At 71.2% G+C, this 57,671-nt stretch carries 49 protein-coding genes and 6 pseudogenes (1 of these 55 running past the window's edge); 30 read left to right on the forward strand and 25 right to left on the reverse strand.

Annotated elements, in window-relative coordinates:
* On the reverse strand, nt 1–1,377 hold the 5' portion of the coding sequence (locus OG870_RS38065) for a glycoside hydrolase family 16 protein (protein WP_266591415.1). It extends 9 nt beyond the left edge of the window; the window shows 1,377 of its 1,386 coding nt (coding positions 1–1,377); its start codon is at nt 1,375–1,377; the stop codon falls past the left edge of the window.
* Between the two features lie 172 nt (nt 1,378–1,549).
* Nucleotides 1,550–1,732: pseudogene (locus OG870_RS38070) on the reverse strand (hypothetical protein); the annotation flags it as partial.
* Between the two features lie 208 nt (nt 1,733–1,940).
* Here OG870_RS38070 and OG870_RS38075 point away from each other — a divergent pair.
* Both OG870_RS38075 and OG870_RS38080 read left to right on the forward strand, forming a co-directional pair.
* Nucleotides 1,941–4,619, forward strand: a complete 2,679-nt coding sequence (locus OG870_RS38075; protein ID WP_327691950.1) for an FAD/NAD(P)-binding protein — start codon at nt 1,941–1,943, stop codon at nt 4,617–4,619.
* Nucleotides 4,620–5,009: 390 nt separating this feature from the next.
* On the forward strand, nt 5,010–5,414 hold the full coding sequence (locus OG870_RS38080) for a VOC family protein (protein WP_266591419.1): 405 nt from the start codon (nt 5,010–5,012) through the stop codon (nt 5,412–5,414).
* Between the two features lie 13 nt (nt 5,415–5,427).
* Here OG870_RS38080 and OG870_RS38085 read toward each other — a convergent pair.
* The 5 genes and pseudogenes from OG870_RS38085 to OG870_RS38105 all read right to left on the reverse strand — a co-directional run.
* Nucleotides 5,428–5,550: pseudogene (locus OG870_RS38085) on the reverse strand (LuxR C-terminal-related transcriptional regulator); the annotation flags it as partial.
* Nucleotides 5,535–6,287 (reverse strand): annotated as a pseudogene (locus tag OG870_RS38090) (histidine kinase); the annotation flags it as partial. The pseudogenes OG870_RS38085 and OG870_RS38090, both read right to left, overlap by 16 nt.
* A 167-nt stretch (nt 6,288–6,454) precedes the next feature.
* Entirely contained in the window at nt 6,455–7,213 is a 759-nt protein-coding gene (locus OG870_RS38095; RefSeq protein WP_266525426.1) for an IclR family transcriptional regulator, read from the reverse strand.
* Nucleotides 7,210–8,574, reverse strand: a complete 1,365-nt coding sequence (locus OG870_RS38100) for an alpha/beta hydrolase family protein (protein ID WP_266927854.1) — start codon at nt 8,572–8,574, stop codon at nt 7,210–7,212. Before OG870_RS38100 ends, OG870_RS38095 begins: the two co-directional genes overlap by 4 nt.
* Before the next feature lie 109 nt (nt 8,575–8,683).
* Entirely contained in the window at nt 8,684–9,109 is a 426-nt protein-coding gene (locus tag OG870_RS38105) for a MarR family winged helix-turn-helix transcriptional regulator (protein WP_266525432.1), read from the reverse strand.
* Nucleotides 9,110–9,381: 272 nt separating this feature from the next.
* Here OG870_RS38105 and OG870_RS38110 point away from each other — a divergent pair, with 272 nt between their 5' ends.
* The 4 genes from OG870_RS38110 to OG870_RS38125 are packed head-to-tail and all read left to right on the forward strand — an operon-like array spanning nt 9,382 to nt 13,188.
* Entirely contained in the window at nt 9,382–10,299 is a 918-nt protein-coding gene (locus OG870_RS38110; RefSeq protein ID WP_323178500.1) for an SDR family NAD(P)-dependent oxidoreductase, read from the forward strand.
* A gap of 11 nt (nt 10,300–10,310) precedes the next feature.
* A complete protein-coding gene (locus tag OG870_RS38115) occupies nt 10,311–11,186 on the forward strand; it encodes an amidohydrolase family protein (protein ID WP_266592593.1) in 876 nt (291 codons plus the stop codon).
* 10 nt (nt 11,187–11,196) lie between these two features.
* Nucleotides 11,197–12,702 (forward strand): o-succinylbenzoate--CoA ligase, encoded by a 1,506-nt coding sequence (gene menE, locus OG870_RS38120; protein ID WP_266525434.1) that lies wholly within the window; start codon nt 11,197–11,199, stop codon nt 12,700–12,702.
* Between the two features lie 30 nt (nt 12,703–12,732).
* Nucleotides 12,733–13,188 carry a MaoC family dehydratase gene (locus OG870_RS38125; protein ID WP_266591423.1) on the forward strand — a complete coding sequence of 152 codons (456 nt, stop codon included), beginning with the start codon at nt 12,733–12,735 and terminating at the stop codon, nt 13,186–13,188.
* On the opposite strand, the gene OG870_RS38130 is transcribed toward OG870_RS38125, so the two are convergent.
* The 9 genes from OG870_RS38130 to OG870_RS38170 all read right to left on the reverse strand — a co-directional run bounded on the left by OG870_RS38130 (nt 13,179) and on the right by OG870_RS38170 (nt 25,876).
* Nucleotides 13,179–14,009: a PaaX family transcriptional regulator gene (locus OG870_RS38130; protein WP_266927198.1), complete on the reverse strand. Its 831-nt coding sequence runs from the start codon at nt 14,007–14,009 to the stop codon at nt 13,179–13,181. The genes OG870_RS38125 and OG870_RS38130 overlap by 10 nt on opposite strands.
* A 100-nt stretch (nt 14,010–14,109) precedes the next feature.
* A complete protein-coding gene (locus OG870_RS38135) occupies nt 14,110–15,780 on the reverse strand; it encodes a PHP domain-containing protein (protein ID WP_266525439.1) in 1,671 nt (556 codons plus the stop codon).
* 24 nt (nt 15,781–15,804) lie between these two features.
* A complete protein-coding gene (locus OG870_RS38140) occupies nt 15,805–17,658 on the reverse strand; it encodes a LamG-like jellyroll fold domain-containing protein (RefSeq protein ID WP_327691951.1) in 1,854 nt (617 codons plus the stop codon).
* A gap of 62 nt (nt 17,659–17,720) precedes the next feature.
* The gene (locus OG870_RS38145; RefSeq protein WP_327691952.1) at nt 17,721–20,663 is read right to left on the reverse strand and encodes a glycoside hydrolase family 2 TIM barrel-domain containing protein; all 2,943 of its coding nucleotides are present in this window, start codon (nt 20,661–20,663) and stop codon (nt 17,721–17,723) included.
* Nucleotides 20,660–21,598, reverse strand: a complete 939-nt coding sequence (locus tag OG870_RS38150; RefSeq protein WP_327691953.1) for an alkaline phosphatase family protein — start codon at nt 21,596–21,598, stop codon at nt 20,660–20,662. Before OG870_RS38150 ends, OG870_RS38145 begins: the two co-directional genes overlap by 4 nt.
* A 25-nt stretch (nt 21,599–21,623) precedes the next feature.
* On the reverse strand, nt 21,624–22,493 hold the full coding sequence (locus tag OG870_RS38155) for a carbohydrate ABC transporter permease (RefSeq protein WP_327691954.1): 870 nt from the start codon (nt 22,491–22,493) through the stop codon (nt 21,624–21,626).
* On the reverse strand, nt 22,490–23,374 hold the full coding sequence (locus tag OG870_RS38160) for a carbohydrate ABC transporter permease (protein WP_266525882.1): 885 nt from the start codon (nt 23,372–23,374) through the stop codon (nt 22,490–22,492). Before OG870_RS38160 ends, OG870_RS38155 begins: the two co-directional genes overlap by 4 nt.
* Before the next feature lie 124 nt (nt 23,375–23,498).
* Nucleotides 23,499–24,776: an ABC transporter substrate-binding protein gene (locus OG870_RS38165; protein ID WP_266525449.1), complete on the reverse strand. Its 1,278-nt coding sequence runs from the start codon at nt 24,774–24,776 to the stop codon at nt 23,499–23,501.
* A 47-nt stretch (nt 24,777–24,823) separates the two neighbouring features.
* Nucleotides 24,824–25,876, reverse strand: a complete 1,053-nt coding sequence (locus OG870_RS38170) for a carbohydrate kinase family protein (RefSeq protein WP_266525451.1) — start codon at nt 25,874–25,876, stop codon at nt 24,824–24,826.
* A gap of 128 nt (nt 25,877–26,004) precedes the next feature.
* Between OG870_RS38170 and OG870_RS38175 the strand changes: the two genes are divergently transcribed.
* The 4 genes from OG870_RS38175 (at nt 26,005) to OG870_RS38190 (ending at nt 32,507) form a co-directional block, all read left to right on the forward strand.
* Nucleotides 26,005–26,769, forward strand: coding sequence for a DeoR/GlpR family DNA-binding transcription regulator (locus OG870_RS38175; RefSeq protein ID WP_266525453.1), 765 nt, complete (start codon nt 26,005–26,007; stop codon nt 26,767–26,769).
* A complete protein-coding gene (locus OG870_RS38180; RefSeq protein ID WP_266525455.1) occupies nt 26,766–28,103 on the forward strand; it encodes a 6-phospho-beta-glucosidase in 1,338 nt (445 codons plus the stop codon). Before OG870_RS38175 ends, OG870_RS38180 begins: the two co-directional genes overlap by 4 nt.
* A gap of 108 nt (nt 28,104–28,211) precedes the next feature.
* Complete coding sequence (locus OG870_RS38185; protein WP_327691955.1) at nt 28,212–31,253, forward strand: alpha-mannosidase; 3,042 nt, start codon at nt 28,212–28,214, stop codon at nt 31,251–31,253.
* A 3-nt stretch (nt 31,254–31,256) separates the two neighbouring features.
* A complete protein-coding gene (locus tag OG870_RS38190) occupies nt 31,257–32,507 on the forward strand; it encodes an alpha-L-fucosidase (protein WP_266591443.1) in 1,251 nt (416 codons plus the stop codon).
* Between the two features lie 161 nt (nt 32,508–32,668).
* Here OG870_RS38190 and OG870_RS38195 read toward each other — a convergent pair whose 3' ends face one another.
* Both OG870_RS38195 and OG870_RS38200 read right to left on the reverse strand, forming a co-directional pair.
* Complete coding sequence (locus OG870_RS38195; RefSeq protein WP_266591445.1) at nt 32,669–34,354, reverse strand: carbohydrate binding domain-containing protein; 1,686 nt, start codon at nt 34,352–34,354, stop codon at nt 32,669–32,671.
* A gap of 209 nt (nt 34,355–34,563) precedes the next feature.
* On the reverse strand, nt 34,564–35,691 hold the full coding sequence (locus OG870_RS38200; RefSeq protein WP_266591447.1) for an ATP-grasp domain-containing protein: 1,128 nt from the start codon (nt 35,689–35,691) through the stop codon (nt 34,564–34,566).
* A 287-nt stretch (nt 35,692–35,978) separates the two neighbouring features.
* Here OG870_RS38200 and OG870_RS38205 point away from each other — a divergent pair, with 287 nt between their 5' ends.
* Both OG870_RS38205 and OG870_RS38210 read left to right on the forward strand, forming a co-directional pair.
* Nucleotides 35,979–36,839: a metallophosphoesterase family protein gene (locus tag OG870_RS38205; protein WP_266591449.1), complete on the forward strand. Its 861-nt coding sequence runs from the start codon at nt 35,979–35,981 to the stop codon at nt 36,837–36,839.
* A complete protein-coding gene (locus OG870_RS38210) occupies nt 36,836–37,519 on the forward strand; it encodes a 4'-phosphopantetheinyl transferase family protein (protein ID WP_266525467.1) in 684 nt (227 codons plus the stop codon). The genes OG870_RS38205 and OG870_RS38210 overlap by 4 nt, the downstream gene beginning before the upstream one ends.
* A gap of 17 nt (nt 37,520–37,536) precedes the next feature.
* Here OG870_RS38210 and OG870_RS38215 read toward each other — a convergent pair whose 3' ends face one another.
* Nucleotides 37,537–37,764, reverse strand: coding sequence for a hypothetical protein (locus OG870_RS38215; protein WP_266525469.1), 228 nt, complete (start codon nt 37,762–37,764; stop codon nt 37,537–37,539).
* Between the two features lie 241 nt (nt 37,765–38,005).
* Here OG870_RS38215 and OG870_RS38220 point away from each other — a divergent pair, with 241 nt between their 5' ends.
* The gene (locus OG870_RS38220; RefSeq protein ID WP_266591451.1) at nt 38,006–39,049 is read left to right on the forward strand and encodes an alpha/beta fold hydrolase; all 1,044 of its coding nucleotides are present in this window, start codon (nt 38,006–38,008) and stop codon (nt 39,047–39,049) included.
* A gap of 78 nt (nt 39,050–39,127) precedes the next feature.
* Here OG870_RS38220 and OG870_RS38225 read toward each other — a convergent pair whose 3' ends face one another.
* The gene (locus tag OG870_RS38225; RefSeq protein ID WP_266592595.1) at nt 39,128–39,658 is read right to left on the reverse strand and encodes a toxin-antitoxin system, toxin component; all 531 of its coding nucleotides are present in this window, start codon (nt 39,656–39,658) and stop codon (nt 39,128–39,130) included.
* 32 nt (nt 39,659–39,690) lie between these two features.
* Nucleotides 39,691–40,344 (reverse strand): helix-turn-helix domain-containing protein, encoded by a 654-nt coding sequence (locus OG870_RS38230; protein WP_266525477.1) that lies wholly within the window; start codon nt 40,342–40,344, stop codon nt 39,691–39,693.
* 223 nt (nt 40,345–40,567) lie between these two features.
* Here OG870_RS38230 and OG870_RS38235 point away from each other — a divergent pair, with 223 nt between their 5' ends.
* The 8 genes and pseudogenes from OG870_RS38235 (at nt 40,568) to OG870_RS38275 (ending at nt 47,272) form a co-directional block, all read left to right on the forward strand.
* Nucleotides 40,568–41,230, forward strand: a complete 663-nt coding sequence (locus tag OG870_RS38235) for an MmyB family transcriptional regulator (protein WP_266525479.1) — start codon at nt 40,568–40,570, stop codon at nt 41,228–41,230.
* Between the two features lie 290 nt (nt 41,231–41,520).
* Nucleotides 41,521–41,661, forward strand: a pseudogene (locus OG870_RS38245) (ABC transporter permease); the annotation flags it as partial.
* A 106-nt stretch (nt 41,662–41,767) separates the two neighbouring features.
* Nucleotides 41,768–42,919, forward strand: a complete 1,152-nt coding sequence (locus OG870_RS38250) for an NAD(P)/FAD-dependent oxidoreductase (RefSeq protein ID WP_327691956.1) — start codon at nt 41,768–41,770, stop codon at nt 42,917–42,919.
* The gene (locus OG870_RS38255) at nt 42,916–43,218 is read left to right on the forward strand and encodes a (2Fe-2S)-binding protein (protein WP_266843233.1); all 303 of its coding nucleotides are present in this window, start codon (nt 42,916–42,918) and stop codon (nt 43,216–43,218) included. The genes OG870_RS38250 and OG870_RS38255 overlap by 4 nt, the downstream gene beginning before the upstream one ends.
* A pseudogene (locus OG870_RS38260) lies at nt 43,211–44,657 on the forward strand (FAD/NAD(P)-dependent oxidoreductase). The gene OG870_RS38255 and the pseudogene OG870_RS38260 overlap by 8 nt, the downstream one beginning before the upstream one ends.
* The gene (locus tag OG870_RS38265) at nt 44,654–45,544 is read left to right on the forward strand and encodes a dihydrodipicolinate synthase family protein (protein WP_266843231.1); all 891 of its coding nucleotides are present in this window, start codon (nt 44,654–44,656) and stop codon (nt 45,542–45,544) included. The pseudogene OG870_RS38260 and the gene OG870_RS38265 overlap by 4 nt, the downstream one beginning before the upstream one ends.
* Before the next feature lie 13 nt (nt 45,545–45,557).
* Entirely contained in the window at nt 45,558–46,559 is a 1,002-nt protein-coding gene (locus tag OG870_RS38270) for a proline racemase family protein (protein ID WP_266525488.1), read from the forward strand.
* 41 nt (nt 46,560–46,600) lie between these two features.
* Nucleotides 46,601–47,272, forward strand: coding sequence for a GntR family transcriptional regulator (locus tag OG870_RS38275; protein WP_266525490.1), 672 nt, complete (start codon nt 46,601–46,603; stop codon nt 47,270–47,272).
* Between the two features lie 134 nt (nt 47,273–47,406).
* Here OG870_RS38275 and OG870_RS38280 read toward each other — a convergent pair whose 3' ends face one another.
* Genes OG870_RS38280 through OG870_RS38290 form a run of 3 tightly spaced genes read right to left on the reverse strand, consistent with a single transcriptional unit; the run spans nt 47,407 to nt 49,597 of the window.
* Entirely contained in the window at nt 47,407–48,342 is a 936-nt protein-coding gene (locus tag OG870_RS38280) for a PDR/VanB family oxidoreductase (protein ID WP_266591459.1), read from the reverse strand.
* Nucleotides 48,339–48,527: a hypothetical protein gene (locus tag OG870_RS38285; RefSeq protein ID WP_266525494.1), complete on the reverse strand. Its 189-nt coding sequence runs from the start codon at nt 48,525–48,527 to the stop codon at nt 48,339–48,341. Before OG870_RS38285 ends, OG870_RS38280 begins: the two co-directional genes overlap by 4 nt.
* Entirely contained in the window at nt 48,524–49,597 is a 1,074-nt protein-coding gene (locus tag OG870_RS38290) for an aromatic ring-hydroxylating dioxygenase subunit alpha (RefSeq protein WP_266591461.1), read from the reverse strand. Before OG870_RS38290 ends, OG870_RS38285 begins: the two co-directional genes overlap by 4 nt.
* A gap of 319 nt (nt 49,598–49,916) precedes the next feature.
* Between OG870_RS38290 and OG870_RS38295 the strand changes: the two genes are divergently transcribed.
* The 6 genes from OG870_RS38295 to OG870_RS38320 all read left to right on the forward strand — a co-directional run bounded on the left by OG870_RS38295 (nt 49,917) and on the right by OG870_RS38320 (nt 52,694).
* Nucleotides 49,917–50,111: an ATP synthase subunit C gene (locus OG870_RS38295; protein WP_327692358.1), complete on the forward strand. Its 195-nt coding sequence runs from the start codon at nt 49,917–49,919 to the stop codon at nt 50,109–50,111.
* 2 nt (nt 50,112–50,113) lie between these two features.
* Nucleotides 50,114–50,341: a hypothetical protein gene (locus OG870_RS38300; RefSeq protein ID WP_327667560.1), complete on the forward strand. Its 228-nt coding sequence runs from the start codon at nt 50,114–50,116 to the stop codon at nt 50,339–50,341.
* Nucleotides 50,338–50,838: a hypothetical protein gene (locus OG870_RS38305; protein ID WP_266591465.1), complete on the forward strand. Its 501-nt coding sequence runs from the start codon at nt 50,338–50,340 to the stop codon at nt 50,836–50,838. Before OG870_RS38300 ends, OG870_RS38305 begins: the two co-directional genes overlap by 4 nt.
* Nucleotides 50,835–51,245, forward strand: a complete 411-nt coding sequence (locus OG870_RS38310; RefSeq protein ID WP_266591467.1) for a hypothetical protein — start codon at nt 50,835–50,837, stop codon at nt 51,243–51,245. Before OG870_RS38305 ends, OG870_RS38310 begins: the two co-directional genes overlap by 4 nt.
* Nucleotides 51,246–51,420: 175 nt before the next feature.
* Entirely contained in the window at nt 51,421–52,296 is an 876-nt protein-coding gene (locus OG870_RS38315; protein ID WP_266591469.1) for a universal stress protein, read from the forward strand.
* Nucleotides 52,297–52,367: 71 nt separating this feature from the next.
* Nucleotides 52,368–52,694: a hypothetical protein gene (locus OG870_RS38320; RefSeq protein ID WP_327691957.1), complete on the forward strand. Its 327-nt coding sequence runs from the start codon at nt 52,368–52,370 to the stop codon at nt 52,692–52,694.
* Between the two features lie 62 nt (nt 52,695–52,756).
* Here OG870_RS38320 and OG870_RS48310 read toward each other — a convergent pair.
* A pseudogene (locus OG870_RS48310) lies at nt 52,757–53,062 on the reverse strand (nitroreductase/quinone reductase family protein); the annotation flags it as partial.
* A 529-nt stretch (nt 53,063–53,591) separates the two neighbouring features.
* Between OG870_RS48310 and OG870_RS38325 the strand changes: the two are divergent.
* The 3 genes from OG870_RS38325 to OG870_RS38335 are packed head-to-tail and all read left to right on the forward strand — an operon-like array spanning nt 53,592 to nt 57,660.
* Nucleotides 53,592–56,351 carry a cation-translocating P-type ATPase gene (locus tag OG870_RS38325; protein WP_327691958.1) on the forward strand — a complete coding sequence of 920 codons (2,760 nt, stop codon included), beginning with the start codon at nt 53,592–53,594 and terminating at the stop codon, nt 56,349–56,351.
* Complete coding sequence (locus OG870_RS38330) at nt 56,348–57,007, forward strand: potassium channel family protein (RefSeq protein WP_266525626.1); 660 nt, start codon at nt 56,348–56,350, stop codon at nt 57,005–57,007. Before OG870_RS38325 ends, OG870_RS38330 begins: the two co-directional genes overlap by 4 nt.
* On the forward strand, nt 57,004–57,660 hold the full coding sequence (locus tag OG870_RS38335) for a potassium channel family protein (RefSeq protein ID WP_266525627.1): 657 nt from the start codon (nt 57,004–57,006) through the stop codon (nt 57,658–57,660). Before OG870_RS38330 ends, OG870_RS38335 begins: the two co-directional genes overlap by 4 nt.
* The last annotated feature ends 11 nt before the right edge of the window (nt 57,661–57,671 follow it).

Here is a 57,671-nt window from a genome sequence, read left to right on the forward strand (position 1 = left end):
GAAGTCGAACCAGTTCACGTTCACGAAGTCCGCCGGCTGGCCGCTGGTGAAGGTCAGATAGACGTCGTGTGTGCCGGTCACCGAACTGATGTTGGCCGGGACCGTCCTCCAGGTCTGCCAGCCTCCGGTGTTGGCGAGGGAGAAGCTGCCGATGGGCGTGCTGGTCCGGCTGTCCAGGCGGACCTCGACCAGGCCGCTCACGCCGGAGCCGGCGCCGCTCGCCACGCGCGCGTGGAACTGGGTGGCCGCCGTGGAGCCGAAGTCGACGCCCTTGTAGAGGGCCCAGTCGCCGTTGGCCAGGGAGCCGATGTCCTGGCCGCCGCCGGTGTCGGCGGTGGTCTCCGCGCTGGTGCCGGACTGGCTGTCGTACGACTCGGCCTGGATGGTGCTGTAGGCGTCACGGTTGCCGGTCGGCGGGGGCGTGGTGCCGCTTCCGGTGGCCGACAACACCTGGACGTAGTCGACGACCATCGGGTGGCCCGACTGGGTGTCGCCGTCCAGGCCACCGCCGAGCGCGTCGGGGAAGGCGCCGCCCATCGCCACGTTCAGGATGAGGAAGTAGCCGTGGTTGGTCGCGTTGGCCCAGGTCGTCGCGTCGACCTGATTCGCCGTGACCGTGTGGTAGTTGACGCCGTCGACGTAGAAGCGGATCGCCTCCGGGCTCACCGAGCGGTCCCACTCCATGCTGTAGGTGTGGAAGCCCGACTGGCACGTGGTGCCCGGGCAGGCGACGGAGTTGCCGATGCCCGTCGTCTCGTTGCACGGGCCGCCGGGGTTCGTGCCGCAGTGCATCGTCGCCCAGACCTTGTTCAGGCCCTGGACGTTCTCCATCACGTCCAACTCGCCCACGCCCGGCCAGTTCTGGTAGTTGCCGCGGTAGGGGGCACCCAGCGCCCAGAACGCCGGCCAGTAGCCCTCGGCGGCGGTGCCCGTGACGTTGGGCATCTGGATCCGGGCCTCGACGCGCAGCTTGCCGCCGGCCGGGGGCTGGAAGTCGGTACGGGTGGTCTCGATACGGCCCGAGGTCCAGCGGCCGGCCGAGTCGCGCAGCGGGGTGATGCGGAGGTTGCCGTTGCCGTCGAGGGAGACGTTGCCGGTGCTGTTCGTCATCGTCTCGACCTCGCCGGTGCCCCAGTTGGCGGGGCCGCCCGGATACGAGGTCCCGGTGTCGTACTGCCAGTTGGAGGTGTTCACGCCGTTGCCCGCGGCGCCGTTGAAGTCGTCGAGGAAGGTCTGGGTCCAGCCCGACGGGGGCGTGGGCGCGGAGGCGTCGGCGGACTGGGTGGCGGTCGTGGCGAGCACCGCCGCCAGGCCGAGCGTGCTGAGTACGGCGATGAGTGCGCGTCGCCGTCTGGGTATGCCGGAAGTTGCACTCATAGGGGGGTGCCTCTCGGGTACGGAGTGATGGGCTGCGGGGGTGCCTGCGCATTTGAGAGCGCTCTCAACGTGGGCCCAATGTGCTCCCGGCCACTCCGGCCGTCAAGAGTTAAAGCAAGGAAAGTCCTTCCCGCGCAGGTGGGTTCACCCCATGAACGACGTTTGTGCCGCCTTATGAGCTGCCCCATGAGCCGACCGCACTCCCCGCCCGCCACTCCGCCCACGACAGGTTCCAGCCGTTGAGGCCGTTGGCCGGATCGACGGTCTTCTCGCCCGAGTTCCTGACCTTGACCACATCACCGAGCATCGAGCTGTCGTAGAACGTGTAGCCGTCCACCGAGGTGTCGTTCGCGCCAGGGCCGGTTCCTGAGATTCCTGTGAGGACTCGCGCTGAGAAGGCCCGAAACCACGGTTGTCCCGGCCCCAGGGTTTGTGAACAGAGTATGAGCGGCCCGACCGGGGCCCTGAGTATCCGCTGAGATCCCCGCCACGGCATGGCTTCCCCACCTCCCGGTCGGAACAGTTCGAAAACTGCGAACGACCGACCATCGCCGGAGGTATACGTGACCGAAGTCCGCGAGCCGCACACCGTGGCCGTCGTCGGAGCGGGCGCGGCGGGCACTCTGACCGCCGTCCAGCTCTGCGAGACGGCGACGCGCCGCCGGACACCGCTCGACCTGGTCCTGCTCGACCCGTCACCGGAAGCGGGCCGCGGCACCGCGTACACGACACGCGACCCACGCCACCGCCTCAACGTGCCTGCGGGCGGCATGAGTTGCTACCCCGACGACCCCGGCCACTTCACCCGCTGGCTGTGCCAGCACGGCGAACCGACCGTCACCGCGGCCGACTTCGCCACCCGCTACCGCTACGGCGCCTACCTCGCCGACACCCTCGCGCAGGCCATCGTCCGGGCCCAGGGGACGGTCTCCGTACGACGGCTGCGCACCCGCGCCGAGAGCTGTACCGACACCCCCGACGGCCGGGTGGACCTCCACCTCGCCGACGGGGGACACCTGACCGCCCACAGCGCCGTCCTGGCCACCGGCCCCGCGGCTCCCTCCGCCGGCTGGGCCCCGCCCGCCCTGCGCACCTCGACCCGCTTCGTCGCCGCGCCCTGGAGCACGGGTGCCCTCGACGGCCCGCGTTCCGACACCGCCGACGTACTCCTCGTCGGCACCGGTCTGACCGCCGTCGACCTCGCCCTCACCCTGGACCGCCCCGGCCGCACCGTCCACGCCCTCTCCCGCAGCGGCCTGCTGCCCCAGCCGCACGCCCTCACCCCGGCCGGCCCGATGAGCCCGCCCGAGGACCTCGACGACACCTCGCTGGACCGACTGCGCAGGGCCGTCTACCGCCACATCAGCCGCTCCGTACGCACCCACGGCGACTGGCGCCCCGCCCTCGACAGCCTGCGCCCGCACACCACCCGCCTGTGGCACAGCCTCACCCCCGAGGACCGCGCCGAGTTCGTCGCCCGCGAGGGCGCCCTGTGGAACACCCACCGCCATCGCATGGCCCCCGCCACCGCCGAGTCCGTCTCCCGGGCCCGTACGGCACGCCGGCTCAGCGTCCACAGGGGCACGGTGACGGACGCGGTGGAACACGACGGCTCGCTCGCGGTCACGCTCTCCAACGGCCGGACCCTGCACGTCGGCTGGGTGATCGACTGTACGGGGCCGGGGCGTCGCTTCGACGATCCCCTGTGGCGCTCACTGCTCACCTCCGGTGCCGCCGCGCCCGGCCCGCTCGGCATGGGAGTGGCCACCCGTGACGGGCGGCTGCTGGACGCCGAAGGGCGCGCCGGTCGCCCGCTGTTCACGCTGGGCGCCCCGCGCCGAGGCGAACTGTGGGAGACGACCGCGATCCCCGAGATCCGCGTCCAAGCGGCCGCCCTGGCACGGCAGTTGCTCGCCCCGCTGAGGCCCGCACCCCGCCCCTCCCGTCGTCCCGTCGACGGACACGGCCTTCCTCTGAGCACCCACGCCGAGGCGGCCGCCGCCTACCGCAGCGGCCTCGACCGGGTCCTCAAGGTCCGGGCCGGCGCCGACGACGCCTTCGCCCGCGCGGTCGCCCTCGACCCCGGGTTCGCCCTCGGCCATGCCGCCCTCGCCCTGCTCGGCCACGAGTGCGGCGCCGACGTCGACGTACCGCGTGCTCTCGCCGAGGCCCAGCGGTCCGCCCTCGAACGGGCCGACGAGCGGGAGCGGTCCTTCGTGGACGTGGTCACGCGCCGGGTGCACGGCGACTGTGCCGACGGGGGTGGCGGGGCCCTCGTACGACACCTCGACGCGCACCCGGGCGATGCGCTCGCGCTCGCCGCCGCCGTACCGACCATCGCCTTCTCCGGAGTCTCCGACCTCGACGGCGACCAGGCCCTGCGGCTGGTCGAGCGGACGTCCGCGGCCCACGACGGCCACTGGTTCCACACCTCGCTGCTGGCCTTCCTCCGGCAGGAGCAGGGCCGGCTGCACGAGGCCGGCGAACTCGCCCACCGCGCCCTCGCGGTCGAGCCCGCCTCCGGGCATGCCGTGCACGCGCTCGCCCACGTCCACTACGAGTCCGGCGCGCACCAGGCGGGCCGGGACTGGCTGGATGGCTGGGTGGCCGGGCAGGGCCGGGGCGCGGTGCACCGAGCCCACTTCTCCTGGCACATCGCCCTGCACGAACTCGCCCTGGACGACCCGGCGGCGGTGCGCAGGCGGTGGTTCGCCCAGCTCGCGCCGGGGCGGGTGGTGACCGGCGTGCGGGCGCTGGTCGACTCGGGGTCGCTGCTGTGGCGGGCCCGGCTGAGCGACAGCTGGCGGGGCGAACTGCCCGCCGCGGACGTCCTGGACACCGTCGCGCGCGACGTACTGGAACGGCCGGCGACCGCCTTCACCGCCCTGCACGCCGCCGTCGCCCTGGCCGCCGCGGGGGATCTGCCGGCCCTGCACCGGCTGCGCGACCACGCCTCCGGTGCCGACGAGGTGCAGCGGGAGGTCATCGTGCCCTTGTGTGAGGCGTTCGTCGCGCTGGTCGAGGAGCGTTTCCACGAGGCGGCGCGTGGGCTCGACGCGCTGCTGCCGGTGCTGTGCCGGGTGGGCGGCAGTGCGGCCCAGCGGGAGGTGGTCGAGGAGACGCTGCTGTACGCCCTGGTGTCGGGGGGCCGATGCGACGCGGCTCGTCGGCTGCTGGACACTCGCCTGGACCGCAAGGAGGCGCCGCGGGATCGCCGGATGCGGGCCGGCCTGTCGGCCTGAGCGCTTGGTGGGTTGCGTTGTCGCTTGCCTGCGGGTCCGTTGTGGCTGGTCGCGCAGTTCCCCGCGCCCCTTGAGGGGGCACCGCCGGATGCGGGTCGGGCTGTGGGTCTTGCCGCGGGGGCGGGATGTGTGTCGTGTCGTTCGTCTGCGGGTCCGTTGTGGCTGGTCGGGAGAGACGGTGGTGTGAACGAGTGGTCGGTCGACCTCGTCCTTCAGGCTCGCGGCGCGGGGGGTGTGGGCGGATCGCCGGAGGGAGCGGTTTCCGGTCCTCAGCCGTACGGGGGAGAGAAGAGGGCGGCTCACTCCCGCGGGGGAGGCGGCGGCGACGGGAATCCTCCCGCCGGTGCGGAGGTTGGGATAGACAGGTATCCGCGATCTCCGGGGAGCGCCATGTCCGAGGAACCAGCCGTCCGTGAGCTACGCCTCGTCGTCACGGCGCCCGACTACGACGCGGCACTGCGCTTCTACCGCGATGTCCTCGGCCTGCCCGAGCGGGCCGCCTTCTCCTCACCCGACGGCCGGGTCACCATCCTGGAGGCGGGCAGGGCCACCCTGGAGCTCACCGACCCGAACCACGCCGACTTCATCGACGAGGTCGAGGTGGGGCACCGGGTCGCCGGCCACATCCGGGTCGCCTTCCAGGTCGACGACTCCACCGCCGCCACGGCACGGCTGGCCGCCGCCGGCGCCGAGGTGCTCGCCCAGCCGACCCGCACGCCGTGGAACTCCCTCAACTCCCGCCTGGAGGCGCCGGGCGCACTCCAGCTGACACTCTTCGAGGAACTCGGCGACTGAATCGCGACAGACCCTAGGCGGGTCCGGGCGTCACCAGTCCCGTCTCGTAGGCGCAGATCACCGCCTGGACGCGGTCCCGCAGACCCAGCTTGCTCAGCACGTTGCTGACGTGGGTCTTCACCGTGTGCTCGCTGACATCGCGTCCCGCCCGGCCCCGGCGATCGCGTCGAAGGAGGCCTCCGCGCGCTCCGGATCGCTGCGCAGCACGACGGGTCCGGCCTCCGCCTGGACGACCATGAGGCTCACCGCGTGGGCGAGGATGTCGTGCATGTCCCGGGCGATCCGGGCGCGTTCCTGGGCGATGGCGCGCGCGGTGTCCGCGGCGCGCTCCCGCTCCAGGCGCCGGGCCCGGTCCTCCAACTCCGCGGTGTAGGCGCGCTGGACGCGGGCGACCCGGCCGAGCGCGTAGGCGCAGGCGATGCACAGCAGATGGAAGGCGTACTCGAAGGGCCGGGCGTCCTCCTTGTGGTGCATGGTGACGGTGACCCCGACCGCCCAGCCCGCCAGCATCACGTGGCGCTGCCAGGGCAGGCCCCGGGCGGCCATGGTGTAGAGGACGACGAGGCCGCCGTACATCACGTCGGGCGGGGGCGCGTGGTAGACGGCCATCGCGGGCGTGGCCGCCGACACGGCCCAGGCGGTCGCGAACGGCGCCCGCCGCCGCCACACCAGCGGCACCGCCGTGGCGGCCCCGAGGAGCCAGCCCTGCCAGGTGAGCGGGTCGTCCCCCTCGTCGGGGAAGATCCACTGCAGCGAGACCGCGAACAGCACGAGCGCGGCGAGGGCGGTGTCGACGGCGTACGGATTCGCCGTACGCAGGCGGGCGGCGGCCTGCGCGTACCAGGACGGCGTGTACCAGGACTGCGGGGACATGGGCGGCTCCTCGGGGCAGGGGCCGTTCCAGTATCACGACGGGTGTGCGGGCGGGGCCTCGCCGGTGAGAGGGATATCCGGGGCCGGTCGGCGGGGCGCAGCCGAGCCGGTTCGGGCCGGCGGCAACGGGTGACGGGAGCGGGGGAGCCCGTGCCGCGGACCGGTTCCTACGGTTCCTTGGCCGGTCGCCAGCCCAGTGCCCGCGAGATGCCGAGTGCCGCGAGCCGGACCGCCGGTATCAACGCCGGTACCTGCGCGTCGGCCTGCGGTACGACCACCGACACCGCGGCGAGGACCGCGCCGCCCGGCCCGCGCACCGGTGCGGCCACCGACAGGGCGTCGTCGGTGACTTGGCGGCTGCTCACCGCGACTCCCGTGCGCCGTACCTCGGCCAGCACCCGGCGCAGCCGCACCGGTTCGGTGACGGTGTACGGGGTGAAGGAGGTGAGGGGGCCGCCCAGGCAGTACTCCTCCTGGAACTCCGGACCGCAGTGCGCCAGCAGCGCGAGCCCGACCCCGGTGGCGTGCAGCGGCCAGCGCGCGCCGACGCGGATGTGCACGCCGACGGCGCTGCGACCGGAGAGCCACTCGATGTAGACGACCTCGTCGCCGTCCCGCACCGCCAACTGCACGTTCTCGTGGGTCGCCTCGTACAGGTCCTCCAGATACGGCAGGGCGATCTGCCGCAGCGCGAGCCCGCGCGGGGCGAGCGCCGCCACCTCCCACAGCCTGAGCCCGACGTGGTAGACGCCGGACTCGTCCCGCTCCAGGGCGCCCCAGTCGGTCAGGGCGGCCACGAGCCGGTGCGCGGTGGTGAGGGTCAGCCCGGCCCGTCGGCTGATGTCCGTCAAGGACAGTGCCGGGTGCTCGTGGTCGAAAGCGGCGAGCACGGACAGCAGCCGTTCGGGCGCGGAGCGCAGGCTCATGGCCGGGTGTCTCCCGGGTGGGCGAGGTCGTACGGGCGGGGGTAGTCGGCCGGCTGGTAGGTCACGTAGCGCGGCTCGGTCGTCGCGTCCTCCCGCGCGGCACGGGAGTTGAGGGTCTCGGGTGAGGTGTCCCAGCGGCCCGTGTCCAGCCGGTGCTCCAGGGTGTGCAGGGCGCCGAGTATCTCGCCGGCGGTGAAGGCGCAGTGCCCGGGCCCGTCGACGTACGCCTGGCTGAGCAGCCGCCCCGCGCCGGCCGCGGTGGCGGCCCGGCGGTAGGCGCTCTCGGCCTGGACGGGGATCAGGGCGTCGCCGGTGGTGTGGATGTCGAGCTGGGGGTCGGTGAGCCGGCCGGTGAGGACGCTGGTGTGCCGCATCCACCGCACGGCCGCGGGGTCGGCCTTGATCCGAGGTGCACGGTTCAGTGCCGTGAGGTCGGTGCGCAAGGACAGTCCCGCCTCCTTGTAGAGCTCGCTCACCTCTTTGTACAGCGGGGACCGGCGCAGCATCGCGGTGTAGTCGACGCCGGTGTTCCAGGCCGTGTTGCCGCCCGCCCGGCTCTCCGCCTCCTGCCGCCAGCTGAACGCGGGCAGCTGCACCAGCCCGGTGACGGCCGTGTACTGGTTTGCCTCCTGGCCGTCCCAGTCGGTCGGGCCCGGCTTCGTCTGGGTGGCGTCGTTGTAGCCGGGGATGTTGTGCAGGGCGGCGGCGAGCGCGATACGGGCGCGGCCCTCGGGGGACTTCTGGGCGGCGGTGGTCTTCGAGCCGAGCGTGTTCGCGGCGGCGACGGCGGCCGACTGGTCGGCGAATCCGGTGAGCGGGATCTTCTCGCCGGGCGCGAGCAGGGTCTTCAGGGCGAACACCGGGTCGAGGGTGCTGTTCCAGTTGGCGACGCCGCCCTGCACCAGCCCGCACATCGACAGCGATCCGTCGAAGCGGTCGGGGTGCCGCTCGGCGAGGGTCGTCGTGACGAGCCCGCCGTACGACGTGCCCCAGGCGAGCGTCCGCCGGGCCGTGCCGAACTTCTCCGTGAACAGATCCAGGGTGGCGAGCTGGTCGGGGACCGCGTCCGTCACCGCCCAGCCGTTGGTGGCGTAGGACGAGCCGATGAGGGCGTAGCCCTCGGCCAGCAGCTTGTCGCGGGCGGTGGAGCTGGGGGAGTCCTGCGCCGGGTTGGGCCAGCCGACGGCACTGTAGCCGTGGCTGTAGAGCAGCACGGTGCCGTTCCAGCCTGCGGGTACGTCCATCAAGTATGCGGCGCCCGAGGGGAGTTGGCCCTCGATGTGGGTGTCGCCGGCCGCTTGCGCGGGCACGGCGGCGGCCGCGCTCAGGGTGAGGGTGAGCGCGGTGAGGCAGATGCGGATTTTCAACGGGGGTCCCTTCCGGTGGGGGGTGCGGGACGAAACCACGGTGAAGTTAGGCACTTATCCATCGGGCGTCAATGAATCGCACAACACTGGTCCTGTCGGGGTACTAGCCGGGTCCGTCTTCCGTGATCCGCAGCAACAGGGCGTGCAGCGTCTCCCGCTCGGCCGGGTCCAGCGGGGCCAGGAGGTCGTTCGTCACGCGCAGCCCCGCCTCGTCGCTGCCCTGAAGGAAGGCGCGGCCGTCCGCGGTCAGGGCGACGATGCGGCTGCGGCGGTCGTCGGGGGAGAGGCGGCGCTCGGCGAAGCCGAGCTTCTCCAGGTCGTCGACCAGGCCGACGATCGCGCTCGGGTCATAGCCGAGCCGGGCGCTGAGCTCGCGCTGCAGGGCGCCCTCGGAGGTGGCGAGGAAGCGCAGGACCGCGTAGTGGCGCAGGCGCAGTCCCGACTCCTGCAGGGAGGCGTTGAACAGTTGTCCGGAGCGGATGCCGAGGCGGTAGAGCAGATAGCCCGTGTCCGCGTGCAGGCCGCGCATCCATGGCTCGTCCGCGTCGATCGAGGCTGCGTTCTCGGCGTGCTGGCGGGTGATGGCGGGCTCCCTGGTCTCGGCCCCGCAGGGGGCGTTCTCTCGGTACGCATTCCAGCATGTCGCACCCTGAGGTCTCCAACAACTATTGACGTCAACAATTATTGCTCTTAGCTTCGATCTCGTAGCCGCACCCAGGTGCTCGTCACGACACCTCGTGTGACCGCACCTCGTGCCGGCGCACCCTGCGTGACCGCACCCCATGTGAAGGGACTCCACCCGTGTCCAGCATCGATCTCACCGGCAAGGTCGCCGTCGTCACCGGCAGTGGCCGGGGCCTCGGCCTCGCCTACGCGCACGCCCTGGCCGCCCGCGGCGCCTCCGTGGTCGTCAACGACGTCGACGAGGCCGTGGCCGAGGCGGCCGTGAAGTCCATCACCGAGGCCGGCGGCACCGCCGTCGCCGAGGTGGTACCGGTCGGGACGACCGAGGCCGCCGAGCGGCTGGTCGGCCGCGCGGTCGAGGAGTTCGGACGCCTGGACATCCTCGTCACCAACGCCGGCATCCTGCGCGACAAGGTGCTGTGGAAGATGACCGACGACGATTTCGACGCGGTGATCACCACCCACCTCAAGGGCACCTTCACCTGCGCCCGCGCCGCCGCCGTCCGGATGCGCGAGCAGGGCGAGGGCGGCACCCTGATCCTGGTCGGCTCGCCGGCCGGCCAGCGCGGCAACTTCGGTCAGACGAACTACGCCGCCGCCAAGGCCGGCATCGCCGCGTTCGCCCGCACCTGGTCGATGGAGCTGGGCCGCGCGAACATCACCGTCAACGCGATCGTGCCGGTCGCGGCGACCGCGATGACCGAGACCATCCCCGCCTTCGCCCCGTACGTGGAGGCGCTGAAGAACGGACAGCCCTTCCCGGACTTCCTGCGCAAGGGCGAGGGCTTCGGCACCCCCGAGGACTGCGCCGCCCTCGTTCCCTTCCTCGCCTCGGAGGCCGCCCGCGGCATCACCGGCCAGGCCATCGGCATCGGCGGCGACAAGGTGGCACTCTGGTCGCATCCGCAGGAGATCAAGGCTGCGTACGCGGACGGCGGCTGGACCCCCGACTCCCTGGCCGACGTCTTCCCGACGTCCGTGGGGGCAGAGCTCCAGTCGGTCGGCATCCCGGCGCCCAACTTCCCGGAGGCGTGATGGCTCCCTCCATGAACGTCGACGACCTCGTCGCGATCGACGTCCACACCCACGCGGAGGTCTCCTCCAAGGGGCACTCCTCCCTGGACGACGACCTGCACGACGCCTCCTCGGCCTACTTCAAGGTCGAGGGCAAGCGGAAGCCCACCCTGGAGGAGACGGCCGCGTACTACCGGGAGCGGAAGATGGCCGCCGTGATCTTCACGGTCGACGCCGAGTCCGCGACCGGCACCGCGCCCGTCCCGAACGAGGAGGTCGCCGAGGCCGCGGCCGCCAACTCCGACGTCCTCATCCCCTTCGCCTCCATCGACCCCTTCCGGGGGAAGGCGGGCGTGAAGCAGGCCCGCCGCCTGGTCGAGGAGTACGGCGTGAAGGGCTTCAAGTTCCACCCGAGCATCCAGGGCTTCTTCCCCAACGACCGCTCGGTGGCCTACGACCTCTACGAGGTGATCGAGGAGACCGGCACGATCGCTCTCTTCCACACCGGCCAGACCGGCATCGGCGCCGGAGTCCCGGGCGGGGGCGGCATCCGCCTGAAGTACTCCAACCCCCTCCACGTGGACGACGTGGCCGCCGACTTCCCGCACCTCAAGATCATCCTGGCGCACCCGTCCTTCCCCTGGCAGGACGAGGCCCTCGCCGTCGCCACGCACAAGCCGGGCGTGCACATCGACCTGTCCGGCTGGTCACCGAAGTACTTCCCGCCGCAGCTCGTGCAGTACGCCAACACTCTGCTGAAGGACAAGGTCCTCTTCGGCTCCGACTTCCCCGTTCTCACCCCGGACCGCTGGCTGGCCGACTTCGAGAAGTTGTCGATCAAGGACGAGGTCAAGCCGAAGATCCTCAAGGAGAACGCCGCCCGTCTGCTCGGGCTGACCAAGCCTTAAGGGGCCGTAGATGCGCAATGAGGGACTGGGGTCGTGGCCCGCACGCCGGGCCCGCAAGACTCCGCACCGCTCCGCCCTGATCCACGGCGGCACCTCGCTCACGTACGCGCAGCTGTACGACCGCACCACCCGCCTCGCCCACGCCCTGCGCGCCCGGGGCGTGCGGCGCGGCGACCGCATCGCCTACCTCGGCCCCAACCACCCCTCCTACCTGGAGACCCTGTTCGCGGCGGGCACGCTCGGTGCGGTCTTCGTCCCCCTCAACACCCGCCTCGCGGGCCCGGAGATCGCCTTCCAGCTCGCCGACTCCGGGGCGAAGGCGCTCGTCTACGGCTCCTCGCACGCCGGGCTCGTCGCCGGGCTGCCGGGCAGTACCGACGTGCGGGCGTACGTCGAGGTGGGCGCCGAGTACGAGGAGGCGCTGGCCTCGGCCTCCGCCGAGCCCGTCGACGAGCCGGTCGTCCCCGACGACACCTGCATCATCATGTACACCTCGGGAACGACCGGCCGCCCCAAGGGCGCGATGCTCACCCACGGCAACCTGACCTGGAACGCGATCAACGTCCTCGTCGACACCGACCTGATCGCCGACGAACGCGCCCTGGTCTCCGCGCCGTTGTTCCACACGGCCGGCCTGAACATGCTGACGCTGCCGGTCCTGCTCAAGGGCGGCACCTGCGTCCTGGTCGAGGCCTTCGACCCGAACGCCACCTTCGACCTGATCGAACAGCACCGGATCACCTTCATGTTCGGGGTGCCGACGATGTTCGAGCAGGTGGCCCGGCACCCCCGCTGGGCGGGCGCGGATCTGTCCTCCCTGCGGATCCTGACCTGCGGCGGCTCCCCGGTGTCGACGCCGCTGATCGCCGCCTACCAGGAGCGCGGGCTCACCTTCCTCCAGGGCTACGGCATGACGGAGGCGTCCCCCGGCACCCTGTTCCTGGACGCCGAACACGCGATCAGCAAGGCGGGTTCGGCGGGCGTGCAGCACTTCTTCAGCGATGTACGCGTCGTACGGCCGGACTTCACCGCCGTCGACCTCGACGAGACCGGCGAGGTCGTCGTCCGAGGGCCGCACGTCATGCCCGGCTACTGGGGGCTGCCCGAGGAGACGGCCGCCGCCTTCGCCGACGGCTGGTTCCGCAGCGGGGACGCGGCGCGCGTCGACGAGGACGGGTACGTCCACATCGTCGACCGCATCAAGGACATGATCATCTCCGGGGGAGAGAACATCTACCCCGCCGAGATCGAGGACCTGCTCCTCTCCCATCCGGACATCGTCGAGGTCGCGGTCATCGGCGTGCCGGACGACAAGTGGGGCGAGGTGCCGCGCGCGGTCGTCGTCCCGCGCGAGGGCGCCTCCGTGGATCCCGACGAGGTGCTGGCCTCGCTGTCGGGCCGCCTCGCCAAGTACAAGATCCCGAAGTCGCTGGTGCTCGCGGACGACCTCCCGCGCACCGCCTCCGGGAAGCTCCTCAAGTCCCGCGTGCGCAAGCGCTACGGCACCGACTCCTGACCATTTCCTGACTACTTGAAGGACAGTTTCATGAGCGTCACCGTCAACGGCATCGACGAACTGAAGAAGCTCGCGGGCAGCGATCTGGGCACCAGCGAATGGATCGAGGTCACCCAGGAGCGCATCAACACCTTCGCCGACGCCACCGGCGACCACCAGTGGATCCACGTGGACCCTGAGAAGGCCGCAGCGGGCCCCTTCGGCGCCCCGATCGCCCACGGCTACCTCACCCTCTCCCTCTTCATCCCGCTGTTCACCGAACTCCTGGACGTCCAGGGCGTCACCACGAAGGTCAACTACGGCCTGAACAAGGTCCGTTTCCCGTCGCCGGTGAAGGTCGGCTCCCGCATCCGCCTGGTCGGGAAGCTCGCGGAGGTCGAGGAGGTGCCGGGCGGAGTGCAGATCACCGTGGACGGCACGATCGAGATCGAGGGCGGCGCGAAGCCCGCGGCCGTGCTGCAGAGCCTGTCGCGCTTCTACGCCTGATCCGGGCGTACCGGCACCAGGTCGAGAAGGCGCTCCGAGGCTTCCCGCGCGAGTGGCGTGAGCCGCTCGTGCACCGCCCGGAACGTCTTCTCGGCCCGTTCCGCCGGCCAGTCGTCCGGCAGATGCTTGACCGGGAGGCGCGGGTCGCGGCGGATGATCCGCAGCCACTCGGCCTGCAGCCGCAGCCGCAGGGCCAGGGCGTCGTCGGCGTCCGGCAGCCGGCTCTCCCAGGTCTCCCAGCGGCGCACGAACTCCTCGTAACCCGCGGCCAGTTCGGACAGATCCCAGGTGTCCTCGATCATGGCGCCGATGTCCATGCCGGCGTCGGCGTGCGCCCGGAAGACCTTCACATGGGCGGCGAGGCCCAGCTCGGACACCAGCTCCGAGACGTCGATCTCGCCCGGCGCGATCCACAGACCGCTGAACAGCGGGCCGAAGCCGCTCCACGTCAGTTTGGAGCGCAGATCGTGGCGCTGACGCTGCCAGGACTCGGGGAGGGAGAAGCCGAGCAGGGTCCAGGTGCCGTCCCAGTGCCGGTTGACGGCGCCGGTCTGCCAGACGCGGTGCTCGCCGTCCCGCAGCACCGCGATCGAGTGCTCGGTCAGGCCGAAGTACATCCTGCGGCCCTCGCGCTGGCGGCGCAGCAGTCCCCGGTTGGCCATCCGGGTCAGGGTCGATCGGGTCGCCTGCTCGCCGACTCCGGCGCGCTCGAAGACGTCGATCACGCTGCCCGAGTACACGCAGACGTCCCGCCCGAGCACCTGGTCGCCCAGGAACGTCAGCAGCAGGGACTGGGGCCGCAATGACTCTTCACCGGTCATGCGGCCACGGTACGACGCAGTTCCCCGCGCCCCCAAAGGGGCGCGGGGAACTGCGCGACCAGCCACGACGCTGCCGCAGACGATCGACGGCCCAATGAGGCTAGGCGCCTGCCACGTCGACGAACACGGGGTTCGAATAGAACCAGGTGTCCGCCCACGGGTCACCGTTGCCGGGCTCGTGCGGAATCGGCCCGTTCGGGTCGATCGAGGCGCCGAGGTAACCCGCGCCGTGACGGTTGCCGTCGCTGCCGCGCAGCCGGAGGTAGAAGGACTCGTGCCCCACCGTCAGCGGGATGCGCAGGGTGTACGTCCCCTTCCGGCCGGACACGTCCTTCGTCTGTACGACCTTGGTGTCGGGCGCCTTCCAGGTGTCGCGGTCGGCCACCCGTCCGCGCACCGTGCCCTGGATCACGTCGACGTGCGCCAGCTCGGGGAGGATTCCCTGCGGGTTGGGGCGGGACGCGGTCGTCACCGTCACGTGCAGCGTGACCTTCTCGCCCTTGCGGACACGCAGCCGCCCGCCGAGGGTGACGCCCCGGCCCGCGTCGCAGTCCCGCTTCACCCGGACGTCGAGCCCGTCCAGCAGATGCCCGTGGTCGAGCCAGACGCGGCCCGCACGCAGGCCCGCCATCACCGCGCGGTAGCCGTAGCGGGTCACGCCGACGTGGGTGCGGCTGAACTCGCCCGGCCAGAAGTCGCTGCCCGGCTGCGGGGTGTCGGTGTTCACCGGGTCCGGCAGCTTGCCGGTGTTGTCGAAGTTCTGCCCGGCCGGCCAGTCGCCGTTCTTCCAGGTGTCGAAGACGGTGCGGTGGTTGTCGGAGTTGGTGGTGATCGAGAACAGCCGGCCCTCGGCCAGCATCGAGTCCCACAGCCCGCCGACGGTCGCGGTCGCCCAGTCGAAACCGCCGTAGGTGAGGTAGGCGTCCGCCGGGTAGCCCGCCCAGGACTGCGGCGACGGCTTGTTCTCGTACTCACCGCGGATGGAGGTGCTGCCGCGCCAGCCGGGAATGGCCGCGCCCTGGGCGCCGGGCGCACCCTCCATGCCGATCATGATCTCGGGGGCGGCGTCCCGCCAGTTGCGCATCTCGTGCGGGGAGTCGATGCCGAGGCGCAGTGGGTGGTTGGCGAGGACGAGGACGTCATCGACGTATCCCGAACGGCGTTGCTCCGCAAGCCACTTGATCGCCTTGACGGCGTGCGCCTCGTTGCGGGCGGTGTCGGTGTCGGCGGCACCGCCCTTGTCGTAGCCGAGCAGCTTGCCGTCGTAGGCCAGCTCGAACTGCGTGAGCAGGTCGACCTCGTTCGGGCCGGGTGCGGCGAACACCGTGCAGTGCTCGGCGGCCGGGATGTACCACTCCAGGCCCTGGAAGATCAGCTGACGCGGGTTGTCCGCGCGGGCCTTGAGGATCTCCTTGTGCTCCAGCGCGGCGCCGTAGTGGGCGTGCCCGAAGTTGGAGTGCTCGTTGAACACCATCCAGTCCAGGCCGTACCTGGCGGCCGCCTGGGCCTGCTGGGAGAAGGTGTACTTCGCGTCGTGGCTGTAGACGGAGTGCACGTGGTGGTCGCCGACGAGATAGGCCAGGCGCGGGTCGTGGCCGCCGAAGCCGTGGCTGGTGGCGGCGACGGCCGGGGTGGCGGCCCCGCCCAGGGCGAACGCGGCGCCGAACAGGCCCGCGCGGCGCATGAGCTGGCGTCTGGACACGCCCTGTGCGTCGAGGTCGGAGGGGGAGACAGAGGGATCGGCCCAGGCGGGCAGCTGCTGCTCGGTCATGGTCGCGCGTCCTGTTCTGGGGCGTCAGTGGGTCATGAAGGAGGTGACGGGCAGTGCCCGGGAGACGATCCGCACGTCGCCGAGGCGCCCGTGCAGGATCTGGTCGATCTTGTCGGCGTACGTGTAGCCGCCGAGCAGCCAGGGCAGGCCGACGGAGGTGATGCCCACCGAGGTGGCCTTCGGGTTGCGGACGACCGGGCAGCCCTCGACATACAGGGTGGTGTGCCGGCCGTCGTTGACGACAGCGAGGTGCCACCAGGTCTCCAGCGGTGTCTCCTGGCCCCAGTTGGTGGCGATGCCCTGCTGGTTGAGCGGGCGCATCGCCCACTGCGGCTCACGGTCGTTGGACAGCGAGAGGGTGGCGAGGGGCTCGTCCGGGTCGTCGGCGGTCTTGCCGGCGGCGCCGCCCGTGCCGGTGCGGCTGACGATGCCGGACCATGCGTTGTGGTCGGGATCCCAGTCGGCGGGCAGCCGGTAGAACGCCTCGATGGTGTAACCGTCCTTGAACGTCGCCGAGTTCAGCGGGGCGCCGTCGACGGTCTTCAGATACGCGCCCTTCAGCGGGGACTTGAATCCCGTGAACTCCAGGCTGCCGTGGCCCGGCTGGTCGGGGTGGTGGTCGGCGGACCAGCCGAGCGAGCCGCCGCCCACGGAGACCACCGTGAGGTCGTTGCCGTGACCGGACAGGTCTCGGACGGTGCCGGAGGCGGCCGACTCGAAGCGCCAGTACGCGGCCGTGCCCCGGACCAGCATCTTCGACGCGGGCCGCGCCGGACGAGCCGGCACCGGGGCGAAGCCGGCGAAGCGGTCCGCGAAGTCGATGTCGACGGAGAAGCGGTCGGCGTCGCCGCTCAGCTCGATCTCCTGCCGCTCCAGCTCGTTGAGGCCCTTCGCCGCCCGGCCGAGGATCCACGGGGAGACCGTCTCCACGTCGATGACGTTCCGGTCCAGGTCGAAGCGGTAGAGGCGGATCATCGCCGCGCCGCCGAAGTAGCGGTTCTGATAGTTGGTGAGGTGCAGGTGCACGTCGTTGCCCGCCGCGTTCTTGCGGGTCGCGCGGCCCGCGGGCCAGTAGTGGCCGTTCAGCGTCAGGAAGATCTGGTCGTGGTCCTTGATCAGCTGGTCCCACAGCTGCTGCCCGTAGTCCGACAGCGTGTCGTCCTCGACGACCAGTTCGTGCGTGGTCAGGATGACCGGCGTTTTCGGGTGCCGGGCGAGCACGTCCTTCGCCCAGGCGTACCCCTGCGCCGACAGCCGCCAGTCAAGCGCCAGGACCAGCCACTCGCGCCCGGCCGCCTTGAACACGTGGTAGGTGTTGTAGCCGTCCGAAGAGGCGCCCCCGAACGTCTTCTTGCCCTTGAAGCGCTCGGGTCCGAACGCGTCCAGGTACGGCGTCGAGCCGCGCTGGTCGTCCGTCGACGACTTCACGTCGTGGTTGCCGGCCAGGACGCTGTAGCCGACGCCCCGCCGGTCCAGCAGCTTGAACGCGTCGCTGATCCCCGCGAATTCGGCCTCGGCCCCGTTCTGGGTGAGGTCGCCGAGATGGGACAGGAAGACGATGTTGTCGGCGGTCCCGCCGTCCTTGTCGCCCTGCTCCAGCAGATAACGCAGCGACGCCTCGACCGGAGCCCTGTCGATGCTCGGTCCGTCGAAGAGGTACTGGGTGTCGGGCATGACGGCGATCGTGAAGCGGCGGCTGTGGGAGTCCGGACGCCAGCCACTCCTCTCGGCCGCCTCGGCGACGGCCGGCAGTGCGACCCCGGCCCCGATCCCGGCCGTGGCGGCGGCGCCGAGCAGCGCCGTGGCCCTGAGGAAACTGCGTCTTCCGGCACCGGCCTGCGCGGCTTCGCCCTGGTTGTGGTCATGGGAAGTACACACGTGTGCTCCGTGGAATGTGACATGTCGCATGAGGCATGGACATGAGAGAGGAAGGCGAGGGTTCAGAGAGCGCGCAGGGTCCAGCTCCAGCGATGGACACCCGGGGGAATGAGGTATGAGGGGGAGGCGTCGGGGCCGCACGAGGCCGTGCCGAGCCCGCGGTGCGCCGCGTCGAGATGCACCACGCACCCGGAGCGCGGCACCAGCTGGTCGTGGTGCGTGGCCGCGGTCAGATCCTCGGCGCGAAACCGCGTCACCGAGACCTGGCGCGGTTCGTCCAGCTCGATCGCGAGACCGGTCGCGTCCGGCGCGGACAGCGTGAAGCGCCGCACACCGTGCCGGCCGCCGCTCTCCTGCGGACGGAGATAAGGGGTGAACAACTCGTCGACGGGGACGGAGTGGTGGCCGACGGGCGCGCCGGCGCTCCGGTCGGGATACGACTCCCACGGCCCCTGCCCGAACCACTCCAGCAGATCGAGGCCCTCCGCCGTCTCGAAGACCGAGCCGACCCGCGCCACGTCGTGGAACTCGGCCGGCAGCGTCGCCTCCTCGTCGACCCGGACACCGCCCTCGACCGAGGTGAACACCTGCCGGTGGCGTACGACGCCGACGTTGCCCGCGTACTCGGCCTGCACGGTCACCCGCCCGCCGTCCTGCCGGACCGACACGACCTTGCGGACCAGGGAGTCGAGCCCCCAGGTCCGCCAGCGCGGCGCCATGCCGCCGAGCTCGTCGTTGTCGGTGGGCGCCCGCCACAGGGACAGAGCGGGAGCGGCCGTCAGCAGCGGATGCAGCAGCAGGCCCTCGCCGTCCACCGCGACGGGCCGGTCCACGGGAACGTCCTCGCGCCGGGCGGGCTCGCGCAGCCGCACCTGCGGCGTGCAGATCTCCGTGCCCCGCGGCGCCCAGGGCTGCCCCTCGGCCGTCGTCACCCGCAGCGTCAGCCAGGCCTCGCCGCCCTCGCGGGGCACGTCGAAGGGCAGCGGTACGGCCGCCGTCTCGCCCGGTCGCAGATCGGGGAGTTCGGCGGGCGCGGTCAGGGTGCGCCCGTCGGCCAGGGACAGCACCCACTGGCCGGACAGCCAGTCCAGGCCCCGGAAGTGCTGGTGGTTGCCGAGCACGATGCCCTCGTGCTTGTAGCACTCGATGCGCACCGGTGCCGCGATCTCCCGGTGCTCGTACAGGGCGGGCTTCGGGGTGCGGTCCGGGAAGACGACACCGTCGGCGATGAACGCGCCGTCGTGGATCGTCTCGCCGAAGTCGCCGCCGTACGCCCAGCGGTGGCCGGGCGCGGCGACACCGTTGTCATACAGCCCGGCGCCCGCGCGCCCGGCGGGTCTGCCGTCGCTCACGTGTTGCAGGATTCCGTGGTCCCAGAACTCCCAGATGAACCCGCCCTGAAGACCCGGGGTGGCCTCGATGGCAGCCCAGTGGTCGGCCAGCGTGCCGTTGCTGTTTCCCATGGCGTGGGAGTACTCGCACTGGATGAGGGGCCTGGTCTGCCGGCCCGACAGGGCGTGCGCGACGCAGTCCTCGATCGGCGCGTACATGGGGCAGGCGATGTCGGAGGCGTCGTCGGTCGCCGCCCAGTCCAGCTTGGCGGCCCCCTCGTACTGGATGGGCCGGGTCGGATCGTGCCGGCGCACCCAACCCGCCGCCGCGTCGTGGTTCGCGCCGTAGTCCGACTCGTTGCCCAGTGACCAGATGATGATCGACGGGTGGTTCTTGTCCCGCAGCACCATCCGCGAGACCCGGTCCACGAACGCGCCCAGGTAGCGCGGGTCGTCGGCGATCTCGTGGGCGTGGTCGTGGGACTCGATGTCGGCCTCGTCGACGACATAGAGACCCAGCTCGTCGGCGAGGTCGTACAGCGTCGGGTCGTTCGGGTAGTGGGAGGTGCGGACCGCGTTGAAGCCGAAGCGCTTCAGCAGGGCGAGGTCCGCACGCATGTCGTCGTACGACACCGTGCGGCCGGTCAGCGGATGGAAGTCGTGCCGGTTGACGCCGCGGATGAACACCCGCTCGCCGTTGACGAGGAGGTCGCGGCCGATGATCTCGACGTCGCGGAAGCCGACACGGTGGCGCGAGGTGTCGACGACGGTTGAGTCGCGGCGGTGCAGGCGGACGGTCAGGTCGTACAGCTCGGGGGTCTCGGCGTTCCAGGTGCGCACGTCCGGGACGGTGGCCTGGATCCGGGCCTCGCCGAGGAAGTCGGAGACACGGTCGTCCTCGACGTTGAAACGGTCGAACTCCCGGTCCTGGACGAGGAGTTGGCCCTCCATCTCGCCGCTGACGTACCAGCCTTCCGGCAATGAGCCGCCCGCGTCCCGTACCCGGCAGTCGATGCGCAGCTCGCCGTCGAAGGCGGCCCGCACGGTGACATCGGCCAGGTGCAGCGGGTCGGTCGCGTACAGCAGCACCGAGCGGGTGATGCCGCCGTGCCACCACTGGTCCTGGTCCTCGATGTGCGAGGCGTCGGACCACTTGACGACGGTGAGCCTTACGACGCACCGCTCGCCTGGGCGCACCACATCGCTCAGGTCGAAGTCGGCGGCCAGGTGGGAGTCCTTGGAAACGCCGACGGGCCGCCCGTCCACGTGCACCAGCAGCACGCTCTCGGCGGCACCGACCTGGAGCACGATCCGGCGTCCGGCCCAGTCGGCAGGGACGTCCACCTCACGCTCGTACACGCCCGTCGGGTTGGCGGCGGGCGGGTGGGGCGGGAACTCGGCGAAGGGCATCCGGACATTCGTGTACTGCGGCAGGTCGTCCGCGCCCTGAATGGTCTGCATGGTCCAGACGCCCGGGACGTACGAGGACGACCAGGCACCGCCGACCGGCGCGTCAGGAGCGGGCAGCAGCTGGAAGCGCCAGTCGCCGTCCAGGGAGAGGGCTCCGTCGCGCCGGTCGACGGCGTTCATCGGCAGCCGCCCCCAGGAGGTCACCTCAGGTGCCTCCCAGGGGCGGAGGGAGATCAAGGGATCGGCGGGGAGTGCGTCGGTCATGACCATTCCGAAGTCGGTGTGGTGGGCCGGAGCAAGGAGCGGCCCTGCAGGCCCCAGGCGGGGTTGACGGGGATGCCGAGACAGGCCAGGACGGTGGGGGCTATGTCGACGAGGCAGGGTGAGTCGAGCCGGGTGTCGCCGGCGCCGGAGGGCTCGGCGAGGATGACGAAGACCTCCTGTTCGGCAGGCGTGTCGCCACCGTGGCCCCCGGTGTCGAGGTGGCCGTGGTCGGTGGTGACCAGCACGGTCCACTGCTCGTCGGCACGTGCGGGGTCCGCGCGTCGGGCGTCGATCGCCTCCAGGAGACGCCCCAGGTGGGTGTCCTGGGAGAGGACGGCCCGGTCGTAGGCGGGGGAGAGGGGGCCCGTGTCGTGGCCGGCCTCGTCGGCGGCCCCGAAGTACACGAACACGACGTCGGGGTCTTCCTCGGTGAGCCAGCGTGTGGCGGTGCGCGCGACCAGACGGTCCGCGGTTTCGTAGCCGTCCGATTCGCCGTCGTAGTGCACACGCCGGCCGATGGCGGGGCCGAGTGTGCCACGGTGGACCAGTTCGGGCCAGGACACCGCGGACGCCGTGCGCAGACCGGGCCGGACCGCGACAGCGCGGCTCAGGAAGTCGGGGTAGCGGGCATAGTCGGAGCCGGTGAAGTCGTTGCCGGTCACCCCGTGACGGTCGGGCCACACCCCGGTCAGCACGCTCGACCAGCCGGGCCCGGAGTCGGTGTAGGCCATGCTGGTGGACGGCCCGTTCTCGGCCTGGCCGTTCACCTCGCCGTAGGGCAGCAGGCTGGTGCCGTGGGCGCCCGTGGCCATCAGGCCGTGCAGTACGGGCGCCGTGGACGGTGAACGCGTCAGCCGGTCGAAGCGCAACCCGTCCATGCCCACCACGAGCACCTTGCCGCGCCCCGACAGTCCTCCGTCGGCGGTATGCGTCACTGAGCGCCTCCCTCGCGAGACCGGTTCAACTGCCCTGTACCGCCCCTTCCGTGGCGCCCGCTATGAATCCGCGGGCGAAGATGGCGAAGACCACGACCAGCGGCAGGGCCGCCATGAGGACACCGGCCATGACCATGCTGTAGTCGGTGTTGTGACCGAGGTTGAGCTGGGCGAGTTCGACCTGGAGGGTCACGTGGTCGGGGTTGGTGAGCACGATCAGCGGCCAGACGTAGTCGTTCCACGCGTTGACGAAGGCGTAGATGGCGAGGAAGGACAGCGCGGGCCTGATCATCGGCAGGACGATGTTCCAGTACTGACGGAAGAACCCGGCGCCGTCGATGCGCGCGGCGTCGAGCAGTTCGTCGGGCACGCCGTTCTCTATGTACTGGCGCAGCCAGAAGATGCCGAAGGCGTTGGCGAGGGAGGGCAGGGCCAGCGCCTTGAGCATGCCCACCCAGCCGATCTTCGACATGAGGATGAACTGCGGAAGGATGGCCAGCTGGAGCGGCAGCATCATGAACAACAGCAGCGTGCCGAAGAGCACCCGGCGTCCGGGGAAGTCGAACTTGGCGAAGGTGAAGGCCGCCAGGGAGTCGACGAACAGCACCAGAACCGTGGTGGCACAGGCGACGAGGACCGTGTTGAGCATCGAACCGAAGAAATCGATGGTGTTCAGCACATGCCGGATGTTCTCCAGCAGGTGGGAGCCGAACGTCAGCTTCGGCGGGCTCTTGTAGATGTCCTGGGTGGTGTTGGTCGCCATGACGATCGTCCACAGGAACGGGAAGACCGAGACCAGGACGGCCAGGACGAGGAGGATGTGCGCGGTCAGGCCCTTGGGGCGGCGCAGCCGCCTCACGCCCTTGGCCGGCCGCGTCGTGCCGGCTGTGGTCATGGCTTCCTCCCTCGCTGCACGATGCGCCAGTTGATGGCGACGAGCACGATGATCAGTACGAAGAAGGCCCACACGATGGCCGCGCCGTAGCCGTAGTCGTTGTTGAGGAAGGCCGACTGGTAGAAGTACAGCAACGTGGTCAGACCCGACTGGCCCGGGCCGCCGAGGTTCTGGTTGGCGGCGTTGCTGGCGAACAGGACCTGGGGCTCGCTGAAGCTCTGCAGGCCGTTGATGGTCGAGACGATCACGGTGAACAGGATGATCGGCCGCATGATCGGGATGGTGATCTGGAAGAACGTGCGGATGGGACCGGCGCCGTCCATCTTGGCCGCCTCGTAGACCGATGTCGGGATGGCCTGGAGCCCGGCTAGGTAGATGATCATGTTGTAGCCGGTCCACATCCAGGTCATCAGCAGCGCGATGACCACCTTGATCAGCCACGGGTTGCTCAGCCACGGGACCGGCGAGATGCCGACCGCGCCCAGGATCGCGTTGACCAGGCCGAAGTTGTTGCTGAACACCGCGCCGAAGAAGATCGCCACAGCGACGATCGACGTGACGTTCGGGACGTAGAGGGCGATGCGGTAGAAGCCCTTGAAGCGGCGCACCGAATGCAGCAACGTGGCCAGGACCAGGGCGCCGAAGAGCGTGGGAACGGTGGACAGGACCCAGATCGCCAGGGTGTTGCGGATCGACAGCCAGAAGATCGGGTCGTCCCACAGGAACCGGAACTGCTGCAGGCCCACGAAGTGCATGGTGCCCACGCCGTCCCAGCGCTGGAACGCCAGATACAGCGAGTAGAAGACCGGGAAGAACGAGAAGGCGATGAAGATCAGGTAGAAGGGCGAGATCGCGAGGTACTGCCGCCAGTACGACAGCAGGCCGCGCCGCCTGGGCCGAACGGTGCCCGCGGGCGGGGTGCGCCGCGGGCGGAACCGGGCCGGGCCTGGCCCGCCGAGGTGCTGGGGCGCCTCGGCGGAGCCGGTGACCGGAGGTGACGACACCTCAGTTCACCCCCTGTCGCCGGGCGATCTGCTTGGCCTGGCTGACCGCGTCCTTCCAGGCGTCGTCGGGCTTCTTGCCCTTGGCCTCGATACTCGTCAGTTCGGCGAGGTAGGGCGCCATGACGGCCGCGTCGGCGGGTGCCTCGTAGCTGTCCGGGATGGTCTTGGCGGCAGGGCCGAAGACGTCGATGATCTTCTGCCCGCCGAAGAAGGCGTCGGGGCCCGTCATGGCCGGCATGGCGTACGCGGCCGGGGCGGCGGGGAAGATGGCGGCGTCGGTGAAGCCGCGGGCGTCGTTCGTCGGGCTGAGGATCCAGCTGATGATCTTGAATGCTTCTTCGGGGTTGCGGCACTGCTTGGGCAGGGCCAGGTAGGAGCCGCCCTGGTTGGACGGTCCGACGGGATTCGCACAGACCCGCCACTTGCCCTTGGTGTGCGGGGCGGCCTGTTCGATGTCCAGCGCGTGCCAGGCCGCGCCGAGTTCGGTGGCCAGGCTCTTGCCGATGGCGGCGTTCCAGGAGTTGTCGTTGATCTTGGCGTCGATGCCGAGCGTGTACGGGCGCACCGCGGTGGTCCACGCGGCGCGGATGTGGTCCTGGTCGCCGATGAAGTGGTTGTTCTTGTCGATGAACCGCTTGGTGCCCTGGCCGACCGCGATGTTGAACACCGAGCTGATGTTGTTGACCAGGAAGACGCCCGGGAGAGCCTTCGTCAGCTCGCTGCCGAGCGCGAAGTAGTCGTCCCAGGTCTTGACCGCGGCGGCGACCTTGTCGGGGTCGGTGGGCAGCCCGGCCTTGCCGAACAGGTCCTCGCGGTAGAAGAGCGCGGTGGGACCGATGTCGATGGGGAAACCGATCTGCCTGCCGTCCTCGGTCTGGGCGAGCTTGGTCTTCCAGTCCAGGTACTGGGACGAGATCTTCTTGAAGCCGAGGTCGTTCAGGTCGAGGAAACGGCTGGCGTTGGGCAGGAAGGACGCCATGTCCTCGCCCTTGATGCCGGTGATGTCGGGCACGGAGGCGCCCGCCGCGATGGTGGTGGTGAGCTTCTGCTTGAAGTCGCCGCCGATGGAGGCGGTGGTCAGCTTGATCTGGCTGCCGAAGTGGGTCTTGGCCTCTGCGACCACCTTGTCGCTGAGCGCGCCGCCCCAGTACCACAAGGTGAGGTTCTTGCCGTTCTTGGTGCCGCCCGATCCCGAGCTGCCGCCGCATGCGACGGTCAGGCCGGACGCGGCCGCGGTGAGTGCGGCGGCCTGCAGGAAGCCTCTACGAGAAAGGTCCACGGGTCACTCCTGTTGTTCCTGTTCGAGGTGCTTGAAGGACTTGAGGGTCAGCGCAGCCGTTCGGAGGCGCGTGGGCCGACGGACGCCTGATGGGCGGGTGGGGTCACCGGCGCGTACCGCACCGGCGGGCCGACGTCCGCCGGTATGCGGTCGGAGAGGAAGCCGTACGCCTGCTTCAGCTCCGGGTCGGTCAGGGAGCGCCACCAGCGGTCGACGCCGTACCAGCCGGGGGCGGCGAGCGCCCCGCCGTGCTGCTTGACCGACAGACCGGCCGAGAGAACGGCGAACCGCAGCCGCTCCGCGAGCGGCCAGCCGCCGAGGGAGGCCGCGGCGAAGCTCGCGCCGAAGACGTCACCGGCGCCCGTCGCGTCCAGGACGTCGACGTCGAGCGCCGGGACCTCCGCGTACTCGCCGGTCGTCTGGTCGACGGCCACCGCGCCGTCGCCGCCCCGTGTGACCACGGCCACCGGCACCAGCTCGGAGAGCGTGCCGAGCGCCGCGAGCGCGCTGTCGGTACGGGTGTAGGCCATCGCCTCGGTCTCGTTCGGGAGGAAGGCGTGGCAGATCCTCAGTTGGTCGAGGAGGTCGGTGGACCACTGCTGGGTGGGGTCCCAGCCGACGTCGGCGTAGATCTGCGTGCCGTTCGCGGCGGCCTTGGCGAGCCACTCGCGGGGCTCGGCCTCGATGTGCACGAGTGCGACGCGCGCCTCGGGCGGGTCGCCCACCAGCGCGTCCTGCGAGTACGGGGGTTCCTGGCCGTGGGTGACGAGGGCACGGTCGTGACCGTGCGCGAGGGAGACGGTGACGGGGGTGGGCCAGCCGTCCGCGGTGCGGGAGAGCGAGAGGTCGATGTCCTCCTGGTCGCACAGGATGTCCCGGCAGTACTCGCCGTAGAAGTCGTCGCCGAAGACCGTGGCCAGTGAGGTGCGCAGGCCGAGGCGGGACGCGGCCACCGCGAGGTTCGCGATGCCGCCGGGGCCGCAGCCCATGCCGGCCGTCCAGATCTCCTCGCCCGGCGTCGGCGCCTTCCCGAGCCCGGTGAGGACGAGGTCGTAGAAGAGCAGCCCGGTCAGCAGCACATCGGGCCTGTCGTCGTCCACGCGCGCAGCCTCTCGTCAAAACTCGTCAATTTCGATGACCGGAATCGTGCGCCGCTCCGCGAGATTGGTCAATACCCGAGCAGAAGTGAGCATGGAAATGATTGATGATGACGAGTAGTGTTCACGTCGTGCTGGCAGAACGACGACATCAACTCATCCTGCGGGCCCTGCGCTCCGGCGGTCCCGCGGCTGTGACCGACCTCTCCGAGCAGCTGGGTGTGAGCCCCGCCACGGTCAGGCGCGACCTGGTCAAGCTGGAGGACGACGGACTGCTCACGCGTGTGCACGGCGGTGCCGTCGTCGACGAGGGCGACCAGCCCTTCGCCGAGGTCGCCGAGATGCGCGTGGCGGAGAAGGACGCCATAGCGGCGCGCGCCGCGGCGATGGTCCGGGACGGCCAGTCGGTACTCCTCGACATCGGCACCACCGCCTTCCGGCTGGCCCGCCAGCTGCACGGCCGCCGCCTCACCGTGATCACCAGCAACCTGGTGGTCTACGAGGAGCTCGCCGACGACGAGGGCATAGAGCTGGTGCTGCTGGGCGGGATGGTCCGCCGGGAGTACCGCTCCCTGGTCGGCTTCCTGACCGAGGACAATCTCCGCCAGCTGCATGCCGACTGGCTCTTCCTCGGCACCAGTGGAGTGCGTCCCGGTGGGCAGGTGATGGACACGACCGTCGTCGAGGTGCCGGTCAAGCGCGCCATGATCAAGGCGAGCGAGCGGGTCGTCCTGCTGGCCGACTCGGCCAAGTTCCCGGGTACGGGCATGGCGAAGGTCTGCGGTCCCGAGGCCCTGGACGTGGTGGTGACGAACACGCCGGCCGACCCGGCGACCAGCGCCTCCCTTCAGGAGGCGGGTGTCGAGGTGGTCGTGGCAGGAAAGGTGCAAGCGTGAGGCTGACGATTCTGGGCGGCGGCGGGTTCCGGGTGCCGCTCGTGTACGGGGCGCTCCTGGGGGACCGGGGCGAGGGGCGGGTCACGGAGGTCGTGCTGCACGATCTGGACGCCGGCCGGCTGTCCGCGGTGTCCCGCGTGCTCGCCGAACAGGCGGCCGGTGTCGCCGACGCCCCCTCGGTGACGGCGACCACCGACCTCGACGAGGCACTGCGCGGCGCCGACTTCGTCTTCTCCGCGATCCGCGTCGGCGGCCTGGAGGGCAGGGCGAACGACGAGCGGGTGGCCCTGGCGGAGGGCGTCCTCGGCCAGGAGACGGTCGGCGCGGGCGGCATCGCCTTCGGCCTCAGGACCGTCCCGGTCGCCGTCGACATCGCCCGGCGCGTGGCCCGTCTCGCCCCCGACGCCTGGGTCATCAACTTCACCAACCCGGCCGGCCTGGTCACCGAGGCCATGTCCCGCCACCTCGGCGACCGTGTCATCGGCATCTGCGACTCACCGGTCGGCCTCGGCCGCCGTATCGCCCGGGTGCTCGGCGGGAACCCGAAGGAGGCCTGGATCGACTACGTCGGCCTCAACCACCTCGGCTGGGTCCGCGGCCTGCACATCGCGGGGCGTGACGAACTCCCGCGGCTGCTCGCTGACCCCGACCTGCTCGGCTCCTTCGAGGAGGGCAAGCTCTTCGGCGTCGACTGGCTGCAGTCCCTCGGCGCGATCCCCAACGAATACCTGCACTACTACTACTTCAACCGCGAGGCCGTCCGCGCCTACCAGCAGGCCGAGAAGACCCGCGGCGCCTTCCTGCGCGACCAGCAGGCCCACTTCTACGAGGAGATGCGCGACCCCGACGCGCACGCCCTGACCGCCTGGGACCGCACCCGCGCCGAGCGCGAGGCGACCTACATGGCCGAGAACCGGGAGAGCGCCGGCGCCGGCGAACGCGACGCCGACGACCTCTCCGGCGGCTACGAGAAGGTCGCCCTCGCCCTGATGCGGGCCATCGCCCGGGACGAGCGCACCACCCTGATCCTCAATGTCCGAAACCGCGGCACCCTCTCGGTGCTCGACGCCGAAGCCGTCATCGAGGTCCCGTGCCTGGTCGACGCCAACGGCGCGCACCCGGTCACCGTCGCCCCGCTGCCCGAGCACGCCACCGGCCTGGTCTGCGCGGTGAAGGCGGTCGAGCGCGAGGTGCTGGCCGCCGCGGAGTCCGGCTCCCGTACGACGGCCGTGAAGGCGTTCGCGCTGCACCCGCTGGTCGACTCGGTGAACGTGGCCCGACGGCTGGTCGAGGGATACACCGACGTGCACCCCGGACTGGCGTACCTTAGGTAGGCGCCCCACCGGAAAGCGCTTTCCCCCGCCTTCTCCCGTTCCCCTGCTTCCGTCCTCCTGCTTCCGTCCTCCTTCTTCTCTCGGCTCCCTGGTTTCTGGAGACTTCCCATGCACGACGAACGCCGCCGGATCGAGGAGCGCGCCGAGCGCCTCCACAACCAGCGCATCAAGCCCGCGATCTACGCGGCCACCGTCCCCCTGGCGGTCGAGGCCTGGCAGGCGCCGGGCGAGCCGGTCCCCTTCGAGGAGGCCGCGGCCGCCGCGTACGAGCCGTTCGCGATGAACACCCCGTGGGGCCCGCCCTGGGGCACGACCTGGTTCCGGATGAGCGGGCAGGTGCCCGCCGAGTGGGCCGGCCGGCGCGTCGAGACGGTCATCGACCTCGGCTTCGTGGGCGACTGGCCGGGCAACCAGGCCGAGGCGCTGGTCCACCTCACCGACGGGACGCCGCTGAAGGCGGTCAACCCGCTCAACCAGTACGTGCCGATCGCCAACCCGGCGACGGGCGGCGAGCAGATCGACTACCTGGTCGAGGCCGCCTCCAACCCCGACATCCTGGCCAACGACTTCGCCGCGCCCACGCATCTGGGCGACGTGCTGACCGCCGGCGACAAGCCGCTGTACACCTTCCGGCGCGCCGACCTCGCCGTCCTCGACGAGGAGGTCTTCCACCTCGACCTGGACCTCCAGGTACTGCGCGAGCTGATGGTCCACCTCGCCGAGCACGAGCCGCGCCGCCACGAGATCCTGCACGCCCTGGACCGGGCCATGGACGCCCTCGACCTGGACGACGTCTCCGGCAGCGCCGCCGCCGTCCGCGAGGTGCTCGCCCCTGTCCTCGCCAAGCCCGCGCACGCCAGCGCCCACACCATCTCCGGCGTCGGCCACGCGCACATCGACTCCGCCTGGCTGTGGCCCATCCGCGAGACCAAGCGCAAGACGTCCCGCACCTTCTCCAACGTCACCTCGCTCGCCGACGAGTACGACGAGTTCATCTTCGCCTGCTCCCAGGCCCAGCAGTACGAGTGGGTCCGCGACAACTACCCGCAGGTGTGGGCGCGCATCCAGGAGTCCGTGAAGAAGGGCCAGTGGGCGCCGGTCGGCGGCATGTGGGTCGAGTCCGACGGCAACCTGCCCGGCGGCGAGGCCGTCGCCCGCCAGTTCATCCACGGCAAGCGGTTCTTCATCGAGCACTTCGGCATCGAGACCAAGGGCGTCTGGCTGCCGGACTCCTTCGGCTACAACGCCGCCTACCCGCAGCTCGCCAAGCTCGCCGGCAACGAGTGGTTCCTCACCCAGAAGATCTCCTGGAACCAGACCAACAAGTTCCCCCACCACACCTTCTGGTGGGAGGGCATCGACGGCACCCGCATCTTCACCCACTTCCCGCCGGTCGACACCTACAACGCGCGCTTCAGCGGCGAGGAGATGGACCGCGCGGTACGCAACTACCAGGAGAAGGGCGGCGGTACGCGCTCCCTCGCCCCGTTCGGCTGGGGCGACGGCGGTGGCGGCCCCACCCGCGAGATCATGGAGCGGGCGCGCAGGCTCGCCGACCTGGAGGGCTCGCCCAAGGTCGTCGTCGAGCACCCCGACGCCTTCTTCGCCAAGGCCCGCGAGGAGTACCCGGACGCCCCGGTCTGGAACGGCGAGCTCTACCTGGAGCTGCACCGCGCCACCTACACCTCCCAGGCCCGCACCAAGCAGGGCAACCGCCGCTCCGAGCACAAGCTCCGCGAGGCCGAGCTGTGGGCGACGACGGCCGCACTGTACGCGCCGGGCTACGCCTACCCGTACGAGAAGCTGGACCGGCTGTGGAAGACGGTGCTGCTGCACCAGTTCCACGACATCCTGCCCGGCTCGTCGATCGCCTGGGTGCACCGCGAGGCGGAGGCCGAATACGCCCGGGTGGCAAAGGAGTTGGAGGAGCTGACGGCCCAGGCCGTGGCCGCGCTGGGCGGTGGCGGGAGCCGGGTCTTCAACACCAGCCCCTACGACCGCGCCGAAGTCGTCCGTACGCCCGAGGGCCTGCCCGCGTACGTGCGGGTGCCCGCGAGCGGCAGCGCGCCCCTCGTGGCCGCCGAGCCCGCACAGCCGGTGACGGCCGACGGCCGCGTCCTCGACAACGGCCTGGTCCGTGTCGAGGTCGCTGAGGACGGAACCCTGTCGTCCGTGTTCGACCTGCGGGCGAACCGCGAGGTCCTCGCCGAACAGGGCAATCTGCTCCGCCTGCACACCGACCTGCCCAACTACTGGGACGCCTGGGACATCGACAAGCACTACAGGAACCGCTACACGGACCTGCTGGAGCCCGAGTCGGTCACCGTGGTCGAGGCGGACCCGCTGGTCGGCGCCATCCGCATCGAGCGCTCCTTCGGCAAGGGCTCCAGGATCACCCAGACGGTCACGCTCCGGGCCGGCAGCGCCCGCATCGACTTCGAGACCGACATCGACTGGCACGAGGCCGAGAAGATCCTCAAGGCGGGCTTCCCGGTGGACATCCGGGCCCCGCACTCCTCCGCCGAGATCCAGTTCGGCCACGTCCAGCGGCCCACGCACACCAACACCAGCTGGGAGGCGGCCCGTTTCGAGGTCTCCGGCCACCGCTGGGTGCACATCGCCGAGCCCGGCTACGGCGTCGCCGTCATCAACGACTCGACCTACGGCCACGACGTGACCCGCACGGTCCGGGAGGACGGCGGCACGACGACCCGGGTCAGCCTCAGCCTGGTCCGCGCCCCGCGCGTGCCCGACCCCGAGGCTGACCAGGGCAAGCACCGCTTCACCTACTCCCTCCTCCCCGGCGCGGGCATCGACGACGCGGTCGCCGAGGGCTACGCCCTCAACCTCCCCCTGCGGGTGGCGGATTCGGCCGGCGCCCCGGAGCCGGTGGTCTCCGTGGACGGCGAGGGCGTCACCGTCGAGGCGGTCAAGCTCGCCGACGACGCCTCGGGCGATGTCGTCGTACGGCTCTACGAGTCCCGCGGCGGCCGCGCCCAGGGCGTCCTGCGCACCGGCTTCCCGCTCGCCGGCGCCCAGGTGACCGACCTGCTGGAACGGCGGCTGGAGGACGCGGACGTGGTCGACGGCGGCGTCCCCGTCGAGCTGCGGCCCTTCCAGATCCTGACGCTCCGACTGCGGAGGGGGTGACGCGTGCCCATCCAACCGTGGTTCACCGACGCCAAGTTGGGGATCTTCGTCCACTGGGGCATCTACGCGGTCGACGGCGTACAGGAATCCTGGTCGTTCTACGACGACATCGTGCCGCACGACCAGTACATGTCCCAGCTCGACCGCTTCACCGGCGCCAGGTACGACCCGAAGGCCTGGGCGGACCTGTTCGCCCGGGCGGGCGCCAAGTACGCCGTCCTGACGAGCCGTCACCACGACGGCGTGGCCCTGTGGGACACGCAGTACGGCGACCTCAACCTCGGCCGGGACTACCTCACCGGCTACGCGGAGGCACTGCGCGAGAGGGGCCTCAAGGTCGGCTTCTACTACTCCCACTCCGACTGGAGCCACCCCGACTACGCCTCCACCCGCAAGCCGGGCCGCCCCCCGGAGCAGGAGGACAACCGCTACTCCGAGGTGGCGGCCGAGCACGAGGACCTGGACGCCTGGGAGCGGTTCATCGCCTACCGGGACGGCCAGATCACGGAGTTGGCCTCCCGCTACCACCCCGACCTGATGTGGTTCGACGGTGAGTGGGACCGCAGCGAGGAACAGTGGCGCATCCCCGAACTCGCCGCGCTCATCCGCTCGTACTCCCCGGATGTCGTCTTCAACGCCCGCATGCTCAGCGAGGGCGACTACGCCACCCCCGAGCAGGGCGCCCCCATCGTGCCGCCGGACGGCCCCTGGGAACTGTGCCTGACGATCAACGACTCATGGGGCTACCAGCACCACGACCACAACCACAAGCCGCTCGCCCAGCTGATCCGCTACTTCACCGAGACCATCGGCGCGGGCGGCAACCTGCTCCTCGATGTCGGCCCGATGGAGGACGGCACCATCCCGCAGCCGCAGGTCGAGCGTCTGGAAGGCCTGGGGGAGTGGATTCGCAAGCACGAGGAGGCGGTGTACGGGACGCAGCGCGGGCTGCCGCCCGGGCACCACTACGGTCCCAGCACCCTGTCCGCCGACCGCCGCACGGTGTACCTCACCCTGTTCGACATCCCGCGCGCCGAGATCGGCGTCCGGGGGCTGGCGACGGCGGTCCGCAAGGTCACCGTGCTCGGCACGGGTACCGAACTCGGCCACCGGGTGGTCGGCGGCCTGCACGACGCGGTCGGCGTGCTGTGGATCGACCCGCCGACGGAGGCGGACCTGGACCCGTACGCCACCGTACTGGCCGTCGAGTTGGAAGGGGATCTGGAGCTGTACCGGGGGTCGGGCCGGTTCTGACGACCACTCACATACAGCCGTCCCGGCTCTGGTTGCGCTGAGCCGCCCCCGGATCCCGTGCCGTCGTGCCACGGGAGTGCCCCCGCGGCGGGTCGGTTCAAGATTCTTCCCGCCGCGGGAGCCCGGGCGCCAGCCCTTCTTCCAGCCTCCTCGAATACTCCTCAGCCGGTGAAGCCGGCCGTGATCGAGGTGAACTGCCAGTTGTTCTGGCTGATGCCGGAGCAGTTGCTCACCACGCCCCCGCCCGGGCACGGCCGGTCGCGGTTGACCGACCAGAAGGCGAGCCGCGCGATGTGGTGGGAGTTCGACCAGTCCTTGATCTGGGTCCAGATCGCCGGAGTGGTCGTCTCCTGCTGGTCGGACAGGCCGTTCATGCCCGAGATGCCGATGTGGGAGTAGGCGGTGGCGTCGTCCCAGCCGAAGGTCGACTTCAGCTTGGCCTTCAGACCCTCGGCCGCGTTCACGGTGTTGCCGTACATGTCGGAGCCGCCGCCGAAGTCGAACGGCATGATCGTGAAGACGTCGATGCCCGCGCCGAGCGACTGCGCCTGCTCGATGAGCCGGTTGCCGTAGTACGTCGGGCCGGTGGTCGACGTACCGAAGGTGACGATGGTCTTCAGGCCAGGGTTGTTCGCCTTGACCGTCTTGAGGGCGGTCAGGATCTTCGCCTGGACGGCCTCGTTCTCGAACTCGTCCGAGTTCTCGATGTCCATGTCGATCGCCTTGAGCGAGTAGGCGTCGATCACCTTCTGCAGGGCCCCGGCGAGTGCGCTCGCGGAGGAGCAGTTGGCGCCGAGCTTGCTGCCCTGCCAGCCGCCGAACGACGGCACGATGTCACCGCCGGCGGACCGGATCTGGTTGATGGCGGTCTGGTCGACGCCACCGGTCAGTGCCCGGCTGCCGTCCCAGGCCGGGGTGCAGCCGCCCGAGTCCAGCACGAAGGCCATCGTGAACCACTTGACGCCGGTCGCGCTCATCACCGTGCTCGGGCTCGGCGGATCGCCCCAGCCCTCGTACAGATACGGCGCCGCCTGCTTGAATCCGGTCCCGCCACCGCCGCCCGCGTCCGTCGTCACGCTCACGGCATTGGAGGCCCCGGAGGTGTTCCCGGCCGCGTCCCGCGCCTTGACGGTGAAGCTGTATCCGGTGCTGGGCGACAGCCCGCCGACCGTGGCGGACGTGCCGGAGACGGTGAGGACGTTGTTCGAACCGCTGTAGATGTCATACGCCGTGACGCCCACGTTGTCCGTCGAGGCGTTCCACTTCAGTGACACGCTCGATGACGTCTTGCCGGTGGAGGTCAGCCCGGTCGGCGTGCTGGGCGCCTGGTTGTCCGAGCCGCCACCGCCGCCGGGCCCGTCCAGGCTGATGTCGTCGGCGTAGTAGCTGCCCTGGGCGTACCAGCCGTGGACGTAGATCGTCGCGCTGGTCTGCGAGGCGCCGGTCGTGAAGGAGACGGACAGCTGGCTGTACGCCGACGGGGACGTCGTCCAGGTGGAGGCGCCGCCGTTCACGCCGAGGTAGACGTACGAGCCGCGCACCCAGCCGCTGAGCGAGTACGTGGTGTTCGGCCGGACCGCGACCGTCTGGCTGCACTGCGCGTTGTCGCTCGAACTCACCGCGCCCTGCAGGGCTTTGGCGCCCCCGTGCACGGGGGAGGAGACGACTGAGCCGAGGTTGCCGGTGCAGCTCCACGGGGAGAGGCCGCCCGACTCGAAGCCGGAGTTGGTCAGGATGTTGGCCGCTTGGGCCGTACCGGGAAGAGCGATGGCCCCGGCGAGCGCGAGTGCGGCGGAGCCGAGCAGTGCGAGGAGCCGACGTCTGTGACGTCCGAGTGAGTTGCGCACGCGATCTCCCTGAAGGAATGGGGTGTCCGGGAGTGCAGAGGTGCGCAACACAAGTTGGTATGGACCAATCCCGGTGTCAAGGCCTGACGCCGAATTGGTCCATACCGGTGAACAAGCCGCCCCTTCCAAGGTGCCCGGGAAACCACACGCTTTCAGGGGCGCGGGGAACTGCGCGATCAACCACGACGAACCCGCACCCGGCCGCAAACCTAAAGCGGCAGTACCTCACCCGCGACCTCGACGGAGTCGACCGGCGCAGGAACGGCCGGCAGCAACGCCTCGCTCGGCGCCTCGGCCCGCTGCTGCGGCAAGGTCACCGGCCGCAACTGCCGCGGCGCGGAAACCACCGTGTAGTCCTGCCCCAGGAACGGCGGAGCCATCTCGCCCGGATCCTCCCCGAGAGCCAACTGCACCGCCGCCCAAGGTGCGTTGACCCCGCACAGCGACAGCTGGTGAAGGCCGCCGGCCGGCCGCGTGTTCACATCCATCAGCACCGGCCGGTCGCCGTACATCCGGAACTGGATGTTGGACAGGTAGTGCAGCCCGAAGCTCTCCGCGATCAGCCGCGCCGGCTCCAGCCACTGCTCGTGCAGCGTGAACCCGCGCCGCCGGCCGTTCTTGGTGCGTCCGATCGCCAGCCGCACCCGGTCGTCGGGCCCGGTGAGACAGTCCACCGACACCTCCGGCTGCTCCAGACGCGGCATCACCAGCCAGTCGACAGACTCCTCGGCCTGCCGCAGCGCCTCCACGACGAGGTCCATCGGCACATACGGGCTCGGGAAGCCGTTCAGCTGCGCCATCGAGAACGGAGCGCGCGTGATCACACGGAAGCCCACCCCGCCCGCACCGGACGCCGGCTTGAAGCACGCCTTGTGCCCGCCCGCCTCCAACTCCTCGACGGCCGCGACGAGTTCATCCGCCGACCGCACCCGCCACCACGGCGGCACCGGTGCCCCGATCGCCTCCATGGCCTCGTAGGCGATCACCTTGTCCTCGAAGACGGCCACGGCCTCCGGCGGCGGCGCGAGCAGCGCCGTACCGGCCGCCTCGAAATCGGCGCGGTGCGCCACGATCGCCGACTGGTGCAGCCGTGGCACGAACACGTCGATCCCGCGACGCCGGCACTGGGCCAGCGCGAACTCCACGTACCCGGCGGGAGACAGGCCTTCCGGCTCCAGGTCGGCGGTGTCGGCGGCGGCCAGCACGGGAGAGTCCGCGTCCCCGTGCGTCGCATGGATCTCGACCGCCCGATCGCTGGGATTTCGTCGCAGCTGATCCATGAAGAACACGTTCTCCGCGTACGTGCGGTTGAGCCAGACGCGTACGCGAGAGACCATGCAGGGCCGTCCTTTCACGGTTCGCGGGCACGGCGGAGCAGCCCGTGCCCGGGCAGGGGAGCTGGAGGGTCACCAAACCGCCCCTGTCCGAGGGGTTTTGTGGTGGTGGTGTCGGGGCGATCATACGGCTTCGCGGAGGCCGCACGTGCAACGTACGTGTTACGGATTCCCCTCGCGGATCCTCCGATCGTGCCGCCTTGTCCCGCACCGGCGACATGTGTTCTCGTGGTCCCGTTCATGCGTGCGCCGGGTGGGCGTGCGCGGGGGGTGTACGGAGGGGGAGGGACGTGACGTCGACGGCCGGTGGTGCCGGACAACTGCTGGCCATCAGCGACCTGCACATCGGATACGCCGAGAACCGCGCCCTGGTCGAGGCCATGCGCCCCGAGTCGGACGAGGACTGGCTGCTCGTGGCCGGCGACGTCTCCGAGACCGTGTCCGACATCCGCTGGACCCTGGAAACCCTCGCGGGCCGCTTCCGCAAGGTCATCTGGGCGCCGGGCAACCACGAACTCTGGACCCACCCGAAGGACCCCGTCACCCTGCGCGGCGTCGCCCGCTACGAACACCTCGTCGCCATGTGCCGCGAGCTGGGCGTCACGACACCCGAGGACCCCTATCCCGTGTGGCAGAGCCCCGACGGCCCCGTGGCCGTGGCACCGCTCTTCCTCCTCTACGACTACTCGTTCCTGCCCGACGGCTGCGTCACCAAGGAACAGGGACTGGAGTACGCGCACGGGACCGGCATCGTGTGCAACGACGAGTACCTGCTCCACCCCGACCCCTACCCCAGCCGCGAGGCCTGGTGCCGGGCCCGCGTCGCCGAGACCGAACGCAGGCTCACCGCGCTCCCCGCCGACCTGCCCACCGTCCTCGTCAACCACTACCCACTGGACCGGCACCCCTGTGACGTCCTGTGGTACCCCGAATTCGCCATGTGGTGCGGCACGGACCTGACCGCGGACTGGCACCGGCGCTTCAGGGTCGAGACGATGGTCTACGGACACCTCCACATCCCGCGGACCACCTGGCACGAGGGAGTCCGCTTCGAGGAGGTCTCCGTCGGCTACCCCCGGGAGTGGCGCAAGCGGGCGGAGCCACCGGGGAGACTGCGCCGCGTACTGCCGAAGGAGGTCGGGGTCGGGTGATCGAGGAGCTGCTGCCGGACGAGGTGGTGGCCGTGGAGGTGCACGGCGACGACGGGAGCGAGCCCGCGCCGCTGTACCCCGAGGAGGCCGAGGTCGTCGCGCAGGCGGTCGACAAACGCCGCCGCGAGTTCGCCCTCGTACGTGCCTGCGCACGCCGCGCCATGGACAAGCTCGGCGTGCCGCCGCAGCCCGTCCTGCCCGGCGAACGCGGGGCGCCGCACTGGCCGCACGGCCTGGCCGGCAGCATGACCCACTGCGACGGCTACGCCGCCGCCGCCCTGGTCCGCGCCACCGACGTCGCCTCCCTCGGCATCGACGCCGAACCCCACCAGCCGCTCCCGGAGGGCGTCCTGGAGGCCGTCTCCCTGCCCGCCGAAGGCGCCAGGCTGCGCCGGCTGGCCGCGCAGCATCCCGGGATCCACTGGGACCGGCTGCTGTTCAGCGCCAAGGAATCCGTCTACAAGGCGTGGTTCCCCCTCACCCGACAGTGGCTGGAGTTCACGGAAGCCGACATCGAGATGTCCGTCGGCCCCGGCGAGCCGTTGCACGGCCGCTTCCGCGCCCAACTCCTCGTCCCCGGCCCGCTGGTCGGCGGCCGGCGCCTCGGTCACTTCGAGGGCCGGTGGACCGTCCAGCGGGGGCTGGTGGCAACGGCGATCACGGTGCCGCACACGCCCTGAGCCCCCGCCGGCACACGTCACGGCTCGGGGCACCAGCTCTGCAGCAGCCGGAAGAACTCCTCCTCGTTCCCCCTCAACCCCGCGGCCGCCAGCGCCTGCTCCGCCTCGGCGAGCACGCCGGGCGGCACGACGGGTGGTCGGCCGGAGCCAGGGGGACCGTCGAAGGCGGCTCGAACGGTGTGCAGCAGCCGGACATAAGCCTGTACGGCGGTGCGCTCCTGGTCGGTCAGTACGGCTGTGGGCATGTGTCGGCTCTCCCCGTGTCGGCGTCGTCGTCCCGCGCGCCCGTCGGCGCGCACGCCCCGCACAGGGGGGCGCAACTCCAGCTTGCCGCCCGCCACTGACAATCGGGTTCCCGAACGCGTCCCTTCGCCCGCTTAGCGGAGGCGAAACCTTCCCGAAACCCCACGTGGGACAGCCGCTCTACATTGGATGGCAAGGGCTTCCGGCCGCTTGTGCGGCCGCCACGGAACGGGAGGCGAGTGCGTGGTCGACGTCCCGCCCCGGCGCCCGGTGCGCGCCGTACGGCTGCGACCGGTGGGCGACGGGGAACTCGAGTTGCAGTACCGCGTGGTGCACGGCTACCGGCGAGCCTTCCGCATGGCCGGCGAGGGCCCGGCGCTCGTCCTCGTCCACGGCATCGGGGACTCCTCGGAGACCTGGGCCGAGTTGATCCCCGACCTCGCCCGGACGCACACCGTGATCGCCCCCGACCTGCTCGGTCACGGCGCCTCGGACAAACCGCGCGCGGACTACTCGGTGGCCGCCTACGCGAACGGCGTACGGGATCTGCTCACCACCCTCGGTATCGAGTCGGCGACCCTGGTCGGGCACTCGCTGGGCGGAGGCGTGGCCATGCAGTTCGCCTACCAGTTCCCCGAGCGCACCGAGCGGCTCGTCCTGGTCAGCGCGGGCGGCGTCGGCCGCGAGGTCAACCCCGTTCTGCGGCTGGTCTCCCTGCCCGGAGCCCACCTGATGCTGTCCACGCTGCGGTTGCCCGGGATGCGACTCCAAGTGGGGCTCGTGGCACGTCTGATGAGGCTCCTGGACACCGACCTCGGCCAGGACGCCCCCGAACTCCTCACCCTCGTCGACGCGTTGCCCGACGAGACCTCCCGCAACGCCTTCATCCGCACCCTGCGCGCGGTCGTCGACTGGCGCGGCCAGGTCGTCACCATGCTCGACCGGTGCTATCTCACCGAGGGCATGCCGACCATGCTGATGTGGGGCGACCGCGACAGCGTGGTGCCGGTGCGACACGCGTTCGGGGCACACGAGGCGATGCCGGGCAGCCGCCTGGAGATATTCGAGGACGCCGGGCACTTCCCGTTCCACAGCGACCCCATGCGCTTCGTCTCGCTGATCGAGGACTTCACGGCGAGCACGACACCCGCCCACTGGAGCCGAGAACACTGGCGGAAGCTGCTCGTCGAGGGCCGGCCCGCCACCGGCGCCGGGCGGCCGGACACGGCCCGCAACCGGGAGGTGGAACGCGAACTGAGGGAGGCGAGTGAACGCAGCGCCACCTGACCCGGCACTCGTGGTCGCGCGTCACGTACCCCTCTCAGCGGCATGCGACATTCCACTGCGCGCCCGACCCGCGACCGCTCAGCCCTGCGGCCCGACATACCCCAACGACGCCTCGATCCGCCCCGCCAGATGATCGCGCTGCACCGGCCCGCGCAACCCCGAACCCGGAAGCCGCGTACGGCACTTGCTGGCGAGGAGCAGGCCGAAGGTCTCGGCCTCCTGCTCGTCGGCCAGGTCGAAGCGACTGCGGGCGGCCACGGTGCGGACGGCGGCACTCAGGTCGGCGCCGTCGCTGAGCAGCCGGGCCGCGACCTTGGCGCCCTCGACGTGATGGCCGCCGTGCCCGGCCTTGATGTGCCACAGCTCGTGCCCGAGGATCACCAACTGGTGGTCCGGCGCGGTCCGTTCCTCGATCACGACGAGGTCCTGGTCGGCCATGTCGAGCCACAGCCCGCTCGCGGTGCCGGTCGGGAAGGCGGCCGTACGGAAGTGGACGGGCCGGCCGCGGCGCCTGCTCATCGCGTCGCACAGTGCGCCGTACAGGTCCGCGGGCCGGGCCGGTGCGGCAAGGGTGAGCTCCGCGACCAGCTCCGCGCACAGGCGGCGCATGTCCTTGCCGATGCCCCCACCTCTCCCCAGGCTCACGACTCGGGCCGCTTGACGCTCTCCAGGAGCATGTCCAGCCATTCCGCCACCTTGTCGCGGTGCTGGTCGGTGGGCAGCTGCGCGGCCCGCCAGGCGATCCCGCGGACGCCGTGGTCCTGCAGCAGCCGCTCCAGCGGGTCGTCGACGGCCGCGGCCGCCTCCCGCTCGGCGAGCTTGTGCAGGAGTTCCTGCTCGGTGCTCTGCAGGGCGCCCGTGAGGGCCTCGGGATCCTCGGCCGTGAGGAATCCGGCGTGCACCCGGAAGAACCGCTGGATGGCGTCGCAGTGCTCCATGGTGGGACGCCGGTCGCCGTTGATGAGTGCGCCCGCCTGCTGGCGGGACATGCCCGCGCCGTCGGCGATCTCCTGCTGGGTGTACTTGCGCCCGTTGGGCTTGAGCCGGGTGCGGCGCAGCAGGTCCAGTCGCTGCAGGAAGCGTGCCTGCACATCGGGCTCGCCCGCCGGTCGTCCGCTCAGCAGGGCCCGGACCACCGGTTCGGGGACGCCGGAGGCAGCGGACAGCCGGCCGGTGTCGAAGACCTCCGCATGCGGCACGGCGAGCCGGTCGGCGAGCGCGGTGACGCGAGCGACGACGGCCGGCAGCGCTGCGGTCGTCGCCGTGGTGCCCGGCCCCTCGAAGCCATCCGTCACCGACAGATCTCCTACGTTTCTCACAGGCTTCTCACAAGCGGTTGCCGTGAACTCGACGGAGATTACCGGGTAGTTCGAACTCGCATCCAGGTGTCGCCACAACTGTGGCCAATTTCAGCCGTCAACCAGCATGAAATGCCACGATAGTTGACACGACTCAGGTCGGGGCCGCAGGATCAAGGCGCCGCGTGAAGGCCGCAGAGGCAAGAGGGGTGACCTCCCGATGGCGCATCAGGCAGGAGGGCAGCGGTCGGTACCGCGGCCCGTCCCCGAGAGTCTCGACGCCCAGGCGTATCTGCAGGACTACGCCACCCTCCTGGAGGCCGTCCCTTTTCCGTCCGTCGTCCTCGACCACCGCTGGGACGTTGTTCTCTCCAACAATGCTTTCGCGTCACTTTTCCGCGAGGTGGGCCCGCACCCGACTGCCATGCCGGGTGAGAACTTCCTCAGATTCGTCCTCTTCCACCCGGACGCGGCCACGGTCCTCGGCGAGCACGAGTCGAGCTGGTTCCTGCCGATGCTGGCGCACTTCGCCGCCGCCGTCGAGCAGTACGGCCACGACCACGGACTGCAGTCCATCCGCCGCGACATCGCCCAGGACCCGATCATGGAGGCCGCCTACCGGCAGGGGCTGCCGCACTGGATCCGCGCGGTCGGTGAACAGGCCGTGGCGCACGACGGCGCCGTACGCCCCCTGATGCACCCCGATCCTCGCTGGGGCGCCACCGACTGCCGGGTGGTGGACGAGACGCCGAGGACGCTGCAGGGCATGGGGTACACGCGGATGACGCTGGTCCTGCGGGAGACCCGCCGCGACCGGGCCAAGGCTCGTAGGCCGCGCCCTGTGGCGGCACACCTGAGGGTCGTGCCGGCCCCCGGGTCCTGACCGCCACCAGGGCCATCAGTGCGGGGCGATCATCAGGACGAGCGGGATGGTCCCGGCAGGGGACCAGCCGTGCGCCGCGGAACCGTGCGGGCCGCCCCCGCTCCAGCACGGCGGCGAAGTCCGGGCCCCTGGTGAGGGATCCGGCGAGATTGCGCGGGGTCGGCGGAGGCGGTCACCCGGCCGCGCGCGTTCACCAGGTGGGCCGGCCCCGGCGGCTCCTGCTCGTTCTCGTCAACTCCCTCAGCCCCGACCGCAGTGCCGGCTGGCCGCCGCCCGGATTCACGCTCCGCTGGTGGTCCGTCAACATGACCCGCCCGCAGCAGGCACCGGTGGTGAACGTGGTCGCGGCCGTGCTCGTGCTGCTGTCCGTCGTCCCGATCTACGTGGCTCAGCGGCTCTCGGCGGACACGGCCACGGGGAGCCGGGTGTGAGCGCTGGTCTGGGCTGCTGTTGCGGGCCGTTCCAGGCCATTCTCAGGGCAGGCGGTATGTGACATAGTACTGATGTGAAGTCAGCGCTATGTGACATGGTACTGACGTGGGTCGGCCTCTGACCTGCGATGTCGTGGTCGTCGGCGCCGGTATGGTGGGCGCTGCCTGTGCCCTGTACGCCTCCCGCGCGGGCCTGGACGTAGTCGTCGTGGACCGTGGCCCGGTGGCCGGCGGCACCACCGGTGCGGGGGAGGGCAACCTCCTCGTGTCCGACAAGGGGCCCGGCCCGGAACTCGACCTCGCGCTCCTCTCGAACCGCCTGTGGGCCGAGCTGGCGCAGGAGTTCGGCGAGGCCGTCGAGTACGAGCCCAAGGGTGGCGTCGTGGTCGCCACCTCACCCGGCGGCCTCACCGCGCTGGAGCGTTTCGCCGCCGGGCAGCGCGCGGCCGGAGTCGTCGCCGAAACCGTCGCGGGCGACACCCTGTACGGCCTCGAACCCCGGCTCGCCCCGGGCCTTCCCGGCGCGGTGCACTACCCGCAGGACGCCCAGGTGATGCCCGCCCTGGCCGCAGCCCACCTCCTCAGGGCCTCGGGCGCCCGCCTGCTCACCGGCCGGACGGTGACCGGCTTCCTGCGCACAACGGACCGTACGGTGCTCGGAGTTCGTACCGACATGGGCGACATCCACGCCCCGGCGGTGGTCAACGCGGCCGGCACCTGGGGCGCCGAACTCGCCGCGCTCGCGGGCACCTTCCTGCCCGTTCTGCCGCGGCGCGGCTTCGTCCTCGTCACCGAGCCGCTCCCGCGCCTGATCCACCACAAGGTGTACGCCGCCGACTACGTGGCCGACGTGGCCAGCGACTCGGCCGCGCTGCAGACCTCGCCGGTCGTGGAGGGCACGGCAGCGGGACCGATCCTGATCGGCGCGAGCCGCGAACGGGTCGGCTTCGACCGGACGTTCTCGCTGCCCGCCGTGCGTGCCCTCGCGGCGGGCGCCACCCGGCTGTTCCCCTTCCTGTCCGACGTCCGCGTCATCCGCTCCTACGCCGGCTTCCGCCCGTACATGCCCGACCACCTGCCCGCCATCGGCGCCGACCCACGAGTCCCCGGCCTCTTCCACGCCTGCGGGCACGAGGGCGCGGGCATCGGGCTCGCCACCGGCACCGGCCACCTGATCACGCAGGTGCTGGCCGCGAAGACGCCCGACCTCGACCTGACACCGTTGCGCCCCGACCGTTTCCCCGAGGAGGCCGTGTGAACTCCCCACTGGAGCTGGCCGGGGCCCACCCTCGCCCGTCGTTCACGGTCACGCTGGACGGCCGTGAGATCGAGGCGGTGCCCGGCCAGACGGTCGCCGCCACGCTCTGGGCGGCGGGGATCACATCCTGGCGCACCACCCGCGGTGCCGGACGTCCGCGTGGCGTCTTCTGCGGGATCGGCGTCTGCTTCGACTGCCTGGTGACCGTCAACGACCGTCCGGGCCAACGGGCTTGCCTGGTCTCCGTGCAGCCGGGCGACGCGATCCGTACGCAGGAAGGGACCGGTCACGATGGCTGAGCGACCGCACCTCGCCGTGATCGGCGCGGGCCCGGCGGGGCTGGCCGCGACCGTGGCCGCCGCGGCGCACGGCGTCGCGGTCACCCTGCTCGACTCGGCCGGGCAGGCGGGCGGCCAGTTCTACCGGCAGCCCGCCACCGAACTGCGCGCCGGCCGGCCACAGGCGCTGCACCACGACTGGCGGACGTGGGAGCGCCTGCGCGACGGGCTGGACTCGCACGTAAAAGCCGACAGAGTACGGCACTTGACGGGCCATCATGTCTGGTTCGTCGAACGGCACTCCGGCCGGTTCATCGTGCACGCCCTGCTCGGCCCCGAGCAGGAGACCCCGGTGACCGTGCGCGCCGACGCCGTGCTCCTGGCCACCGGAGGGTACGAGAAGGTGCTGCCCTTTCCCGGCTGGACCCTCCCCGGCGTCGTCACCGCGGGCGGGGCCCAGGCCATGCTCAAGGGCACCCTCGCGGTGTCCGGACGTACCGCAGTGGTCGCCGGGACAGGACCGCTGCTGCTGCCCGTCGCGGTGGGCCTCGCCGCGGCCGGAGTGGAGGTCGCGGCCCTCGTCGAATCCGCCGCTGCCGGGGCGTTCGTACGGCGGACCCGGGCGCTGGCGGCACAGCCGGGCAAGGTCGCCGAAGGGGCCGGATACGCCGCCCGGTTGCTGCGGCACCGGGTGCGCACCCTCGCCCGGCACACCGTCGTCGAGGCGCACGGCACCGACCGGCTGGAGGCGGTCACCGTCGCCGCGCTCGACGGCGAGGGGAGGGTGAGGCCCGGCACCGAGCGCCGCATCCCCTGCGACACCCTGGCCGTCGGTCACGGCATGCTCCCGCACACCGACCTCGCCGAGGCCCTCGGCTGCCGCCTCGACGGCATGGCCGTGCACGTCGACGACGAACAGTGCACCGACGTACCCGGCGTGTGGGCCGCGGGGGAGGCCACCGGCATCGGCGGCTCGGCCCTCGCGCTGGCCGAGGGCCACATCGCCGGATGCTCCGTTGCCGCACACCTCGGCGGGGCCGCGCCCGACCGGCGCGCATGGTCAGCGGCCGTGAAGTCCCGTACACGACTGCGGCAGTTCTCCGCCACGCTCGACTCCGTGTACGCCCCGCCCGCCCACTGGGCCGCGCAGGTCACCGACGACACCGTCGTGTGCCGCTGCGAGGAGGTCACCGGCGGCACGATCCGGGCGGCCGTGGCGGAGCTCGGCGCCGGCGATCCGCGCACGGTGAAGCTGCTGACCCGGGCCGGGCATGGGCTGGTGCCAGGGCCGGATGTGCGCACCCGCGGTCGCCGGGCTCGCCGGATGCGAACTCACCCCGTCCCGGCGGCCGTTCGCGTGCCCCGTACCGCTCGGAGTCCTCGCCCGCGAGGACGAACACCCCATGGCCGCAGTCCTCGCCGGTGAGGACGAACACCCCATCGATGGAGGACCCTCATGACCGACCACCGCCCCTGGCGCGGCATCCTCGTCGCCACCGCGCTGCCCCTGAACGACGACCTCTCCGTGAACTACGACAGGTATGCCGAGCACTGCGCCTGGCTCGTCGAGAACGGCTGCGACGGGGTCGTCCCCAACGGCTCGCTGGGGGAGTACCAGGTGCTCACCCCCGAGGAGCGGGCCAAGGTCGTCGAGACGGCCGTCGGCGCGATCGGCGGACAGCGGGTCATGCCCGGCGTCGCCGCGTACGGGTCCGCCGAGGCCCGCCGCTGGGCCGAGCAGGCCCGCGACGCCGGCTGTCCCGCCGTGATGCTGCTGCCGCCCAACGCCTATCGCGCGGACGAGCGTTCGGTCCTCGCCCACTACGCCGAGGTCGCGAAGGCGGGGGTGCCGGTCGTGGCGTACAACAACCCGATCGACACCAAGGTCGACCTCGTACCGGAACTCCTCGCGAAGCTGCACGGAGAGGGGCACATCCGCGCCGTCAAGGAGTTCTCCGGGGATGTCCGCCGCGCCTACCGGATCGCCGAACTCGCCCCGGAACTGGACCTGTTGATCGGGGCCGACGACGTCCTGCTGGAGCTCGCGATCGCGGGTGCGAAGGGCTGGGTGGCCGGATACCCGAACGCCCTGCCCACCGCGTGCGCAGAGCTGTACCACGCGGCCGTCGACGGCGATCTGGCCACCGCGAAGAAGCTGTACGAGCAGCTGCATCCGCTGCTGCGCTGGGACTCCCAGGTGGAGTTCGTACAGGCGATCAAGCTGTCGATGGACGTGGTGCGGCGGTACGGCGGCCCGGTACGACCGCCCCGCGTGCCGCTGCTGCCCGAACAGGAGGCGGCCGTCCGCGCCGCCACCGAGAAGGCCGTCGCGGCCGGACTCGTGTGACGGAGGGCCGGACATGCGCAGCACCCTCGTCCTGCACGCCGTCGACTCGCACACCGAGGGCATGCCCACCCGCGTGATCACCGGCGGGATCGGGACCATCCCCGGCGCGACGATGAACGAGCGGCGGCTGTACTTCCGCGAACACCGCGACGACATCAAGCAGTTGCTGATGAACGAGCCGCGCGGACACTCCGCGATGAGCGGCGCCGTCCTGCAGCCGCCGACCCGCGCCGACTGCGACTGGGGCGTCGTGTACATCGAGGTGTCCGGCTATCTGCCGATGTGCGGGCACGGCACGATCGGCGTCGCGACCGTGCTCGTCGAGACCGGCATGGTGGAGGTCGTCGAACCGGTCACCACGATCCGCCTCGACACCCCGGCCGGACCGGTGGTCGCCGAGGTGGCTGTGGAGGGCGGCGCGGCCAAGGCGGTGACGCTGAGGAACGTGCCGTCGTTCGCGGTGGCACTCGACCGCAAGGCCACGCTTCCTGACGGGCGGTCAGTGACGTATGACATGGCATACGGCGGAAACTTCTACGCCATCCTCCCGCTGGACCAGTTCGGCCTCCCCTTCGACCGCACCCGCAAGGACGACATCCTCGCCGCCGGCCTCGCCCTGATGGACGTCATCAACGCCCAGGAGGAGCCCGTCCACCCGGAGGACCCCTCCATCCGCGGCTGCCACCACGTCCACCTGCTCGCCCCCGGCTCCACCGCCCGTCACTCCCGGCACGCGATGGCGATCCACCCCGGCTGGTTCGACCGCTCGCCCTGCGGTACGGGCACCAGCGCGCGCATGGCCCAGCTGCATGCGCGCGGCGAACTCCCCCTGAACACCGAGTTCGTGAACGAGTCCTTCATCGGGACACAGTTCACCGGCCGCCTCCTCGGCACCACCGAGGTCGCCGGCCGTCCCGCCGTCCTGCCCAGCTTCACCGGCCGGGCGTGGATCACCGGCACCGCCCAGTACCTGCTGGACCCGGAGGACCCGTTCCCCGCGGGATTCGTGCTGTAGGCGACCCGATAATGTCCGGTGACCCAAGGAGGACGATCACCATGGCCGAGCAGCACCGCCCTGCCCTCCCCTCGCTCGGCGGCAGGAAGCCCAACTTCCGGGAAAAGGTCGTGGACGTGCTGCGGGCCGCGCTGGTCGCGGGTGAACTGCGCCCCGGCCAGGTGTACTCGGCGCCGGCCCTCGCACCCCGTCTCGGCGTCTCCGCGACGCCCGTGCGCGAGGCCATGCTGGAACTGGTGAAGGAGGGCATGGTCGAGATCGTTCCGAACAAGGGCTTCCGGGTCACCGCCGTCTCCGACAGGCAGCTCGACGAGTACACCCACGTACGGTCCCTGATCGAGATCCCGACGGTCGTCGGCCTCGCGACCACCGCCGACCCCGACGACCTCAGGGCGCTGCGCCCGGCCGCGATGGAGATCGTCACCTCGGCGGCGAAGGGCGACCTCATCGAGTACGTCGAGGCCGACGTGAGCTTCCATCTGGGGCTGCTGGCCCTCGCGGGCAACGACCATCTCGTGGAGGTCGTACGGGACTTGCGGCGCCGTTCGCGGTTGTACGGGCTGACCGCGCTGGTCGAGGCGGGGCGGCTGAGGGCCTCGGCCGAGGAGCACCTCGAACTCCTCGACGCTCTGCTTGCCCAGGACACCGAGGCCGTGCGCGAGGTGATGACCCGGCACCTCGGGCATGTCCGGGGCCTGTGGGCCGCCCACTGAGATACGGCGGCGAGTTGCCCTCTCCGTGACCGCCTCCCGCGAAACCCCGCGCTTCGCCGACTGGATCCGCTCGTACACGGGGGTCCGCAGTCCGGCGAGGCGCAGCCCGGGTGCTCGGGCGCCGAACCCCGGGATCACAGGTCCAGTACGAGCCGCTTCCCACGGCAGCGGGACACACAGACCATCATCGTCTCGCCGCTCTCCCGTTCGGCGTCGGTGAGCACCGAGTCCCGGTGGTCCGGCGTGCCTTCGAGTACGTCGGTCTCGCAGGTGCCGCAGGTGCCCTCGGTGCAGGAGAACAGCACCTCGACACCGGCGGCACGGACGGCGTCCAGCACGGAGACGTCCGCAGCGACCGTGACGGTACGCCCGCTCTGTGCCAGCTCCACCTCGAACTCGCTGTTCTCGACGCCCACTTGGGCCTTCGGCGAGAACCGCTCGACGCGCAGCCGCTCCGTCGGGCACCGCTCCTCGACCGCGTCGAGCAGCGGCCCGGGGCCGCAGCAGTAGACGAGGGTGCCCTCGGGCAGGTCGTCCAGCGCGGAGCCGAGGTCCAGCAGTCCGGTCTCGTCCTGCGGGGAGACGGTCACCCGGTCCCCATAACGCCCCAACTCCTCGGTGAAGGCGATGGAGTTGCGCGTACGACCGCCGTACAGCAGCGTCCACTCCGCTCCCGCAGCCTCCGCCGCGGCCAGCATCGGGAGGATCGGGGTGATGCCGATGCCGCCCGCGACGAACCGGTACCGAGGAGCCGGCTCCAGCCGGAAGTGATTGCGCGGACCGCGCACCCGTACCTTGTCGCCCTGCCCCAACTGCTCGTGCACATGGGCGGATCCACCGCGCCCGTCCGGCTCCCGCAGCACGGCGATCCGCCACACCGAACGGTCCGCGGGATCGCCGCACAGCGAGTACTGCCGTTCCAGCTCCGGCCCGAGTACGACGTCGACATGGGCACCCGGCTCCCAGGCCGGCAGGTCCTCGCCGAGAGGGTGGCGGAGGGTGAGGGCGAGCACGCCGTCGGCGGCCGACTCCCGGCCGTCGACGACGAGTTCGGCTTCGTACGCGCTCATGAGCTGCTTCCTTGCGGCCGGGGCCCTTCGGGCTGGTCGTGTCCTTCGGGATGCCCGAGCATCCACTCCCACATCTCGATGGGGTCCTGGGCGGTGTGCTGGGCGCCGCAGTGACAGGTGCCGTGCAGGGTGTCGGTGCCCGGCAGCCAGTCGATGCGGTAGATCTCGCCGGTGGGCGTGCTCACAGGACCTTCTCCACAGGCTTGTCGCCCTCCTCGACCAGGCGGGCGAGGATACGGCGGGCGGCCAGGCCGCCGGTGTCGATGTTGATGCTCAGCTCCTGGTACCCGGTGCGCTCCGTACCGAGCGTCCTCTGCAGCAGGTTGAGCGCGTCGACGTCCTGCATGACCACGGTGTGGTTGTTGCCCCGCAGGAACTCGGTGACCTCGGTGTCGTCGATCGCCCAGTCGCGCGAGACCATCCAGAAGTCGTACACATGGCCGTCGGTGGAGGGCGTGATGGCATACGTGATCTCGGTGTGGAAGCCGTTCGGGTCGCTGCCGTCCGCCTCCGGCACCACACCTACCGGCGCGATGCGGCTGTGCAGCAGATACAGGCACGGCGCGTGGTACTCGATGTCCTGCCAGCGCGTGATCCGGCCATCGATACCGGTGGACTTGGCGTAGAACGGCGGGCATTCGGCGTCGGCCATGTGCCGGCTGACCCGCACGATGCCCGCGCCCTCGTCGACCTCGGTGGTGATCGGCGTCTCGGCAACCTCGGGGGTGCCGATGTAGCCGCCGTGCAGATAGGTCTCGTGCGACAGGTCGAGGAGGTTGTCGACGAGCAGCCCGTAGTCGGCGGCTATGGGCTCCATTCCGCGGACGGTCGTCCAGCCGGGGGAGTCGAGGTGCCGCGCCCGCGGGATGGTCTGCGCATCCGCGAGCGCCGGGTCGCCGATCCACACCCACACCAGCGAGTCCTGCTCGACCACCGGATAGGAGGCGACACGGGCGGTGCGCGGCACGCGCTTCTGACCGGGCACGTACACGCAGGTACCGGTCGTGTCGTAGGTGAACCCGTGATACCCGCACACGATGCGGTCGCCGTCGAGCCTGCTGGGCTTCTCGTGCAGCGGGAACCGGCGGTGCACACAGCGGTCGGCGAGCGCGACGGGCGTCCCGTCCTCCTCGGTCCGGTAGAAGACGAGGGGCTCGTCGAGAACCGTGCGGCCCAGCAGTTCCTCGCGCCCGACCTCGTGGCTGTAGGCGGCGACGTACCACTGGTTCCTGGCAAAAGCAGTCATGTGCGGCATGAGCGGGTCCCGTCATCCTCGACGTCGTGTCGGAAACACCATGACGATGTCGCCTTCACTCCGGCAATAGGGCTTCCGTCGGACGGAAAGTTCCTGGTCAGCCGCTTGCTGCCTGCCACGTGGTATTCAGTTCGCTCCACCGCTCCGGCTGAAACCGGAACAAGTGCCTTTCTGGGCCCACGCTTGCGGGGCCGAATCGGGGTCGAATCGAGCATGCTGACCGTTCCACGGGTCAACGGTCGCGCTGAGCGGTGGTTCGGCACAAGCCCACACGACCACCGCGGCCGCACAAGGTTCCGGCTCCGATTCCGCGGCGCTCATCGGCGCTGCCCTCACGGTCGCCGGCGCCTCCATCGGCGCGGCGATCGCCGTCGCCTACACCGGGGCCGCCGCGCTTGCGGTGATGAGCGAGCGCCCCGAACTCTTCGGCCGAGCCATGGTCATCGTCGGTCTCGCCGAGGGCATCGCCATCTACGGCCTGGTCGTCGCCATCATCCTGCTCGGAAAGACCTGACCATGGCTCACATCGCAGCGATCGGGGAACGGTTGCGCATCCTCGCACTGGAGTCCGCGGGCGTGCTCCTGCGCCCCGCTGAGGAGCCGGAGGCCGTGCATGCGGCCTGGCAGGGACTCCCGCCGGACGTGGAACTGGTCATCGTCACACCGGCCGCGGCCGCGGCCGAGGCACTCGGCGAAGGGCCGGTGGACGGGCAGAGCCCGCTCATCGCGGTGATGCCGCCATGAGGACCCCGCCCCCGGCCGGAGCCGGCACCGCGCTCGACCCGGTGCGGGCACAGCTCCTGCGGGCCGCCAGGGCCGAGGCCGATGCCCTGCTGGCCGCGGCCGACGACGAGGCCCAGGCCGCGGCGATTCTCGCCGAGGCTCGCAGGCTCGGCGAGGCCGACGCCGCGGCCGCCCGCGACGCCGCGCGCGCCCGCAGCCGCAGGGCCGCCCGTGCCCGCGAGCTCGTCACCCGCCGCGAGTGCTGGGAGGAGCTGGGCCGACGGGTCGAACGCGGCGTCGGGGACCTGCGCAGGACGGATTCCTATCCGGGCCTTCGTGTCCGGCTCACCGCGTACGTCCGCGACGCGCTGGGCCCCGACGCCCGGATCACCGAGGCCCTCGGCGGAGGCGTGGTCGGCGAGGCGGCGGGTCGCAGGCTCGACTGCAGTCTGGCTGCGTTCGCGCGCCGGGCACTGGAGCGGACCGGCACGGAGGCGGAGGAGCTGTGGGCGCCATGACCTTCGAACCGCACGGCCGCGGCCGCATTCTGCGGGTCACCGGGCCGCTCGTCGAGGCCGAGTACATCGGCGGCACCGCGATGAGCGACCTGGTCGCGCTCGGCGACGCCGGGCCGCCCGGGGAGGTCGTCGCGATCCGCGACAGGGTCGTCACCGTCCAGGCCTACGAATACACGGGTGGCCTGGCCCCCGGTGCACCGGTGCGCCCGCTCGGCAGGCCGCTGTCGGCGCCGCTCGGACCGGGGCTCCTGGGCGGCATCTTCGACGGGCTGCTGCGCCCGCCGGCGGCAGCGGGCGCGTGGCTGGAGCAGGCGCTGGCCCGCGTCGATCTCGCCCTGGAACAGAGCGAGCACGAGGACGCGGTGCGCCGGCGCTGGGCCGCCCGTGCCCTGGCGGACGACACCTGACGCCAGTGGGCGGCAGGGCGAACCCATGGCCCGGACGCCGGACAGGAAGTGCGCCCCGGCCGGTCGCCTGCGCAAGCGCGCGGCTGCGCCGCAGGGGGATATGGAGTCATCCTCGAAGGAGAGGCCGTTCACGCTCACCGTCCTCCCAGCTTCTTACGAGACGGAGGAAGTCGACATGGAGCCAGTTGTCACCGTGGGCCTCGACGGCTCACCCGAGAGTCTTTCCGCGGCCCGCTGGGCCGCCCAGGAGGCGGAGCGGCGGGGGCTCACGCTGCGCCTGCTGCATGCGTGGCCCCTGCTGGTGCCGGAACCTACCGACGTACCCGCGGAGGTGGATCAGAACTACTGGGCGAGGCGGATCGTGCACAACGCGCGGGCGGAGCTCCAGGCGCGCCACCCGGGCCTCGTCATCGACGAGCGCCTGGTCGCCGACGACGCCCAGGACGCACTGCTGCACGCGGCGTCGGAGTCGGAGATGCTCGTGCTCGGCTCGCGTGGGCTGGAATCCGTCGAGAGCTATTTCCTGGGCGACATCAGCTTGTCCGTCGTGGCGCGGGTCGAGCGGCCGGTGGTTCTGGTGCGTGCCACGACCGGCGAGGACGAGCCATCGCCCACTGCGCGTACATCAGACGGCGTAGTGGTGGCGCTGAAACTGCAGGGGCCCTGCGATGACCTGCTCGCATTCGCCTTCGGCACCGCCGTGGCGCGGGGCGTGCCCCTTCGAGCCGTCCACGGCCGAAGGGTGCCGGTGCATGCGCACGTTCCCTGGGGTGTGGACCACGATGTCAGCGAAGAGATCACGCGGGACGCGCAGAAGAGCCTGAGCCAGGTTCTCCGCCCCTGGCGCGAGAAGTTTCCGGGCGTGGCGGTGGACGACAGCATCGGTCTCGAAAGCCCCGCCAAGGTCGTCGTACGGTCCGCCGTGGGCGCCGGGCTGCTGGTCGTCGGCCGACGCAAGCACCGTCCCGCCCTGGGAACCCGCATGGGCTCGGTGGCCCACGCCGCCGTCCACCACGCGCGCTGCCCCGTCGCTGTCGTCCCCCACGAGTGAGACGAGCGGCCACAGCAAGCCGACGGCGCCCGTGCTCCGGCCCGGCACCGACGCTCGGCTTGCATCCGGGTGTGGGTGGCGCGGAGGAGGAAGTCGCGCCCGGCCAGGCCGGTGCCGTCCGGGTCGCACGCGCAGGCATCCAGGGGGACGCCGTCCTGACGGCCGTCCCGGGAGGCCCGGGTCCAGTGCACCAGTTCGGCGACGTGCCCGGGGTCGTCGCGGTTGATGGCTTCGGCGGTGCGCACCAGCTCCGCGAGGTGACGCTGCGCGCAGCGGGACTCCACCGTGCGCAGCTCGGCGCCCTCGGCCCGCGCACGGCGATCCGGTCGAACTCCTCCAGCGGAGCCGGACGGTCCACCGGCAGATGCGGCCGGGCTCCCGGTGCCAGGGCGAGATAGCGGCGCAGGACGGGCGCACGAGCGCCGACCTCGACCTCTTCGAGACGTACGGCCTCGCGGCGGCCGTGCCGCAGCACCACGCGCCCGTCGGCCGCACGGACGTTGCGCACCCAGTTCACGTCCTCGCCGAGCATCGCCACCAGATAGTGGTCGCCCTCATGGTCCGCGACCACCAGGGGCAGCGAGATACGGCGGCCCGTACGGCGCCCGCGCACCTCCATCGTGACCAGGCGCCGCGGCGTCAGCCCCGCCGAAGCGGCGAGCACCGACCGCCGGTTCATCACACGTGCCAGGCGGCCCGGGCGGCCACCGCGGTACATCCACCGGTCGAACCGGTGCAGTCGGCGGGTGGAATCATCGCGTCCCATGTCTCACACCCACCCCGGAACGTCACCGTACTCCCGCGTGGCGCCACGCCTTCGGGCGCCGAACTCGGATGCGGCTGGTCTGGTCGTGAGCATGCTTGTCCCCTCTCTGCGCCGGGCGGGAGCCGGACGGTTCACCCCCCGTCCGCCAAACCTCCGCCCGTTCACGGCCCGTCGGCCAGGGCCGGTCAGTCCCCGGACGGCGGCATCCGGCCCGGTGCCCGTCGGTCCGCGTGCGGCTGCGCCGGACCCGCGCCCAGGCGGGGACTGCTGTCGCCCGCAGGGGCCGAACGGCCCTGCGTCGGGGCCGTACGGCCCGCGCCCGTGAGGTCTGGAACCCGGATTCTTGGGGGATGAACGCCGCGCATGCGCTGCAGCGGGCACCGTACGTGATACCGGGTGCCGGGATTGCGGCCCGGAATGACCGACCGCACGATGAGGACATGGCCGCCCGCCACGCCGACCGCTTCGACGTCCTTGGGGCCCGCCGGGCCGTGACGTCCGAGCCCACGGCCAAGCGTGTGGTCGCGCGGTGACGGTCAGCGGCCCGGCGGTGCAGACCCTGGAAGCTCGGGACGTCTTCGCCGCCCTGGACACCTCACCACGGGGACTGGCGCCGGCGGACGTGGCCGTACGGCGGGAGCGTTTCGGCCCCAACGAGCTGCCGCGGCCCCGGCGCAGGGGCTGGTGGCGGGACCTCGCCGGCCAGTTCACGGACCTGTTCGCGGTGGTGCTGGTCATCGCGTCCGCGATCACCTTCCTGGCGTACGTGCTTCAGGAACCCCGGGACACGGGCACCCTGCAGCTGGCCGTGGCGATCCTCTGCGTGGTGCTGCTGAACGCGGCCATCGGCTTCGTCCAGGAGTACTCCGCCGAGCGGACCGCCGAGTCGCTCCAGGCGATGGTGCCCCACACCTGCCGGGTGCTGCGCGGCGGGGAGCGGCTGGAGCTGCCCGCCCGCGACCTGGTCCCCGGGGACGTCGTGGTCCTGGAGGCCGGGGACGCGGTACCGGCGGACTGCCGCCTCGTGGAGGCGCATGAGGTCTCGGTGAACAACGCGGCGCTGACGGGGGAGAGCGACGCCGTCGGCCGTACCCGCCAGCCGGTGGCGGACGGGCCGGCGCTGGAGGCCCGCAACTGCGTGTTCATGGGCACCGACGTTGTGGCGGGCGCCGCGAAGGCCGTGGTGTTCGCCGCGGGCGCCGAGACCGAGTTCGGCCGGATCTTCCGGCTCGCGGCCACGGCGCCCCGCCAGAAGACCCCCCTGCAGCGCCAGGTCGCCTCGATGGCCCGCCGGGTGGCGGGCGCGGCGCTGGCGATCGGGGCGCTGCTGTTCGCCGTGCGGCTGCCCGCCGGCGAGCAGCTCGTCGACACCTTCGTCTTCGCGCTCGGTGTGATGGTCGCCATGGTGCCCGAGGGCCTGCCCGCGACGCTGTCGGTGTCACTGGCGATCGGCGTACGGCGCATGGCCCGCCGGCACGCGCTGGTCAAGAAGCTGCTGGCGGTGGAGGCACTCGGCTCCACCACCGTCGTGTGCACGGACAAGACCGGCACCCTCACCCAGGCCGAGATGACCGTCGTCCAGGTGTGGGCGGGAGGCGTCCTGCACCCCGTCACCGGAGTGGGGTACGCGCCCGTCGGCGAGGTGACCGACCCGAAGCCGGCGCGCGAGCTGCTCCGGGCGGCGGCACTGTGCTGCGACGCCCGGATGGTCCCGCCGTCGGACCACGAGGGCTGGCGAGTCCTCGGCGACACCACCGAGGGAGCCATACTCGTCGCCGCCACCAAGGCCGGTCTCGATCCGGCAGCCGAAGAGGCGTCCACGCCACGCGTGACGGAGTTCCCCTTCGACTCGACCCGCAAGCTGATGAGCACGGTGCACGGCGACCCGCACGGCGGCCACCAGGCGTACGTCAAGGGCGCACCGCAGGAGCTGCTCGCCCGCTGCACAGCCGTCTTCTGGAAGGGGGAGCGGCAGCCGCTGACCGAGGAACTGCGCGCGGCGGTGATCGGCGGCAACGACGAACTGGCCGCCCAGGGACTGCGGGTGCTGGCGGCGGCGTCTCGACCTCTCCCCGACGGCCGTCCCACCCAGGACGAGGCCGAATCGGACCTCACCCTCCTGGGCCTGGTCGGCATGCTCGATCCGCCCCGGCCGGAGGTCAGCGCCGCTGTCGACGCCTGCCGGCACGCCGGCATCCGCATCGTCATGGTCACCGGCGATCACCCGCTGACCGCCGAAGCCGTCGCCCGCCGGGTGGGCATCGTCCGGGAGCCGGACCCCACCGTCGTGACCGGCATCCAGCTGGACACGCTCGACGACGATGCCGTGGACACTCTGCTCGCCGAGTCGGGCGAGCTGCTGCTGTGCCGGGTCAGCCCCGAACACAAGATGCGGGTGGTCACCGCCCTGCAGCGGCGCGGCGAGGTCGTCGCCGTCACCGGCGACGGCGCCAATGACGCCCCGGCCCTCAAGCACGCGGACATCGGCGTCGCCATGGGCGCCTCCGGCACTGACGTCGCCCGGGAGGCCGCCGTCATGGTGCTGCTGGACGACTCGTTCGCCTCCATCACCACCGCGGTGCGCCTGGGCCGGTCGGTCTACGAGAACATCCGCAAGTTCCTGATCTACCTCTTCAGCCACAACATCGCCGAGCTCGTTCCGATTCTCGCGGCCACCTTCGCCGGGTTCCCGCTGGTCCCGATCACCGCCGTGCAGATCCTCGCGATCGACCTCGGCTCCGATGTCCTTCCCGCCCTGGCGCTCGGCGCCGAGCCGCCGGAGCCCGACGTCATGGACCGGCCGCCGCGCGCGAAGCGTGAACGGCTCTTCTCGACCGCAGTGATGGGCCGGATCCTGTTTCTCGGCGGCATCCAGGCCCTCGGCGTGTGCGCCGTGTTCTTCTGGCACATCAACGCCTCCGGCATCCCGTACGCCGACTTCACCGAGGACGACACCGTCTACCGGGAGGCGATCACCATGGTCCAGGCCGGGATCGTGGTCAGCCAGTTCTTCAACGCGCTCGCGGTGCGCACCGACCGGCAGAGCGTGTTCCGGATCGGCCTGCTGTCCAACCCCTGGCTGCTGGCCGCCGGCTGCTTCGGCATCGCGTTGATGGCCGCCATCAGTTACCTGCCGCCCCTGCAGGCGGTCTTCCACACTGCCCCGCTGGCCGCCGCCGACTGGGCGGTCCTCGCCGGATTCGGCGCACTGCTGCTGGCTGCCGAGGAAACCCGCAAGTGGTGGCTGCGTCGCCGTCGGCCCGCAGACCGGAGGGAAGGAGTGCAATGAGGGTGATCATCGCGGGCTGCGGGCGGGTGGGATCGGCGCTCGCCATCCAGCTCGTCGCCGAAGGCCACGACGTACAGCTCATCGACCGCCGGCCCAGGACCCGCAGGCTGCTGCCCACCGGCTTCCCCGGCGGCTTCCACGAGGGCAACGCGTACAGCCGTACGGTGCTGGAGGCAGCCGGGATCGAACACGCCGACGCGTTCGTCGCCGCCACCTCGGGCGACAACAGCAACATCGTCAGCGCCCGCACGGCCAAGGAGACCTACCGGGTCCCCGTCGTCCTCGCGCGCATCTACGACCCGCGCCGCGCCGACATCTACCGCGAGCTCGGCATCCCCACCATCGCCAGCGTCCGCTGGACCGTGCACCAGATCCACCAGATGCTCCTGCACCGCCACCTCACACCGGAACTCACCTTCGGCAACGGCGAGAGCCTGCTGGTCCGCTCCGAGCTGCCGCCCTACCTCAGCGGGCGGCGGCTGGCCGAGTTCGACGTGGACGGAGAGATCCGGGTCGTCGAGGTCACCCGCGGGGGACGGTCGCTCGTGCCCGCCCACAGCACCCGTGTCGAGCCAGGGGACGTGGTCACCTTCGCCGTCGCGGCCACCGCGCTCGGCCGCCTGCGCGGCTTTCTGGACAAGGAACTGGGGACATGAAGACTCTCATCGCCGGAGCGGGCCGCCTGGGCACCCAGATCGCCCAGGTCCTCGCCGCGGCCCGCAACGACGTCACCCTCGTCGACATCGACGACGACCGCGTCGCCGAGCTCGAAGGCCACCTTCCCGTACACCTGGTGGTCGGGGACGCCTGTGAGCCCGGCGTTCTCGAGCACGCCGGCGTGCTCGCCGCCGATCTCGTCGTCGCGGCGACCGGTGACGACGAGGACAACCTCGTCATCAGCCTGCTCGCCAAGCGGCAGTTCGATGTGCCCCGTGTCGCGGCACGCGTCAACGACGCGGAGAACTCCTGGCTGTTCGACCAGAAATGGGGCGTCGACACAGCGGTCCCCGCGGCCACGCCGCTGATCTCCCTCATCGAGGAGGCCACCGGTGCCACGGACACCGTCGCCCTGCTGCGCCTGAGCAAGGCCGGCGTCGACGTCATCGAAACCGCCATCACAGCGCAGTCGCGCGCCGTAGGACGCACGCTGGCCGAGGTCACCCTTCCCGCGGGCGCTGTCATCGTCACCGTCATCCGTGACGGCCAACCCACCGTCCCCGCACCCGAGGTGCGACTCCAGCCCGGCGACGAACTCCTCGTCGTCTCGCACGCCGCCACCGAACAGGAGATCCACGCCGCCTTCCAGTGACGGCCCGACCC

The sequence above is a fragment of the Streptomyces sp. NBC_00461 genome, assembly GCF_036013935.1.
GTDB lineage: Bacteria > Actinomycetota > Actinomycetes > Streptomycetales > Streptomycetaceae > Streptomyces.

Excerpts from the sequence above, each read along its gene's own strand:
- OG870_RS38080 (WP_266591419.1), top strand. The coding sequence starts at position 5,010 with ATGTCCGAGGAACCAGCCGTCCGTGAGCTACGCCTCGTCGTCACGGCG.
- OG870_RS38095 (WP_266525426.1), bottom strand. The coding sequence starts at position 7,213 with ATGAGCCTGCGCTCCGCGCCCGAACGGCTGCTGTCCGTGCTCGCCGCT.
- OG870_RS38105 (WP_266525432.1), bottom strand. The coding sequence starts at position 9,109 with ATGCGCGGCCTGCACGCGGACACGGGCTATCTGCTCTACCGCCTCGGC.
- OG870_RS38115 (WP_266592593.1), top strand. The coding sequence starts at position 10,311 with ATGAACGTCGACGACCTCGTCGCGATCGACGTCCACACCCACGCGGAG.
- menE (WP_266525434.1), top strand. The coding sequence starts at position 11,197 with ATGCGCAATGAGGGACTGGGGTCGTGGCCCGCACGCCGGGCCCGCAAG.
- OG870_RS38125 (WP_266591423.1), top strand. The coding sequence starts at position 12,733 with ATGAGCGTCACCGTCAACGGCATCGACGAACTGAAGAAGCTCGCGGGC.
- OG870_RS38130 (WP_266927198.1), bottom strand. The coding sequence starts at position 14,009 with ATGACCGGTGAAGAGTCATTGCGGCCCCAGTCCCTGCTGCTGACGTTC.
- OG870_RS38135 (WP_266525439.1), bottom strand. The coding sequence starts at position 15,780 with ATGACCGAGCAGCAGCTGCCCGCCTGGGCCGATCCCTCTGTCTCCCCC.
- OG870_RS38145 (WP_327691952.1), bottom strand. The coding sequence starts at position 20,663 with ATGACCGACGCACTCCCCGCCGATCCCTTGATCTCCCTCCGCCCCTGG.
- OG870_RS38155 (WP_327691954.1), bottom strand. The coding sequence starts at position 22,493 with ATGACCACAGCCGGCACGACGCGGCCGGCCAAGGGCGTGAGGCGGCTG.
- OG870_RS38185 (WP_327691955.1), top strand. The coding sequence starts at position 28,212 with ATGCACGACGAACGCCGCCGGATCGAGGAGCGCGCCGAGCGCCTCCAC.
- OG870_RS38200 (WP_266591447.1), bottom strand. The coding sequence starts at position 35,691 with ATGGTCTCTCGCGTACGCGTCTGGCTCAACCGCACGTACGCGGAGAAC.
- OG870_RS38215 (WP_266525469.1), bottom strand. The coding sequence starts at position 37,764 with ATGCCCACAGCCGTACTGACCGACCAGGAGCGCACCGCCGTACAGGCT.
- OG870_RS38225 (WP_266592595.1), bottom strand. The coding sequence starts at position 39,658 with ATGCGCCGCCTGTGCGCGGAGCTGGTCGCGGAGCTCACCCTTGCCGCA.
- OG870_RS38235 (WP_266525479.1), top strand. The coding sequence starts at position 40,568 with ATGGCGCATCAGGCAGGAGGGCAGCGGTCGGTACCGCGGCCCGTCCCC.
- OG870_RS38265 (WP_266843231.1), top strand. The coding sequence starts at position 44,654 with ATGACCGACCACCGCCCCTGGCGCGGCATCCTCGTCGCCACCGCGCTG.
- OG870_RS38270 (WP_266525488.1), top strand. The coding sequence starts at position 45,558 with ATGCGCAGCACCCTCGTCCTGCACGCCGTCGACTCGCACACCGAGGGC.
- OG870_RS38275 (WP_266525490.1), top strand. The coding sequence starts at position 46,601 with ATGGCCGAGCAGCACCGCCCTGCCCTCCCCTCGCTCGGCGGCAGGAAG.
- OG870_RS38280 (WP_266591459.1), bottom strand. The coding sequence starts at position 48,342 with ATGAGCGCGTACGAAGCCGAACTCGTCGTCGACGGCCGGGAGTCGGCC.
- OG870_RS38290 (WP_266591461.1), bottom strand. The coding sequence starts at position 49,597 with ATGCCGCACATGACTGCTTTTGCCAGGAACCAGTGGTACGTCGCCGCC.
- OG870_RS38300 (WP_327667560.1), top strand. The coding sequence starts at position 50,114 with ATGGCTCACATCGCAGCGATCGGGGAACGGTTGCGCATCCTCGCACTG.
- OG870_RS38305 (WP_266591465.1), top strand. The coding sequence starts at position 50,338 with ATGAGGACCCCGCCCCCGGCCGGAGCCGGCACCGCGCTCGACCCGGTG.
- OG870_RS38310 (WP_266591467.1), top strand. The coding sequence starts at position 50,835 with ATGACCTTCGAACCGCACGGCCGCGGCCGCATTCTGCGGGTCACCGGG.
- OG870_RS38315 (WP_266591469.1), top strand. The coding sequence starts at position 51,421 with ATGGAGCCAGTTGTCACCGTGGGCCTCGACGGCTCACCCGAGAGTCTT.
- OG870_RS38330 (WP_266525626.1), top strand. The coding sequence starts at position 56,348 with ATGAGGGTGATCATCGCGGGCTGCGGGCGGGTGGGATCGGCGCTCGCC.
- OG870_RS38335 (WP_266525627.1), top strand. The coding sequence starts at position 57,004 with ATGAAGACTCTCATCGCCGGAGCGGGCCGCCTGGGCACCCAGATCGCC.